Origin of the sequence: Bartonella sp. 11B, from assembly GCF_002022625.1 — a bacterium.
GTDB classification, from domain to species: Bacteria; Pseudomonadota; Alphaproteobacteria; order Rhizobiales; family Rhizobiaceae; genus Bartonella; species Bartonella rochalimae.
Genome location: NZ_CP019783.1, coordinates 483,873 through 541,543 on the forward strand (window position 1 = coordinate 483,873; position 57,671 = coordinate 541,543).

Annotated in this window: 55 protein-coding genes and 4 tRNA genes (2 of these 59 cut by a window edge); 35 read left to right on the forward strand and 24 right to left on the reverse strand. The window is 33.6% G+C overall.

Annotation, left to right across the window (positions count from 1 at the left end):
* The 4 genes from Bho11B_RS02100 to Bho11B_RS02115 all read right to left on the reverse strand — a co-directional run.
* A protein-coding gene (locus tag Bho11B_RS02100; RefSeq protein ID WP_035005675.1) for an energy-coupling factor transporter transmembrane protein EcfT crosses the window boundary here: on the reverse strand, positions 1 to 298 show its beginning. It extends 326 nt beyond the left edge of the window; 298 of the gene's 624 nt are visible here — the first part of the coding sequence; the start codon lies at positions 296 to 298; the stop codon falls past the left edge of the window.
* The gene (locus Bho11B_RS02105) at positions 295 to 972 is read right to left on the reverse strand and encodes an energy-coupling factor ABC transporter ATP-binding protein (protein WP_035005677.1); all 678 of its coding nucleotides are present in this window, start codon (positions 970 to 972) and stop codon (positions 295 to 297) included. The genes Bho11B_RS02100 and Bho11B_RS02105 overlap by 4 nt, the downstream gene beginning before the upstream one ends.
* Positions 973 to 1,009: 37 nt before the next feature.
* On the reverse strand, positions 1,010 to 2,443 hold the full coding sequence (locus Bho11B_RS02110) for an amino acid permease (RefSeq protein WP_035005679.1): 1,434 nt from the start codon (positions 2,441 to 2,443) through the stop codon (positions 1,010 to 1,012).
* 774 nt (positions 2,444 to 3,217) lie between these two features.
* Positions 3,218 to 3,424 (reverse strand): SlyX family protein, encoded by a 207-nt coding sequence (locus Bho11B_RS02115; protein WP_035005680.1) that lies wholly within the window; start codon positions 3,422 to 3,424, stop codon positions 3,218 to 3,220.
* A gap of 466 nt (positions 3,425 to 3,890) precedes the next feature.
* On the opposite strand from Bho11B_RS02115, the gene Bho11B_RS02120 reads away from it, so the two are divergent.
* The 3 genes from Bho11B_RS02120 to Bho11B_RS02135 all read left to right on the forward strand — a co-directional run bounded on the left by Bho11B_RS02120 (position 3,891) and on the right by Bho11B_RS02135 (position 6,920).
* A tRNA-Thr gene (locus Bho11B_RS02120) sits at positions 3,891 to 3,966 on the forward strand.
* Positions 3,967 to 5,537: 1,571 nt separating this feature from the next.
* Complete coding sequence (locus tag Bho11B_RS02130) at positions 5,538 to 5,981, forward strand: type II toxin-antitoxin system HicB family antitoxin (RefSeq protein WP_078673538.1); 444 nt, start codon at positions 5,538 to 5,540, stop codon at positions 5,979 to 5,981.
* 231 nt (positions 5,982 to 6,212) lie between these two features.
* A complete protein-coding gene (locus tag Bho11B_RS02135; protein WP_235692181.1) occupies positions 6,213 to 6,920 on the forward strand; it encodes a hypothetical protein in 708 nt (235 codons plus the stop codon).
* Positions 6,921 to 7,048: 128 nt separating this feature from the next.
* Here the strand turns inward: Bho11B_RS02135 and Bho11B_RS07105 are convergent, their stop codons facing one another.
* Both Bho11B_RS07105 and Bho11B_RS07355 read right to left on the reverse strand, forming a co-directional pair.
* Entirely contained in the window at positions 7,049 to 7,561 is a 513-nt protein-coding gene (locus tag Bho11B_RS07105; RefSeq protein WP_245289104.1) for a hypothetical protein, read from the reverse strand.
* Positions 7,562 to 8,415: 854 nt separating this feature from the next.
* Positions 8,416 to 8,625, reverse strand: a complete 210-nt coding sequence (locus Bho11B_RS07355; protein WP_335617746.1) for a hypothetical protein — start codon at positions 8,623 to 8,625, stop codon at positions 8,416 to 8,418.
* A 124-nt stretch (positions 8,626 to 8,749) separates the two neighbouring features.
* Between Bho11B_RS07355 and Bho11B_RS02155 the strand changes: the two genes are divergently transcribed.
* Entirely contained in the window at positions 8,750 to 9,373 is a 624-nt protein-coding gene (locus Bho11B_RS02155) for a lysozyme (RefSeq protein WP_078673539.1), read from the forward strand.
* Positions 9,374 to 9,392: 19 nt separating this feature from the next.
* Positions 9,393 to 9,593: a hypothetical protein gene (locus Bho11B_RS02160; RefSeq protein ID WP_245289532.1), complete on the forward strand. Its 201-nt coding sequence runs from the start codon at positions 9,393 to 9,395 to the stop codon at positions 9,591 to 9,593.
* Between the two features lie 293 nt (positions 9,594 to 9,886).
* On the opposite strand, the gene Bho11B_RS02170 is transcribed toward Bho11B_RS02160, so the two are convergent.
* Positions 9,887 to 9,962: transfer RNA gene (locus Bho11B_RS02170), tRNA-Phe, on the reverse strand.
* Between the two features lie 751 nt (positions 9,963 to 10,713).
* Here Bho11B_RS02170 and Bho11B_RS02175 point away from each other — a divergent pair.
* Positions 10,714 to 12,003 (forward strand): adenylosuccinate synthase, encoded by a 1,290-nt coding sequence (locus tag Bho11B_RS02175; RefSeq protein WP_035005682.1) that lies wholly within the window; start codon positions 10,714 to 10,716, stop codon positions 12,001 to 12,003.
* A gap of 221 nt (positions 12,004 to 12,224) precedes the next feature.
* On the forward strand, positions 12,225 to 13,658 hold the full coding sequence (locus Bho11B_RS02180; protein WP_078673540.1) for a hypothetical protein: 1,434 nt from the start codon (positions 12,225 to 12,227) through the stop codon (positions 13,656 to 13,658).
* A gap of 79 nt (positions 13,659 to 13,737) precedes the next feature.
* Here the strand turns inward: Bho11B_RS02180 and rpoH are convergent, their stop codons facing one another.
* From rpoH to Bho11B_RS02195, 3 genes are all read right to left on the reverse strand, one after another.
* Entirely contained in the window at positions 13,738 to 14,655 is a 918-nt protein-coding gene (rpoH, locus tag Bho11B_RS02185) for an RNA polymerase sigma factor RpoH (RefSeq protein ID WP_078673541.1), read from the reverse strand.
* A 158-nt stretch (positions 14,656 to 14,813) separates the two neighbouring features.
* On the reverse strand, positions 14,814 to 15,815 hold the full coding sequence (locus tag Bho11B_RS02190; RefSeq protein WP_035005687.1) for an RluA family pseudouridine synthase: 1,002 nt from the start codon (positions 15,813 to 15,815) through the stop codon (positions 14,814 to 14,816).
* A 37-nt stretch (positions 15,816 to 15,852) separates the two neighbouring features.
* Positions 15,853 to 17,283: an aldehyde dehydrogenase family protein gene (locus Bho11B_RS02195; RefSeq protein ID WP_078673543.1), complete on the reverse strand. Its 1,431-nt coding sequence runs from the start codon at positions 17,281 to 17,283 to the stop codon at positions 15,853 to 15,855.
* Positions 17,284 to 17,552: 269 nt separating this feature from the next.
* Here Bho11B_RS02195 and Bho11B_RS02200 point away from each other — a divergent pair, with 269 nt between their 5' ends.
* A complete protein-coding gene (locus Bho11B_RS02200) occupies positions 17,553 to 20,129 on the forward strand; it encodes a DNA translocase FtsK (RefSeq protein WP_078673544.1) in 2,577 nt (858 codons plus the stop codon).
* A gap of 437 nt (positions 20,130 to 20,566) precedes the next feature.
* On the opposite strand, the gene mscL is transcribed toward Bho11B_RS02200, so the two are convergent.
* Positions 20,567 to 20,980, reverse strand: coding sequence for a large conductance mechanosensitive channel protein MscL (mscL, locus tag Bho11B_RS02205; protein WP_035005692.1), 414 nt, complete (start codon positions 20,978 to 20,980; stop codon positions 20,567 to 20,569).
* Between the two features lie 431 nt (positions 20,981 to 21,411).
* On the opposite strand from mscL, the gene Bho11B_RS02210 reads away from it, so the two are divergent.
* The 5 genes from Bho11B_RS02210 to pgl all read left to right on the forward strand — a co-directional run bounded on the left by Bho11B_RS02210 (position 21,412) and on the right by pgl (position 26,909).
* A complete protein-coding gene (locus Bho11B_RS02210) occupies positions 21,412 to 22,500 on the forward strand; it encodes a quinone-dependent dihydroorotate dehydrogenase (RefSeq protein ID WP_078673545.1) in 1,089 nt (362 codons plus the stop codon).
* Positions 22,501 to 22,602: 102 nt separating this feature from the next.
* Positions 22,603 to 22,679: transfer RNA gene (locus Bho11B_RS02215), tRNA-His, on the forward strand.
* A gap of 201 nt (positions 22,680 to 22,880) precedes the next feature.
* Positions 22,881 to 24,284, forward strand: a complete 1,404-nt coding sequence (locus Bho11B_RS02220; protein ID WP_035005695.1) for a glutamine synthetase family protein — start codon at positions 22,881 to 22,883, stop codon at positions 24,282 to 24,284.
* An 11-nt stretch (positions 24,285 to 24,295) separates the two neighbouring features.
* A complete protein-coding gene (locus Bho11B_RS02225; protein WP_078673546.1) occupies positions 24,296 to 25,579 on the forward strand; it encodes an FAD-binding oxidoreductase in 1,284 nt (427 codons plus the stop codon).
* A gap of 607 nt (positions 25,580 to 26,186) precedes the next feature.
* Positions 26,187 to 26,909, forward strand: coding sequence for a 6-phosphogluconolactonase (gene pgl, locus Bho11B_RS02230; protein ID WP_078673547.1), 723 nt, complete (start codon positions 26,187 to 26,189; stop codon positions 26,907 to 26,909).
* A 534-nt stretch (positions 26,910 to 27,443) separates the two neighbouring features.
* Here pgl and folD read toward each other — a convergent pair.
* Complete coding sequence (folD, locus tag Bho11B_RS02235) at positions 27,444 to 28,343, reverse strand: bifunctional methylenetetrahydrofolate dehydrogenase/methenyltetrahydrofolate cyclohydrolase FolD (RefSeq protein WP_078673548.1); 900 nt, start codon at positions 28,341 to 28,343, stop codon at positions 27,444 to 27,446.
* A gap of 323 nt (positions 28,344 to 28,666) precedes the next feature.
* Here folD and Bho11B_RS02240 point away from each other — a divergent pair, with 323 nt between their 5' ends.
* On the forward strand, positions 28,667 to 30,559 hold the full coding sequence (locus Bho11B_RS02240) for an AsmA family protein (RefSeq protein ID WP_078673549.1): 1,893 nt from the start codon (positions 28,667 to 28,669) through the stop codon (positions 30,557 to 30,559).
* Between the two features lie 101 nt (positions 30,560 to 30,660).
* Here the strand turns inward: Bho11B_RS02240 and Bho11B_RS06940 are convergent, their stop codons facing one another.
* Positions 30,661 to 30,810: a hypothetical protein gene (locus tag Bho11B_RS06940; RefSeq protein ID WP_167884991.1), complete on the reverse strand. Its 150-nt coding sequence runs from the start codon at positions 30,808 to 30,810 to the stop codon at positions 30,661 to 30,663.
* Positions 30,811 to 31,043: 233 nt separating this feature from the next.
* On the opposite strand from Bho11B_RS06940, the gene Bho11B_RS02245 reads away from it, so the two are divergent.
* A complete protein-coding gene (locus Bho11B_RS02245) occupies positions 31,044 to 31,826 on the forward strand; it encodes a 16S rRNA (uracil(1498)-N(3))-methyltransferase (protein WP_078673550.1) in 783 nt (260 codons plus the stop codon).
* Between the two features lie 28 nt (positions 31,827 to 31,854).
* Positions 31,855 to 33,228, forward strand: coding sequence for a glutamate--cysteine ligase (locus Bho11B_RS02250; protein ID WP_078673551.1), 1,374 nt, complete (start codon positions 31,855 to 31,857; stop codon positions 33,226 to 33,228).
* 357 nt (positions 33,229 to 33,585) lie between these two features.
* Here Bho11B_RS02250 and rpsU read toward each other — a convergent pair whose 3' ends face one another.
* Complete coding sequence (gene rpsU, locus Bho11B_RS02255) at positions 33,586 to 33,819, reverse strand: 30S ribosomal protein S21 (RefSeq protein ID WP_035005704.1); 234 nt, start codon at positions 33,817 to 33,819, stop codon at positions 33,586 to 33,588.
* A 1,264-nt stretch (positions 33,820 to 35,083) separates the two neighbouring features.
* Here rpsU and Bho11B_RS02260 point away from each other — a divergent pair.
* Positions 35,084 to 37,009, forward strand: coding sequence for a BID domain-containing T4SS effector (locus tag Bho11B_RS02260; RefSeq protein ID WP_153300818.1), 1,926 nt, complete (start codon positions 35,084 to 35,086; stop codon positions 37,007 to 37,009).
* A gap of 267 nt (positions 37,010 to 37,276) precedes the next feature.
* On the opposite strand, the gene Bho11B_RS02265 is transcribed toward Bho11B_RS02260, so the two are convergent.
* Positions 37,277 to 37,353: transfer RNA gene (locus Bho11B_RS02265), tRNA-Arg, on the reverse strand.
* A gap of 398 nt (positions 37,354 to 37,751) precedes the next feature.
* Between Bho11B_RS02265 and Bho11B_RS02270 the strand changes: the two genes are divergently transcribed.
* The 3 genes from Bho11B_RS02270 (at position 37,752) to pgi (ending at position 43,862) form a co-directional block, all read left to right on the forward strand.
* Entirely contained in the window at positions 37,752 to 38,858 is a 1,107-nt protein-coding gene (locus Bho11B_RS02270) for an efflux RND transporter periplasmic adaptor subunit (protein ID WP_153300830.1), read from the forward strand.
* Positions 38,859 to 38,891: 33 nt separating this feature from the next.
* Entirely contained in the window at positions 38,892 to 42,026 is a 3,135-nt protein-coding gene (locus Bho11B_RS02275; RefSeq protein WP_078673553.1) for an efflux RND transporter permease subunit, read from the forward strand.
* A gap of 189 nt (positions 42,027 to 42,215) precedes the next feature.
* A complete protein-coding gene (gene pgi, locus Bho11B_RS02280) occupies positions 42,216 to 43,862 on the forward strand; it encodes a glucose-6-phosphate isomerase (RefSeq protein ID WP_078674134.1) in 1,647 nt (548 codons plus the stop codon).
* Positions 43,863 to 44,075: 213 nt separating this feature from the next.
* On the opposite strand, the gene Bho11B_RS02285 is transcribed toward pgi, so the two are convergent.
* Positions 44,076 to 44,930, reverse strand: a complete 855-nt coding sequence (locus Bho11B_RS02285) for a YopJ/AvrA family T3SS effector serine/threonine acetyltransferase (protein ID WP_236829047.1) — start codon at positions 44,928 to 44,930, stop codon at positions 44,076 to 44,078.
* Positions 44,931 to 46,218: 1,288 nt separating this feature from the next.
* Positions 46,219 to 47,508: a YopJ/AvrA family T3SS effector serine/threonine acetyltransferase gene (locus tag Bho11B_RS02290; protein ID WP_078674135.1), complete on the reverse strand. Its 1,290-nt coding sequence runs from the start codon at positions 47,506 to 47,508 to the stop codon at positions 46,219 to 46,221.
* 149 nt (positions 47,509 to 47,657) lie between these two features.
* Here Bho11B_RS02290 and Bho11B_RS07115 point away from each other — a divergent pair, with 149 nt between their 5' ends.
* The 8 genes from Bho11B_RS07115 (at position 47,658) to Bho11B_RS02315 (ending at position 51,221) form a co-directional block, all read left to right on the forward strand.
* A complete protein-coding gene (locus Bho11B_RS07115) occupies positions 47,658 to 48,056 on the forward strand; it encodes a helix-turn-helix domain-containing protein (protein WP_236829048.1) in 399 nt (132 codons plus the stop codon).
* Positions 48,057 to 48,374: 318 nt separating this feature from the next.
* The gene (repC, locus tag Bho11B_RS07120) at positions 48,375 to 48,812 is read left to right on the forward strand and encodes a replication initiation protein RepC (RefSeq protein ID WP_236829049.1); all 438 of its coding nucleotides are present in this window, start codon (positions 48,375 to 48,377) and stop codon (positions 48,810 to 48,812) included.
* A gap of 63 nt (positions 48,813 to 48,875) precedes the next feature.
* Positions 48,876 to 49,181, forward strand: a complete 306-nt coding sequence (locus Bho11B_RS02300; RefSeq protein ID WP_078673556.1) for a hypothetical protein — start codon at positions 48,876 to 48,878, stop codon at positions 49,179 to 49,181.
* Between the two features lie 46 nt (positions 49,182 to 49,227).
* Positions 49,228 to 49,518 carry a hypothetical protein gene (locus Bho11B_RS07125; protein WP_236829050.1) on the forward strand — a complete coding sequence of 97 codons (291 nt, stop codon included), beginning with the start codon at positions 49,228 to 49,230 and terminating at the stop codon, positions 49,516 to 49,518.
* 34 nt (positions 49,519 to 49,552) lie between these two features.
* Positions 49,553 to 49,705, forward strand: a complete 153-nt coding sequence (locus Bho11B_RS07130) for a hypothetical protein (RefSeq protein WP_236829051.1) — start codon at positions 49,553 to 49,555, stop codon at positions 49,703 to 49,705.
* A 561-nt stretch (positions 49,706 to 50,266) separates the two neighbouring features.
* On the forward strand, positions 50,267 to 50,617 hold the full coding sequence (locus Bho11B_RS07135; RefSeq protein ID WP_245289105.1) for a division plane positioning ATPase MipZ: 351 nt from the start codon (positions 50,267 to 50,269) through the stop codon (positions 50,615 to 50,617).
* A gap of 32 nt (positions 50,618 to 50,649) precedes the next feature.
* On the forward strand, positions 50,650 to 50,907 hold the full coding sequence (locus tag Bho11B_RS07140; RefSeq protein WP_245289106.1) for a hypothetical protein: 258 nt from the start codon (positions 50,650 to 50,652) through the stop codon (positions 50,905 to 50,907).
* On the forward strand, positions 50,904 to 51,221 hold the full coding sequence (locus Bho11B_RS02315) for a hypothetical protein (RefSeq protein ID WP_078673557.1): 318 nt from the start codon (positions 50,904 to 50,906) through the stop codon (positions 51,219 to 51,221). Before Bho11B_RS07140 ends, Bho11B_RS02315 begins: the two co-directional genes overlap by 4 nt.
* 65 nt (positions 51,222 to 51,286) lie before the next feature.
* Here the strand turns inward: Bho11B_RS02315 and Bho11B_RS02320 are convergent, their stop codons facing one another.
* The 3 genes from Bho11B_RS02320 to Bho11B_RS02330 form a co-directional block, all read right to left on the reverse strand.
* Positions 51,287 to 51,622: a HigA family addiction module antitoxin gene (locus Bho11B_RS02320; protein ID WP_236829053.1), complete on the reverse strand. Its 336-nt coding sequence runs from the start codon at positions 51,620 to 51,622 to the stop codon at positions 51,287 to 51,289.
* Between the two features lie 105 nt (positions 51,623 to 51,727).
* Positions 51,728 to 52,084, reverse strand: coding sequence for a type II toxin-antitoxin system HigA family antitoxin (locus Bho11B_RS02325; RefSeq protein ID WP_078673558.1), 357 nt, complete (start codon positions 52,082 to 52,084; stop codon positions 51,728 to 51,730).
* On the reverse strand, positions 52,081 to 52,395 hold the full coding sequence (locus Bho11B_RS02330; RefSeq protein ID WP_078673559.1) for a type II toxin-antitoxin system HigB family toxin: 315 nt from the start codon (positions 52,393 to 52,395) through the stop codon (positions 52,081 to 52,083). The genes Bho11B_RS02325 and Bho11B_RS02330 overlap by 4 nt, the downstream gene beginning before the upstream one ends.
* A 159-nt stretch (positions 52,396 to 52,554) precedes the next feature.
* Here Bho11B_RS02330 and Bho11B_RS02335 point away from each other — a divergent pair, with 159 nt between their 5' ends.
* From Bho11B_RS02335 to Bho11B_RS02345, 4 genes are all read left to right on the forward strand, one after another.
* Positions 52,555 to 53,196: a recombinase family protein gene (locus Bho11B_RS02335; protein ID WP_078673560.1), complete on the forward strand. Its 642-nt coding sequence runs from the start codon at positions 52,555 to 52,557 to the stop codon at positions 53,194 to 53,196.
* A 95-nt stretch (positions 53,197 to 53,291) separates the two neighbouring features.
* Positions 53,292 to 53,570 (forward strand): hypothetical protein, encoded by a 279-nt coding sequence (locus Bho11B_RS02340; RefSeq protein WP_078673561.1) that lies wholly within the window; start codon positions 53,292 to 53,294, stop codon positions 53,568 to 53,570.
* 106 nt (positions 53,571 to 53,676) lie between these two features.
* Positions 53,677 to 53,844 (forward strand): hypothetical protein, encoded by a 168-nt coding sequence (locus tag Bho11B_RS07145; RefSeq protein WP_235692207.1) that lies wholly within the window; start codon positions 53,677 to 53,679, stop codon positions 53,842 to 53,844.
* Positions 53,831 to 54,112, forward strand: a complete 282-nt coding sequence (locus Bho11B_RS02345) for a hypothetical protein (protein WP_235692206.1) — start codon at positions 53,831 to 53,833, stop codon at positions 54,110 to 54,112. Before Bho11B_RS07145 ends, Bho11B_RS02345 begins: the two co-directional genes overlap by 14 nt.
* A gap of 313 nt (positions 54,113 to 54,425) precedes the next feature.
* Here the strand turns inward: Bho11B_RS02345 and Bho11B_RS07150 are convergent, their stop codons facing one another.
* Genes Bho11B_RS07150 through Bho11B_RS02360 form a run of 4 tightly spaced genes read right to left on the reverse strand, consistent with a single transcriptional unit; the run spans position 54,426 to position 55,720 of the window.
* Positions 54,426 to 54,644, reverse strand: coding sequence for a hypothetical protein (locus tag Bho11B_RS07150; RefSeq protein ID WP_236823929.1), 219 nt, complete (start codon positions 54,642 to 54,644; stop codon positions 54,426 to 54,428).
* Between the two features lies 1 nt (position 54,645).
* Positions 54,646 to 54,990 (reverse strand): hypothetical protein, encoded by a 345-nt coding sequence (locus Bho11B_RS07155; protein ID WP_245289107.1) that lies wholly within the window; start codon positions 54,988 to 54,990, stop codon positions 54,646 to 54,648.
* A gap of 32 nt (positions 54,991 to 55,022) precedes the next feature.
* Positions 55,023 to 55,370 carry a hypothetical protein gene (locus Bho11B_RS07160; protein WP_245289108.1) on the reverse strand — a complete coding sequence of 116 codons (348 nt, stop codon included), beginning with the start codon at positions 55,368 to 55,370 and terminating at the stop codon, positions 55,023 to 55,025.
* Entirely contained in the window at positions 55,367 to 55,720 is a 354-nt protein-coding gene (locus Bho11B_RS02360; protein WP_245289109.1) for a TraK family protein, read from the reverse strand. The genes Bho11B_RS07160 and Bho11B_RS02360 overlap by 4 nt, the downstream gene beginning before the upstream one ends.
* 175 nt (positions 55,721 to 55,895) lie before the next feature.
* On the opposite strand from Bho11B_RS02360, the gene Bho11B_RS02365 reads away from it, so the two are divergent.
* The 3 genes from Bho11B_RS02365 to Bho11B_RS07170 form a co-directional block, all read left to right on the forward strand.
* Complete coding sequence (locus Bho11B_RS02365; RefSeq protein ID WP_078673563.1) at positions 55,896 to 56,225, forward strand: DUF6290 family protein; 330 nt, start codon at positions 55,896 to 55,898, stop codon at positions 56,223 to 56,225.
* Positions 56,222 to 57,058: a TraI/MobA(P) family conjugative relaxase gene (gene traI, locus Bho11B_RS07165; protein WP_245289110.1), complete on the forward strand. Its 837-nt coding sequence runs from the start codon at positions 56,222 to 56,224 to the stop codon at positions 57,056 to 57,058. The genes Bho11B_RS02365 and traI overlap by 4 nt, the downstream gene beginning before the upstream one ends.
* Positions 57,059 to 57,211: 153 nt before the next feature.
* Positions 57,212 to 57,671 carry the 5' portion of an LPD7 domain-containing protein gene (locus Bho11B_RS07170; protein WP_245289111.1) on the forward strand. The gene runs 470 nt beyond the window's last position, so 460 of the gene's 930 nt are visible here — the first part of the coding sequence; its start codon is at positions 57,212 to 57,214; the stop codon falls past the right edge of the window.

Genomic DNA, 57,671 nt, shown 5'->3' on the forward strand with positions numbered 1-57,671 from the left:
AAATAAGAATAATAAAGCGCAATATAATCGCAAAACCTGTAAACCAATTATCAAAAATAGCTTGAAAAATAAATATAAAGACTAAAAATAGCCATACCGATTTAAACTGTTTTATTATTTTGTTGAAGGGAATTTTAGCTATTTTATATAATAAAGATATAAATAATAAAAAAAATAAAAAAGTAGATACTGATGAAACCATAAAGATAATAGTTCCACACAGGATAAGAAGTGATAATTTAATCCCTGGTCTAAGTTGGTGGATGACTGTATCTTGAGAGATATATAAACTAATCATGACATTCTTTTCATATATTCTTTGATTGCAACCAAGGGTATATCATCAACTGCTATTGCTCCTTTATCAAAAACAAGTACTCTATCAAATTCTTTTAGGAATTCCAAATCGTGTGATACAACGATAGTTGTTTGCGGTAATTCTTTAATGGCTTGGGTAACGCGGCGTTTATTTTGTAAATCAAGTGATGTTGTTGGTTCATCAAAAACGATATAGCTTGGTTTCATTGCTACTACACTTGAGATAGCAATTAATTGTTTCTGTCCACCACTTAATAAATGAATGGCATGGTTTCTGAATGCTTGTAGGTTATAATACTGTAAAACTTCATCTACTCGTTTTTTAATTTCATCCTTACTTAATTTTAAGTTTTTAAGCCCAAAAGATAAGTCTTCTTCTACCAATGGTAATACAATTTGATTATCGGGATTTTGAAAAACAAATCCTACTTTCAGTCTTATTGCTTTTGCATCATGTTTTGTATCCAATCCATCAACATTAACAGACCCCCTTGATGGAAGTTGTAAACCATTAATAAGGCGAACAAATGTACTTTTTCCAGAACCGTTTGCACCAATAATTGCAATTCGTTTTTCCGTGAGATTTACGGTAATATTTTTCAAAACACATAAATCATCAAAAATTTGCGTTACCTTATCAAATTTTATCGCCAATGTTTATTCCAATCAATTCCTTTATATGATTTCAGAACTATCGTTTGAGTTTATATCCTAATAATAAAAGTGAACACCATATAGGAATGATAATAACTGCTAAACTCATATCAGGCATTTGTGTAGGAATATAGGATTCAATAAAGCTTATTTTTATTCCTATCATTTCAAAGAGTTGGGTAATTAACCCATTTTTTCCTAAACCACTTATAAACATAACACAAAACAATAGTGCAAGAAAAAAAAGACAAAGATAATTTGCATAAGGATAGAAACCAAACGCATAAACGAAGGATTTTTCTTGACCTTTATGTGCTTTTCGAAACTTGAAATGCACAATAACAATAATAGCCCAAGTAATAGCTGCTGTTACCGTTGTAATAGCCATGATCCGCATAAAACTATTATTCGGCATAAGAACATTAATGACAATAATTGTTGCAGTACAAATTGATGAAAAAAGAATAGCAACATAAGGAACACAAGTAGCATTAAGTTTACTAAAAATATGCGGTGCATTTTTTTGCATCGCTAAGCTATAAAGTATACGACCATTTGAGTAAATACCGCTATTATAGACTGAAATAGCAGCCATAATCACCACGAAATTCAAAATATGACCAGCCGCAGGGATACCTATAGTTTCAAAAATAGTTACAAAAGGACTCCCGTTTTTTTTAATCATATTCCATGGGCTTATCATCATAATTACACTTATAGAACCGATATAAAAAATGATAACACGCCACATAACTTTACGAATGGCTGATGGAATTGTTTTTTGTGGATCTGATGTTTCTCCTGCGGCAATACTAATAAGCTCTGTGCCACCAAAAGAGAACATGAGTACAGCAGTAGCAAATATAACTCCTGTTGCGCCATAAGGAAAAAAACCACCATGATTCCAAAGATAGCTGATACTGGCCTGGCTTCCACTTATCCCCGTTATAATGATAAAAGTTCCAAATACGATCATACCAATAACAGCAATAACTTTAATTAAAGCTAGAGCAAATTCAAATTCTCCGTAAAAACGTACATCTATAAGGTTAATCGATGTGACAAACAAAAGAACCAACAAAGATGATTTCCAATGATCAATCAAAATCCAGTGGTCAAGATAAAACCCAATAACTGTTAGTTCAGTCATACCAACAAGAATATAAAGAAACCAATAATTCCAACCTGTTATAAAACCAGCAAGGCATCCCCAATACTTATAAGCAAAAAAGCTAAAAGCACCTGAAGTTGGTTCTTCTGCTGACATTTCACCAAGTATTCGCATAATAAGATAGATAATGAACCCTCCAACAAGATATGCTAAAATGGTTGAAGGGCCAGCTAATTGAATAGCTTCTGTTGATCCATAGAAAAGACCTGTTCCAATAACACCTCCTAAGGCAATCATTTGAACATGACGATTTTTAAGTCTCCGTTTTAATTCATCGTGTTTTAGCTCAACATTTTTCATTATTCTGATGTATTCAACCTAAATTTTATATAAAAACAAAATACAGTTTCTACATATTTTTGTTCTAGATAAAAAATTACAATAAAAATGAATTCATGTTTATTGTCATGATAATGCAACTTTCTATTTTTTATAGCTTATATCAAATATTCTATTAAAATAATAGGAATAAGATATGTTTTACTCTTTAGTTAAATTAATGACGCTTATTTTGTTACATTGACATATATGATAATTCGTTATTGATGGCGTATGTTCTATTAGCACATTAAGCTGGATTATTAAATCCATTTAGTGAAATATTGGCAGTTTCTTTTTTCAGACAGGTATTAATAGTCTCAATCAATTTATATGTAGTATTGTATCATTTCTTCTATCTTCAATGCTATTCTCAATAATTTCCCAGCGTGATTTATATTTGGCATTTTGACAATAACATTCTTATATTTTAAGTTACTAACTATAAAAATCGTTTCATAGAATTGCCTGTCAATAAGGAAAATATATTCAATATTAAAGAATTTTTTTTAAGATTTATTATATTTACTCATAAAATAATTTCTCAAGCATTCACATTTTTAAAAGATAACGGAAATTGGCTGTTTTAGTAAGTCCAAATTAAAGATATTTTTTACACTACATTAAAGAAAAATTATAATAAATATAACAACAAGAATAATAATTTGATTCAGTCACTAAACAGACTTTTTAATAAAACACAAAAAATACTTTTATAATTTTGCGAGGGATGAGTATACTAATTTTACTATACTTTTACCAGTGAGGAGGGCGTTCAACAGGAATTTCGGAAGAATTTCGCTCTTCTAAATCGAGTAATCGTTTTGTTAAAGCATTTAATTTTTTAGATATTTCATCTAAACTTTTCCATTGATCAGTCACCACACAAGAAAGTTCTTCAACAAGCTTTTCTTGATGAGCTAGTTTAATCTCTAATTCTGTCATTCTATTGTCATGTGACATCGTCTTCTGACTCCATTTAACTTGATATCTCTAGGTCCAGAAATGAGGAACACTTTTCTATCCAATAATTATCATACTAGTATGGTTTGGATTGTATAAAAACACAAACACTCTTATTTTTTCCATCCAAAAAATAACTTGTCAAATAATTTTTTCATTCTTCGCAAAATTATAAACACTCTTCTAAACAGAACATTTAGCATCATTTCATTACACAAAAATTTTACTTTCAGTCCTACTTTTGAAATTAGATATGATCATAAATTGAAGAAATATTTAATTCATTTTTAAACAACAGAAACTCAAGAAATGTAGCCTTAATCCTTTTGCTTATAAGGATTTATTGTTTTATTTTAGTAACTGTTGCATTTATGAATTATTGAAAAAATTACCTGCTTGCTTTTATATATACTTTTAGTTATTACCCTCGAATTAGCCTTTAGTTTTAAATAATGTACAAGTTTATGCCGTATTAGCTCAGTTGGTAGAGCACATCATTCGTAATGATGGGGTCGCTGGTTCGAATCCGGCATGCGGCACCATAACTTCTTTAAAAATTAAAATACAATATTTTTCCTTTAATTCGCTATTTTAGGGCTATTTTTTGCAATTTATACAATTTTACATAATTTATGCTTATTTGCTCTGTATTGTTCTTTAATTGATTATCTTGCTATATCTAATGTAGAGTATAGTCTTTAAAAAGACATCTATGTGAGGAATTTCCTTAATTTTAGTAAAATTCGTGAAATCTTTACCTTATTGAAAATTGTATCCTTAGAGTGCAATAAATAATTCAAACTATAAAACGTTTTATAGCTAAAAATGTGTGCAGTTCACCTCTATTTATGATTTGAATAGTTTTCTGATTAATTATTTTTCTGAAAGTATTCATGATACAGTTCATTTCTTAGTCAAAAGCTGTTGAGGCTGTTTATAGAGAATTGCATAAGATATGAAATAAATTTTAACTAAAGCTACTTATTAATTATATGGAATGTGCTTTTGTAGTCTCTTAAAGTACACTATCGATTCATATAATATAGCAAAATAGAAAGCAATTAAGATAATATTGATTGATCTGTTACGATATGTGAATAGAGGCTGCTTTTAAACTTATTAGTGAAAACCACTCTGCATTGATTTTGCAAAGGCTATTTCTGTTACTTTGGTTATGGTGGAGTATTTGAGATCGAGAAAAAAAGAGATCTTAGCATTTATTCTAGAAGAAAATACAGAGCAAATAATAACAAATTAGGTAACATTGTATAAATCATAAGAGGTAATCTAAAAACAGACAATTAAAGAAAAATTTATATATTTCAATATACTAAAAATAAAAAATGTTATCTAAATGCGGCAGGCGGGGGTATAGCAACGGAATTCAAGTTATGTAAATATGTGTAAAAGCGTATAGATGTGTATATTTTTTAGTATTGGCGGTGAATTTTTGCGGCCTTGCAGGTTATAGAGGCTTATTTAAAAGAATTTGTTATTACTTTTTGAGCTGACGGATTTTTTACAGCTCTAGTATTAAAAGATCAATTTAAAATGATGAGCAATTACAAAGAAAGCAAATGTTAAACAAATAACAAATTGATTTATTATTAGAGAATATTCTTTTTACCAATAATTATTATAGCGTATCCCTCTCTTATTCTTCAATAGAAAAATATTATAAACAATTGAAAATAATAGTTTATTTATCTTTTTATTCTTTTCTTTTTGTTGTGTTTTTCATCGCTCTTCAAAAAATATCTTCTATAAAATGCTATATCAAACTTTTTTATTCGATTTATTATTAATTATCGAACTTTTTTGTGCGATCTTTATTTTATAAAGATGAAGGAGGATGAGTTGGAACGAGAAGTGCTGCTGAGATAATTACGTAAAGAGGACAGAAAAGAAGTGTTCATTACAGTGAAGTTCCTGATACAGGTAAAGATCACATTATTTGGTAACTTTTGGAGACAAAATAACTGTTATAAAATCTGGTGAATTAACTCCGCTTTACGTGAAAATAATAAAAAAGAATTGGAGGTACGAGTCACTCTCTTAAGTGCTTTTATCTTTTGTTTCAAAGGTATTTCGATTACGGTGAGGAGATTTAAATATGGAATATGCTTATCAAGTAAAATTTGAAACTGATCCTGATGATAATTTTTTTGTGACTTTTCCAGATGTACCGGAAGCAATTACAGCTGGAGAAAATAGAGTTGAAGTACTAGAAAATGCTAACGAAGCTTTAGGATTAGCACTGCGTAGTTATCTTATGCGTGACCTACCTTTACCCAGACATCAGCAGTATAAAGACCTTGTAGAGGTAATGCTGGATGCATGGAATGCTCTGAAGTTCGCAGTGGCAGAATCTTTTAATGAAGCGAATATCAAAAAAACAGAATTGGCTCATCGTCTTGGCAAGAAAGAAACAGAAGCAAGACGCATTCTTGATCTAAACTATCCAACTAAACTTCAGACACTAGAGCAAACACTAACTGTTCTTGGAAAGAAAGTTGTTATTAAAACAAAGATGCTGCTTGATTTCTTTTCGACTTAAAGGCGGGTAAAATGATCTTACTTCCTTTAAACTTAGCAGCTTTTAAATAGATTCTTCTAAAATTCATATTGCTTCTACAATTAAAATTTTATAGCCCGCGCTTTTTAGTTGAATGATTCTAAAAAACACAAAATATTTTAGATATAAACCATCTACTTTGATAATCACCGAGATAACTTGAATAGCGTCTTCCACCCATAAGACTACGAACGTTGTAATTGTATTAGCTTTATGAATACCATTAAATTCCTTTCTTATAAATATGAAATAGATACAGACTCAAAATTAGTTAATACAAATTGTATTGATAAATTTTTACAGGAAGGAACTTACACTCTTACCGTTAAGAATCAATGTGCTACCTTAACAATTGAGAAATTTTCTGTAGAATCAATTACCTACTATTGGGTTTATGTTTTAACAGGAGAAGAAAGTCCTTATAATCCTGAAGTTATTGATTCCGAAAATGGTTTTCAAAGCGTTCCTAATCCGCATTCTAAAAAACAAATTGAACAAAATCAACAATATTTTGGAGTTTTGATTCCTACAAAATTCCTTCTTTTTTCTTCAAGTAAAAAGTTAAACCAATGCTTACAGTCATACTACAAAGAAAATTTCAAGGAAGAAATTAATATTTTACCTGAGCTTATTGATAAGGAAGATTTCGAAAAAAAATTGCATTCAATTAAAGAAATAAAACTAAAATATAAAAAACAAAAACAATTAGAACTTTTTGGAAAACAATCAGAAAAGTATTTAGTGGAGTTGGCTAAAAATTCTCTTGATGGGCTTCCCACTGATGATGTTACTGAAATAGAACTTATTTTAGATATCAAATTTAAAGAAGAAAATAATTTAAGGGAGTATTTGTGGAATTTTTTAAGAAAAGATAAAAAAAACCATATTACACAAATTAAATTTTGTGGGAAATACATATGATAAGTTTGATGTAATATTTAATACTGAAAGTTTTCAGCATAAAATCTCTATTAAAGCATTTAAAGATGATAATGGCAGATATAATAAAGATTTTGTAAAAGAAGAATTAATATTTGAAATCGGAAATTTCATTGTTGCTTGATAATCGAAGACTGTAGCGTAAGGATAGATATATTTATTAAACTGCGTGTATACAACATAAGAAAAAGTACACGGCATAAAAAATAATACCAAAGTACAATATTTAAATACCAAAGAGCAATATCTGAGTACCAAAGTACGGTATCTAATGAAAAAGGAAACTTGTGCTCCACATACCTAGAAATGACAGGCAAAGAAACAGTGTCTTTATAACTATTTGGGAAAATTAAAGCGATAAGCGCTAAAATTATTATATTTAAGAGTCTGTGCATATACTGTTGTAAATCGCATGTTAGTTTCACCCAACTCGTTGTACCATCATCTTTATATTTTGGGTTATTCTGCAACTCAGAAGGAATATTAGAATTGCATAAAATTGCAAAAATAGTTGTTACTATTATTAAACCAACAGACGCAAATGTTAAAACACCCTGAATAAATTCAAGGTTTTTTGTTATTCCTGAAAAACATAAAAATATAAAAGTTATAATACCAAACAAGGCTCTTAGTTACTTATCTGTAAACATACTTATTTCCTGTGAAAAATAATGATTTCAATTTCTTAAATTATTTTCTGATAGAAGCTATAAACTAACTTTAGTTTTTTCGCGTTTGCTTTTCTTTTAATAGCAATGTCTTTTATTAAAGCCAGTTTCTTTTAGTTAACCTCATCTATGATTTATCTATAGTTGATGATCGCTTTAAGCACTAAAATCCCCTAACCTTTCATAAAGATTAGAGAAACACTCTGTTATTTCAAAAGTACACGAAAGAACTTCATGACTAATGCAATATTTTTTACATTGATATTGGCTGTTTATGCTTTTTTAACAAATACTTTGAAATTTACACATCCTAAAATTCTTAATTTGTATTATAAGGATTCATTTAGTTTATAAATCTGATACTATATACAATTTCAGGAAAATATTATATCTTAAAAAAACTTTTTAGTCACTCTTAAAAACGCATATAAAATCATAAAACAATCAGCAGTTCTCACTAATTTGCTGAAACTTCCCTTCCAAATCTACTTAAAGATATTTGCAAACTTTTTGTGAAAAATTGCAAACGCGTGTGAGCGTTCAAAAATCTTCTCTAATTGGTGCTTTTTTGTCGTATATATGAACAAGAAGTATTATATAAACATCACGTTATTCCAATGTTATGCTATCTGTCCTACTTATCCAGTCATCCAAATGGAATCTTATCCATGGCATTGCATTAGATATGTATTTCCTCTTTTTTCCTTAAATATAAAATTGCCAAAGCATCTACTTCATTATCATCTTGAAGCGTATGCCTTTGGCATATACTGTTTTCATCATCTCTTCTTTCGAGGCATTTCTTTTCCCTATTGTCTCTTTCTTACATAAGGGATATGATAATACTTACACTGCGTTGTTAAGGTTGCTAATAAGTTATCACAAACCCGTGCTGCATTTGTCCTTACACGTTGGCGTACTTCTTCAAAATACACCGCATCAATTTTTCCTGCCGTCAGCTTAATTTCATAATGCTCAATAATCCGTTTGCTATTGATGATATTGCTGACCCAAAGCAAATCCGGGTTCTTTTTTATGCTAGCCGTAGAATGGTTTATGCGACCTTAAATAAGATCATTGCTTTGATCAGGATGCAGCATGTTTTTTAAGCGCTTTAATGGAGCACCAAAAAGCAACCGATGAATGCTTGGAAGCCCTGAAAAAATGATCGATGAACTGCGCTTGCAGGGTTTTCCTTCCACATTCCTCAAAAATGAACTTAAGGAATTGAATACCATACTTCCTCTCCGTCATCTTTACGAAAGAAGAGCCGAAACGATTCTTTTAACTGATTTGCGTCAATATGAGCGAGCGGTAGAGAAAGCGGTTTATGTTGACTTAAGTGATGAGCAGTTTGGAGCTCTTGTTTCTTTTTGCTATAATATAGGGATTACAGCTTTCCAAAATTCTACCTTATTGAAAAAGCTTAATAAAGGCGATTACGAATCTGTCCCCATTGAATTGCAGAAATGGACAAAAGCGGGAGGCAAGCGTTTAAAGGGTTTAGTGCACCGTCGTGCAGCAGAAGCAGGATTATGGGCGAAGAGCGCTTATGTTTCGTCTAATTATCAGCTTGTTGAAAAACAAGAATCACCCAAGCTTTTAAAAGCAGAAATTCTTGCTCCTCTCATAGCTTCTTTTTCGGGAATTGCAGAATTGTTAGAAGGAAGTGGACCTGTGCAATGGGTTTTAGCAACGATTATAGTTCTTGCGTCCTGTGTGGGGTTAATCTTGATTGCTAAGCGCTTACGGGAGGAACGTTTGTGATCGTGTGGGGAAGAAAATATTGTGTGGTGATGACGGCGGCTATAGCCGCTTTTTTATAGCCTTAGTAAGAGCTTTTCGTTTAGGCAAGAAGACTGAACAGCAAAAACAAACAGAAACCCTTATCAAGAGAGCAATAACCCGGCTGGAAATAGAAAATGAAGTTAATAAGCAAAGTGATGGCGATGTGCGTTCTGATCTTTCTCAGTGGGTGCGGAAGTAGAAGCTTTTCTTGTATCGTGGTCTCCCCTGTATTTAGATCAGAAAGATCTCACTGTCATCAGTATCAACTTGGCCAAACAAATCTTGAAGCATAACAAATATGGTGAACAGCTGTGTGGATGGAAACAGGTCCAAAAAGTTAAAACACAAAGATAAAGAGATCAAAAAACAGGATTAATTTGTCACAGATTTTAGAGAAGAATCTAAAATCCTATTCCCTCACCTTTATTTTTGTATCCCTCACCTTAAAAAAGATAAATAAAATCAATAAGTTATGTGTTGCTAAAAAGCAGATGGTGCCCAGACGCGGATTCGAACCACGGACACGCGGATTTTCAGTCCGCTGCTCTACCAACTGAGCTATCTGGGCATATCTCAACAAATTCATAGAGTTCGTGAGGTTATAACATCAAAATTTTTTCTGTCTAGTCGCCAAAATAAAAATAATCTATTTTTTTAAATTTATTCTTTGGTATCTATTTCAGAATGTGAAGCTACACTATATTCTATTTTTTCATATATTAAGAGAAACATTCAAGTATCCCAAATATAAAGTGATCATCAAGATAATAAATTCAGAATAATATATAATGTAGGTTAGAAGAAAGTTTATTATTAGTATAATGAGAAATTTTTAAAAATTTTTTAAAGAGAAAATATTCTAATATTTTTTTCCTTAATGATTGATTTGTAAAAAGCCATAATAATATTATTAAGTTTAAAACTGGAACTTTAGATTTTAGGGAAGTTTGATCGTCTTTAAGTTACATTGTTTTGTTATTAGGAAAGGTTGTGGTCGGTAGTGATGATGGTTTGACCTTATCTTTAAGAAAAATTATCCAAATATGTATAATACTTTTATTGTGCAACGATTATGGTCTTTGTTATTGCTGTTGTGAGTATTAGAGTATAGGCTTTTTAAAGAGTTGTGATGTGTTTGAATGAAGAGAGGTATTTTTTAATATTGACGTGCAGTCTATTTTGGTGATTTAAAAATGCTTGTTCATATGAAAATAAGCAAAAAGTTGAAATGAATAGGCACACTTGCTATAAAATTTTATTATAAAGAACCATTTGTTTTTGAACACTGGTGTTATTTTCCAAATACAACGGAGAAAGTTATGGCCAATGTAGTAGTTGTCGGCACACAATGGGGAGATGAAGGCAAGGGTAAAATCGTAGATTGGTTGTCTGAGCGGGCGGATATTGTAGTAAGATATCAAGGTGGGCACAATGCTGGTCATACATTGGTTATTGATGGGATTAGTTATAAATTATCACTGTTACCATCTGGTGTAGTTCGTGGAAAGCTATCAATTATCGGGAATGGTGTAGTTATTGATCCCCATCATTTTGTTGCAGAATTAAAAAAATTACGTGCTCAGGGTATAAAGATTACACCGGAAATTTTGCGTGTTGCTGAAAATGCTCCTTTGATTCTTTTTGTGCATCGTGATCTTGATACAGCTCGGGATAGTAATGTTTCTGGTTTGATAATTGGTACGACAAAACGTGGTATTGGTCCTGCTTATGAAGATAAAGTAGGTCGCCGTTCCATACGAGTAGTAGATTTGGCAGAGGCTGATACTTTAATGCCAAAGATTGAAAGGCTTATGGGGCATCACAATGCTTTACGTCGTGGTATGGGGGTTGCAGAAATTGATCCACAAACAATTTATGACGAATTGATGCAAGTCGCAGATGAAATTTTACCCTTTATGGAGTGTACGTGGCGTCTTTTGGATGAAAGTTACCGTATAGGGCGGCGTATTCTATTTGAAGGTGCACAGGGTGCATTATTGGATAATGATTTTGGAACTTATCCCTATGTAACCTCTTCTAATACAGTTGCTGGGCAGGCTTTTATTGGCTCTGGTTTGAGTCTTAGTTCAATTCATTATGTATTGGGTATTGCAAAGGCTTATACAACGCGTGTGGGAGAAGGACCATTTCCGACGGAAGAAATGAATAAAATTGGTGAATTTCTTGGAGAGCGCGGAAATGAATTTGGTGTTGTGACTGGTCGGAAACGTCGATGTGGTTGGTTTGATGCTGTTTTAGTGCGTCAGATGGTGACTATTGGTGGCGTCAATGGTCTTGCACTGACAAAGCTTGATGTTTTTGATGGTTTAGATGAAATTAAAGTTTGTATTGGTTATGAACTTGATGGTAAAAGAATAGATTATCTGCCATCCTCTATGGGAGCGCAAGCCCGTGTTCAGCCTATTTATGAGACATTAGAGGGTTGGAAAGAAACAACAGCGCGTGTATCAAATTTGACAGAACTACCAGCGCAAGCTATCAAATATGTGCGCTATATTGAAGAATTAATTGGTATACCAGTAGTTTTATTATCAACTAGCCCTGAGCGAAAAGATACAATCCTCATTGCTGATCCTTTTGGGGATTAAGTTTTATCTTATACCTTAATGATAGCAAAAATAAGCATCTAAGACTATATAATAGACAAGGTACAAAATAGCGTTGTTTATTTTTGTACTCATCTAGATTGCTATATCGTTTCTACTAATGTCAATTACGTTAGTTGAGGGCTAAAGTAATGAATGATTAGCGCTTTAATTTTGTAAACTGAGGAGTTTTCCTCTTAAGTTTAAGAAAGACTATACAGAATATGATAGATTTCGTTGGGATCTTAAAAAATAAAATTAATGCGCAAAAAGATATTACGCCCAGATTACGTAAACAAATTTATGAGCATGCTACTAAAACATTAGAGCATACAATCGTAAATATGAAATTGCCAAAAGAAGCAATAGAAGCGCAAAGAAGTGCTTTGCAAAGTGCTATTACGATTGTTGAAGAGGAATATTTAGCTGTTGAAAAAGAACAACTTTCTTTAATTATAGGATGGAATTGTACAGACAGAAACAGTGGTGAGAAAAATGAGCAAAGCTCTATATCATCATTAGAAAATAATGCTTCGGTTTTGGCTACAGAAAAACAGCAACAATTATCTATTCCTCATTTAGTTGATAATGAGATTTGTGATGAGGCATCTGTAATGTCAGATATACCGGATGCGGAACTTGTTAAGTTAGACGCTTTTAATGCCCATGAAAAGGATCAGAATATTAAAAAAGATATGTCTAATAATGCTCTTTTAGTGTCTACTTCGCAAGTGGATAATGCTCATATTGTGTCACATATCTTTTCGCAAGCTTTACGGCGCGCTAATCGTTCATCGCTGCAGAAGCATATTTTAGTAAGTGTTGTTTCTTTTTTTACTATTATTATTTTGTTTAGTGGTATTTTTTTTGTTAGTGGACGCATATTTATATCGGGCAATAAAAATTTGCAGGAGAAAAATATTCAAACGTCGAACGCACTACAGAAAGCAACTCAAACAAATCGAAAATTAACACAACGCTTATTAGAGGATGGAAGTGAGGTTGATGTTGGTCCAGCTGAAAGAACCGAATCTCCAAGTGCAGAAGGGACATCAACAGTTGTTGCAACTAATTTAAAATCGTTTGGGCAGGTAGGTGAGGCTGTATTATATCAAATGGCTACCAAACATGATTCAGGAAAAGCAACGACGGGTAGTGTATCATGGTCATTGATAACAGAAGATTCTGTTAAAGGGATTCAAGGAGAATTGGCTATAAGAGGTGATATTACAATTCCAGATGAAGGGTTATCATTACGGTTAACTTTACGTCGTAATACTGATGAAGCTTTGCATGCCGCTTATATTATAGATCTAATTTTTATTATTTCTGATAAATTTTCAGGACAAGCAATCAATAATATTAAATCATTGACTTTTAAGGAAAGTGGAAAATCGATCAGTCAAACTTTAGTTGGAACTGTAACTGCTAAGATTGATAATGATTTTTTCGTTTTTGCATTGGTTGGCAATCACCCGTTTCTTGATAGAAATTTACAGCTGATACGTGATCTAGATTGGTTTCATTTAGTGATAAGCGATAAAAATGGCCGTATGCATGAATTAAATTTTGCAAAAGGACCAGCAGGCCAAGCCATTTTTAAAGAGGTTATTGGAAAATGGCTTATGAAAGAAAACAATCATAAGCCTTTGATGTAAAAAACACTGAAGTTGTTCTCAACCTACTTTAAATAAATCATTTTGTAGTATGAATATACGTTATGATGCTAAGTTTCTTTTACTTTTCAGATTTATGCAAATCAACCTGATTTCGTACTTTCTTCTGGAATAAAGCAGAGGTTTTAATGAAATTTTGTATTTTTTCAAATGCGCGCGCTTCAATCTGTCTAACGCGTTCTCTGCTAATGTTAAATTCATTTGAGAGTTCTTCTAGCGTTAGCGGATCATCTCTTAAACGGCGAGCTTTAAAAATACGTTTCTCGCGTTCATTAAGATTATCCATAGCGTGTATTAATATGGAATAACGATTCTCTAATTCATTTTGCTCAATTAAAGTTTGTTCTTGGTTATTTGAATCATCAACTAACCAGTCTTGCCATTCATAACTCTCACCTTTATTTGTAAGAAGAGGAGCATTAAGAGAAGCATCACCATTAAGTCTACGGTTCATTGATACCACTTCATCTTCTGTAACTTTTAATCGTGTTGCAATTTCTTTAACTTGTTGCGCATTGAGATCACCGTTATCAAGCATCTGAAGTTTATTTTTTAATTTACGAAGATTGAAAAAAAGACGCTTTTGATTAGCAGTCGTTCCTATTTTCACTAAACTCCATGATCGCAGAACATATTCTTGAATTGATGCTTTAATCCACCACATTGCATAAGTTGCAAGCCGAAAACCACGTTCTGGCTCGAAACGCTTAACAGCTTGCATAAGTCCAATATTTCCTTCTGAAATAACTTCTCCAATGGGTAAACCGTAACCTCGATATCCTATTGCAATTTTCGCTACAAGACGTAAGTGACTGGTTACCAATTTATGCGCTGCTTTTGGGTCATTATACTCACGATAACGCTTAGCTAACATGTATTCTTCTTGTGGCTCAAGTACTGGAAAACGGCGAATTTCTTCTAAATAACGGTTCAGACCATTATCATTTGCTATAAATGATGGTAAATTTATATGGGCCATAGAGCACCCTCCTTTTGCATGAATTCCCTTAAAGGCGAATTTTATTTACAAACATTATATATATATAACACATTTCTTTCTTTATTTACACTATTATAATTCTTGATTTTATTCGAAACTGGATATTTTATTATAAAATCTTGTAATGATTAAAGGTTTCAATTAAGTTTTTTTAAATGGTTGAGAAGGTCAGCCAGATCTTTTGGAAATGGCGAGGAAAAAGACATAATTTCACTGTTAGCTGGGTGCTCAAAGGTAAGACTAGTTGCATGGAGCGCTTGCCGATTAAACTGATCGATTGTATTTTTAATTTCAGGATCAAGAGTATTTGATTTTGTTTTAAAAGCGTTTCCGTATACTTTGTCTCCTATAAGGGGATGACCAATATGAGACATATGGACGCGAATTTGGTGTGTGCGCCCGGTTTCTAGACGACATTCTAGAAGACTAGCCAAAGATGTTGTATCATTACAGGTTCCGTATTTCTCTAATAGAGAAAAATGCGTAATAGCACGGCGAGCATGAGCATATTCACTATGAACAACAGTGCGCTTTGTTCGATCACGAGAAGAACGAGCAAGGAACGTATCAATTGTCGCAATATTGCGATTAGGAGAACCCCAAATGACAGCATGATAACGTCGGTCTAATGCGCTAGTTCGTCCATGATCAGCAAATTGTGCATTAAGGTTTCTATGAGCAAGGTCGTTTTTAGCGATAACCATAACACCGCTTGTGTCTTTATCAAGACGATGAACAATACCAGGACGCTTAATACCTCCGATACCAGATAAACTATCACGACAATGATAAATAAGTCCGTTTACTAAAGTTCCTGTCCAATTACCATTGCCAGGATGGACAACAAGACCAGCTGGTTTATTAATAACAATAATATGATTATCTTCAAACAAAATATCAAGAACTAGAGCTTCACCTTGAGGTTGTGCCTCATTAGGAGTCGGTATTGTTAATTCAATGATTTGATTAGATTTTAATTTTGTTTTTGGTTCCTTTATTAATTGACCATCAATTTTTAAATAACCCTCGCGGATTAGAGTTTGCAAACGTGAACGTGATAATTCACCTTTATATTGTTTAGCGAGCCATTGATCAATTCGTTGTCCACATGCATTTTCATTCGTTATGTGTTGTGTCACTACATGATCCTCTTTTTGAGGTTTTTTATGGGATTTTTTACCAATATGAAATCGCTTTGGTATCTAAAAATTCTTCAATTCCCCAACGTCCACCTTCACGAGCACGTCCAGATTGTTTTACACCCCCAAAATAACTGCCATCAGGCAAATCGTATCCGTTAATTTCTACCATACCAGAACGTAGTTGTGTAGCAATACGTTGACATCTATTTCGGTCTTGTGATTGTATATAATTGGTGAGACCATATTCTGTATTATTGGCTAAGGTTATAGCTTCTTCCTCTGTATTAAAGGGAATAATTGAAAGAACTGGACCAAATATTTCTTCTCGGAAAATACGCATGTGCGGTTTCACATCAGCAAAGACTGTTGGCCGTACATAATAACCTCTTTTCATATTTATAGGGAGACCTGTACCACCAGCAACAAGAGTTGCTCCTTCGTCGATTCCAGATTGAATAAGCGCTTGAATTTTATCGTACTGTTGTTTTGATACTACGGGACCAATATGATTTCCTGATTGAGAACTTAGTCCTACTATTGTTTTTGCAGCAATATGTTGTGCTATTGTTACAGCTTTATTATAGATCGAATGCTCTACAAGCATACGTGTTGGTGCATTGCAGCTTTGCCCACTATTATGAAAACAGTCGTTTACGCCACGTTGAATCGCATCATCAGAAGCATCAGCAAAAATAAGATTAGCCCCTTTCCCTCCTAGTTCTAAGCAGACCCGTTTTAAGGTATCACTAGCATTTTTAGAAATAGCTTTTCCTGCTCTTGTTGAGCCAGTGAAACTGATCATTTCTAAATCTGGATGTGAAGATAAATAAGAGCCTACATTGATTCCATCACCGTTGATTAAATTAAAAACACCAGCAGGTAAAGCAGCTTCATCTAAAATTTCAGCGAAAAGCATTGCAGAAAGAGGAGCAAGTTCAGAGGGCTTTAAGATCATAGTACAGCCAGCCAATAATGCAGGAATAACTTTTAAAGTTATTTGATTCATGGGCCAATTCCATGGTGTAATCAATCCGACAACACCAATAGGGTCATATTGCAAAACTGCATGATTACAGCCTTTTATTAAAACTTTTTGAAAAGAAAAGTCTTTGAAAGCTTTAATAAAATTGCGAATATGGTAGCTACCAGCAGCAGTTTGAGAATTTCGCGCCATATCAATAGGTGCACCCATTTCCATTGAAATAGTTTTGGCAATATTTTCAGAGCGTTTTTCGTAAATTTCTAAAACTTTTTCAATAAAGGCAAGACGTTGTTTTGGTGTAGTTGTTTTCCAATTTTGAAAAGCATTTTTGGCAGCTGTAATTGCTTTATCTACGTCTTTGATATTCCCAACACTAATAACAGCACAGATTTCTTCTGTTGATGGGTTAATAACATGAAGATCGTTGTTTGTATTTGGATTTTCCCATAGACCGTTGATATAAAATTGTCTCTTATTTAACATAATCTATTTACCATTTCTTTGTCTGTAAATTATAGAATACAGTTTGCTTTTGTAACAAGAGGTTTTTCAATGAAAAGCGAACAGGTTTAAAGCATAAGAGCAGTATCACATTACCATATCAGTGAATTATATTTTTCTTTAATTAATTTCTTTTATTGCGAATTTTAAAAAATTTAACGTTTGGCAAAAGGTTATTAACCTTCATAATATAAAATTACGTATTCTCTTTGTAAAATAATTATTCTCATTTCTATAATTTGTTGGTTATCATGCGTCATTTGAAAACAAAATCTATTTCTACGTCTTGTCCTGCTGATAAAAGTGAAGAAGATGTATCAAAAAAAGATTCATCAGCGAATGTTGTTGAAATGCTTTCTTATCCTGCGGTGTGGAAAAAAGCATTTTCTCTTGGGCAGAACGTACGTTTTACCCGAACACCAGAAGTAGAGATTTTGCGTCGTCGTATAGAAACAGATCCAATTTTTGCAAAACAATTTAAAGGTTTTATGGGGAAAAAGCAGCAAAGATTTACGGATATGACGAAATTAGATAGGGTGGAAATGGAATCTCAATTGACAGAAAATGAAATAAATATTTCGTTGTCTGAAAAGAAAGCATCGCTTTATTCTTCAGCTGCTTTTAAACAATTTATACAACAGACTATGGTTACGCCAATTAAAGAAAATAGAGTACATCATTCATCTGTGATAGAAGAAGAAAACGTAACCCAAAAAACAGATCATACGTTATATCTATCTGATTATTTGTCTGATGATGCATTTTTTGAGTGCGATCCTTTTATATTAGGACAAATTAATCAGAAGACTTCAAGAGAAGAAGCATTGGTTAATTTTATTCATAATAAAGATTTATTGGAGACTGATTCTGTTATTGATGAATCAATTACTGCTTTTTATCGTGTGTTTGAATTTCATCATCCTCAGCTTTGTAATATGGGTGAATCAAAAGCTTCAACAGGAGAGATCAAGGATTCTGAAAAAATTTTTGATTTGAATTATACGGAAAGTGAAGTTGTTCAAGAAATTCAAATGTGTCATGTTGAATCTTCTTTGAAAGACGAAGATAATGAAGTTATAAAGAGCCAAGATTCTTCTGTTGTTGAAGAATCTATTTATGAAGCAAACAATATAACGGATGCTGTAGCGCATAATAACTTGTCCCATGTTACTGATTGCATAACAGTAAGAGAGGATATAGTGAATGCTTCTCCAATGAGAGAAAAAGAAAGCGGACAGAAAACGACAGGTGTACCATTTCGTGGTCGTGATTCAGCTTTTATACCAAGTTTGCATTCTGTAAACTGCGGTGCTTATGAATTTCCTCCAATTGATTTATTACAAGAACCTGTTTTTAAGGATGGCGCAATTATTTCGCAAGAAACATTGGAGCGTAGTGCAGGGCTTTTGGAAAGTGTTTTAGAAGATTTTGGCATTAAGGGTGAAATTATTCATGTTCGCCCAGGGCCAGTGGTAACAATGTACGAATTTGAACCAGCAGCTGGGGTTAAATCATCACGTGTTATTGGCCTTTCTGATGATATTGCTCGTTCTATGTCTGCTATTTCTGCTCGTGTTGCTGTGATTCCTGGACGGAATGTTATTGGAATTGAGTTGCCAAATGCAGTTCGTGAGACTGTTTATTTGCGCGAATTAATTCAATCAAGTACTTTTGGTGATAGCGAATTTAAATTAGCTCTCGCTTTAGGGAAAGGGATTAATGGTGATCCTGTAACAGCAGAATTGGCAAAAATGCCTCATTTATTAGTTGCTGGAACGACAGGATCAGGAAAGTCAGTTGCTATTAATACAATGATTTTGTCGATTCTTTATCGACTTTCGCCAGAGCAGTGTCGTTTGATTATGGTTGATCCTAAAATGCTGGAATTATCTATTTATGATGGTATTCCGCATCTTCTAACACCTGTTGTAACTGATCCTAAAAAAGCTGTAACGGCTTTAAAATGGGTGGTTCGTGAAATGGAAGAACGTTACCGAAAAATGGCTAAATTGGGTGTACGTAATATTGATGGTTTTAATGCACGGGTTGCGCTTGCTGTGGAAAAAGGTGAGACAATTATGTGTACTGTACAGTCGGGCTTTGATAAGGAAAGTGGAGAAATACTTTATCATGAAGAAACTATGGATTTGACGCAGTTGCCTTATATTGTTGTTATTGTTGATGAAATGGCGGATCTCATGATGGTGGCAGGTAAAGAGATTGAAGGCGCTATTCAACGTTTAGCACAAATGGCTCGGGCTGCTGGTATTCATCTTATTATGGCTACACAGCGCCCTTCTGTTGATGTAATTACAGGCACAATTAAGGCAAATTTTCCTACTCGTATTTCTTTTCAAGTTACATCGAAAATTGATAGTCGTACAATTTTAGGTGAACAAGGTGCTGAAACCCTTTTAGGGCAGGGAGATATGCTTCACATGGTTGGTGGTGGCCGTATTGTGCGTGTGCATGGACCTTTTGTTTCTGATAAAGAAGTAGAGTCAGTTGTTGCACACCTTAAAAAGCAGGGGAAACCTGATTATTTAGCAACAGTAACAGATAGTGAGGAGGATGATGACGATTCTGAAGTTGCTGATTCTGTTTCTGAAATTGTTGCAGCAGGAAATTCTAGTGAAGATGGTGAAGAGCTTTATGTGCAAGCAGTTAAAATTGTATTGCGTGATAAAAAATGTTCAACGTCTTATATTCAGCGTCGTCTTTCAATTGGCTATAATAAAGCGGCTGCTCTTGTAGAACGAATGGAAGAGGAGGGTATTGTTGGGGCTGCTAATCATGTAGGGAAACGTGAAATTTTGCTTAGTAAGTGATTTAAAAGCGATATTAATATCTTATAACTATCAGATCTATATTAGAGCTAAATGATTCATTTTTAAAAGCTCATATTTTATGGTAAATCTTCATAAGATTGAATAAAAAGTGGTAGAGTAAAAGAACTATTTGAAGATTTCAGTTTAATAAATTGTCACCCATCTATTCTTATAGAGGAAAAACAGACTTCAAAATTGTAATGAGAGATAACAGTTGCAATAGAGACGATAAGAAATTGTACGAACGATATAGCTTTATGATCAAATAGATAGTAGGCATTGTGTAAGCGCTTATTGGAACCGGTTTCGATTTTATTAGGTGCCAAATAGTGTAAAAGGGATTGGGAATCAAACTTATTAGTTTAAAAACTTAATCACGGAACAAAGGTCAGAATTATTTTTCTATGTTCCATGATTAAAGAGCTATATATGTAAACTTATTTTTTATTGGCTAATAAATCGCGGATTTCTGTTAAAAGTTTTTCTTCAAGAGACATGTCTGTTGGATTTTCTGCTTCTTTTTGTTGACGGCGAATTTTATTGATACCTTTGACAAAAAGGAAAAGAACCCAAGCAATAATCAGAAAATTGATAAGAAGTGTTATAAAATTTCCATAGCTAATGGTTGCTCCTGCTTCTTTCGCAGCATTTAGGGTTGCTTGTTTTTCACCTGCGAGTTGAATAAACATATTAGAGAAGTCAATACCACCTGTGATAAGACCAATAACTGGCATAAAAATATCATTAACAATTGAATTAACTAGACCACCAAAAGCGCCTCCTATAATGACACCGATAGCTAAATCAATCATATTTCCTTTTAAGGCAAATTCTTTGAATTCTTTAAGCATTGTGTTTTCCTATTTATATTTGCGATGTATAACAATTTTAACTATCGCTTTTAATAAAAAAGAAAAGAGTAATTTTAATTTTCTTGCTCAATTATAGTGTAGATATCAACAATATTTTACAATATTCTTATGATAATGAAAATGCTCTACTAAATGTTTTATTTTACGCTAATATTAAAGATATTTTATAGTGAAATACCTATATTAAAAATCATGAAAATATGTTAGATGTATAAGTTCACTTCGATGATTTATCTGACTTTTTCAATATTTATAAGAGTAAAGTTAATCCCTTAAATTATATTGTACATTTTTGTACTATAGAGATTTATTTTATCATTTATATGCTATTTTGTCTTTATTGGTGGTTTTTGATGTCAAAAATTTCAATAAAATGCAAAAGATAGATTTTATTGTATAAAGGCAGATTTATGGGTTTCTTTCGTTGTATTGGTCGTTCCGCTTTATTTATGTTAGATCCAGAGCGTGCGCATCATTTAGCTATTTCTGGATTAAAAAGTGGACTGGGTTGTTGTCAAAAGATTTTTGATAAGCGTTTATGTGTCAATATTTTAGGACTTACTTTTGAAAATTTTATTGGCCTTGCTGCAGGCTTTGATAAAAATGCAGAAGTTGTAGATTCTATTTTACGCTTAGGGTTTGGTTTTACTGAAATTGGTACAGTTACACCAAAACCACAGGTTGGGAATCCAAAACCACGGCTTTTCCGCTTGATAGAAGATGAAGCTATTATTAATAGAATGGGTTTTAATAATGACGGATACCAAACTGTTTATCGTAAGCTTTGTGCACGGAAACGCGTTGGTATTGTAGGAGTCAATATTGGTGCGAATAAGGATGCAGTAAATAGGATTGACGATTATGTTTCTGGTATTGCTTGCTTTTACGATGTTGCTGATTATTTTGCGCTTAATGTTTCTTCACCTAATACACCAGGTTTACGTAATTTGCAGATCCGTGATAGCTTGCATTTTTTGATTCAAGCAATTTCGCAAGCGCGTAGCGAACAAAAGGAAAAACATGGATTCTCTATTCCGATTTTTTTGAAAATTGCTCCTGATTTGACGGAGAAGGAATTAGATGATGTGGCTCAAGAAATAAGTGCTTCTGATTTTGATGGTTTAATTATTTCTAACACGACTCTTTCGCGTAGGGGACTCACAGATAGCAGGTGGATTGATGAAGAAGGTGGGCTATCAGGACGTCCATTATTTGAACGTTCTACTATTGTTCTTGCAAAAATGCGTAAAAAATTAGGAAAAGATATTGCAATTATTGGTGTCGGTGGTGTGAGGGATGCACAAACAGCTTTGGAAAAAGTTAAAGCTGGTGCAGATTTGATACAAATTTATAGTGGAATGATTTATGAAGGACCAAATATTGCTGTAACCATTATGAAAGAAATTTTAAAGTTGATGCAGCAAGAGGGTGTTGATAATATAACAGCTTATCGCGATTATAATGTTGACAATTGGGCAAAATGTGCACTCTCTTTATAATAAAATTGTTGTTTTTTGATAAAAAATGTAAGTTTTGTTTAAAGGGGCTTGCAAACTCTTTTGATCTTCCGTATGTCACACAAACAAAAAGTAAGTATTTATGCGGTTGTAGCTCAGTTGGTTAGAGCGCTGGTTTGTGGCACCAGAGGTCGTAGGTTCAAATCCCACCAACCGTACCATTTTTCACTGTGTTTAGTAAAATTAAACGGTATTTTAGAAAACCGTTAGATGTATTTTCCTTGATAAGCGTTATTATGTTCTTTAAATAAAAATTAAGCTGATGCAATTTTTGCATAATATTGATTATATAAAATGATGTTATAACAAAGAGAGCTGAGTTTTTTTGAATTGGTGCGTTATGACTGTGAAAAAGTAAACAAATGAAGAATGAAAATTGTAAGTCTATTTCTGATTTTCTTGAAAATTTACGTGGTGTAAAGGATTGGAAGCAAGTTTCACAATGGCTTGCATTTCGCAACGTAGAGGATATCGAGTGTATTACACCCGATCAAGCAGGGGTAGCACGTGGCAAGATGATGCTTTCTAAAAAGTTCACGTCGGATACATCATTAGCATTACCTTCGTCTGTTTTTATGTCAACAATTTCAGGAAACTATCCAGAAGATGGCAATGGTTTTGAGTATCCAAAAGCAGACGGTGATTTACGCCTTGAGCCTGATCTTTCTACATTGACCATTGTTCCATGGGAAGAGGCTCCTACAGCACAAGTGATTTGTGATCTTATCTATCAAAATGGACAGGCTGTTGAGTATACACCGCGTAATGTTTTGAGAACAGTGATTGATTTTTATACTCAGATGGGTTTAAAGCCAGTTGTTGCACCAGAAATTGAATTTTATTTTGTACAAAAGAATCCCGATCCTGATTATCCTTTGGTATCTCCAGTTGGTCGCTCTGGGCGTGCAATTGGGGGAGGGCAAGGATATTCAATTGCTGGTGTGAATGAATTTGATGAAGTGATTGATGATATTTATCATTTTTCAGAAGCACAAGGATTAGAAATTGATACACTTATTCATGAAGAAGGGGCTGGTCAATTCGAAATTAATTTACGTCATGGTGATCCTATTGAATTAGCTGACCAAGTTTTTATGTTTAAACGAACTATCCGTGAAGCAGCACTTAAACATAATATGTATGCAACATTTATGGCAAAGCCTATCCAGGGGCAGCCAGGATCTGCTATGCATATTCATCAATCTGTGATCAATCAAGAGACAGGTGCGAATATTTTTACAAAAGAGGATGGTGGAGAAAGTGTATATTTTCGCTACTTTATTGGTGGATTACAAAGGCATATGGCAGGAGCTCTTGTTATGCTTGCTCCTTATGTTAATTCTTATCGGCGGCTCATGCCTGGAATCTCAGCACCGGTGAATTTGCGATGGGGATATGATAATCGTACAACAGCTTTTCGTGTGCCAAGTTCTGTTCCACAAGGACGGCGTGTTGAGAATAGAATTCCTTCATCAGATGCTAATCCTTATTTGGCACTTGCAGCTTCTTTGGCTTGTGGCCTCATTGGTTTGCAACAAAAAATTGAGCCGGATAACCCAACAATAAAAACTGTAAATGCTGATAATATCGAATTACCGCGTGGTCTTATTGAAGCTGTTAATTTATTTGAACAAGATAAAGAATTGCGTGCTATTTTGGGAGATACATTTGTGAGCACTTACGCTGCTATTAAACGACAAGAATTTGAAATTTTTATGGAAGTTATTAGTCCATGGGAGCGTGAATATCTTCTGCTGAATGTTTAAGTATTTCTATTATGAGTGATTATAATCCCGTTTCTCCTGGACATTCTTGGTATGAAGATACTTTAAAAGAACGTCCTTCGTATCCATTCGTTGACGAACAAGCACAGTGTGATGTAGTTATTATTGGAGGTGGTTTTACCGGGCTTTCAGCTGCTTATCACTTAGCTAAAAATGGAGTTAGTGTTATTTTATGTGAGGCTTCACGTTTTGGCGATGGAGCTTCTGGAAGGAATGGGGGGCAATTGGGGACAGGGCAACGACAATGGGTAGAAACGTTAGAGAAAAAATACGGTTTTGAAAGAAGTAAAGCACTGTTTGATTTAGCTGAAGAAGCTAAAAAAGATATTTTTTCTTGGTGTAGTAGGCCTGATTGTAAAATTGATTTTATGATAGGGCAGCTTTCAGTTATCCATAAAAAACGTGAAATTATAACTTATCAGCAGCATGTTGAGACATTACAGCGTTATGGTTATTCTAACCTTACTTTTATGAATAAAAATGAAACCGCTGAGCGACTTGGCTCATCTTTTTATCATGGTGGTCTCTATGATGCAGAAACTGGTCATATCAATCCTTTAAAATTTGTTGTTTGGTTGGCAAAAAAAGCAAAAGAGGCTGGTGCTAAACTTTATGAAAAAACCCAAGTAACAGGGATAGAACGAAAGAGAAATCAGTATGTAGTAAGAACAGAGTTGGCGAACATTACGGCTGAGAATGTTTTATTAGCAACCAATGCCTATAAACTTGGGCTCCAACATTTTGTTGAGAAGAATATTGTTTCTATTCGCTCATATATTGGAGCGACAGAGCCATTACCAAAACATAGTTCAATTCTTTCAAACGGTGAAGCTGTAGATGATTCTCGTTTCATGGTTCGTTATTTTCGCAAAAGTATTGATAATCGCTTATTATTTGGGGGAGTAGAAAGTTATGATCATCGGTATCCGGCTAACTTAAATGAGCGTATATATCGGCAAATTATTGAAATTTATCCTCAATTACGGTTTATAAATTTAACTCATTGTTGGGGGGGGACAGTAGCTATTACAGTTGAACGTATGCCTTATGTTCGCCAAATTATGCCAGGTTTTACTTATTGTGGAGGATATTCAGGACATGGGGTTATGCTGGCCCCCTTTATAGGGAAATTATATGCTGAATGGTTGTCTGGAAAGCATGAGCGTTTTGCATATTTTCAAGATTTAAAAATTTCTTCTTTTCCAGGTGGAAAATTTTTGCGTTATCCACTTATATTTTTAGCTATGAATTGGTTTTCGTTGATGGATCGTTTTTAATTAGTCATGATTTGAAATGAAGAAAGTTAATGATTTATTTCGTGTCTATCTGCTTTGTAGTATGGTTTTTGTAAGACTATATTTATATGATTTATGAAAAGAGGTAAGTGATAGAGAAACATTATAGTTCGTAAGATTATGATGAATAATTTTTTATAAACGAAGACAATTTTTATTTATAGATAGATAAGAATATGTCTAAATTTTCTGTGATTTTATAACTTATTTTTCATAATACTTTTCATATGCATGTAAAAAAATTCTAATCGGTTAAATAGTTATCTATAATTTGATAATGAAGGATTCAGTTTCAATAAATCTGTAGTTTTATTATATATCATGAAATCTGAATTTTCAGATGCGTTTTCTGAGAATAATTTCTAGCGTTTGTGAACGCTTATTGATTGGGGTTATATGCAAAATAAAACATTTTTTGTGCATTGTGATGAAGTTATTGGATGTTGGATTGACCCAATTCTTAAAGAATGAAAGACAATCAGCCCTTCTATGCATGAGCAAATTCTCGTTCATTGAGAGGATATTTATTTTAACTATTTTGAATGAACGTGATAGGTGCGTGTAGAATAACTTATTTGGGATGATAATAATGTATGAAATGAATATCAACCGTTTAAATTTTGAAACACCTTCTGCTTTAGCATTGGCGTTAACGGATAGGGTTGCAGCAGAGCTTAGCATCTCTATTCTTGAGCGTAAACAAGCAATTTTAGCTGTTTCTGGTGGAAAAACACCAGAGCTGTTTTTTCATTATTTGTCGAAAGTTGATATTGATTGGCAAAATGTTATTATAACTTTGGTTGATGAACGCTTTGTCCCTGTTAGCGATGAGCGTTCAAATGAGTATTGTGTACGGCGTTATTTGTTACAAAATTTTGCTGCTAAAGCACGTTTCGTAGGACTTTATCATAAAGCAGTGACTGCTGAGCTTGCGGCTTTTTCAGCGGCTAATCGTGTGAACACTTTGCCTATGCCGTTTGATGTTACTGTTTTAGGAATGGGTATTGATGGACATACTGCTTCTTTTTTTCCAGATAGTGATCGTTTAGAGCAAGCCCTTGATCTCCAATCACAAGCACTTGTTTTACCTATTTATGCTAGGAGTGCTATTGAACCAAGATTGACATTGACTTTGCCGGTTATAATTCAATCTCGTTTTATTGCTCTTCATTTTGAAGGGGCTCAAAAATATGCTTGTTTCGAAGAAGCTTGTCAAAATGGATCTGAAATGGAAATGCCTATCCGAGCAGTTTTGCAGCATGCCCGTCACCTGATTCAAGTCTACTGCTCACCTGCCGAAGATGAAATATAAGAAGTAAAAAATAATGAAAATATCGTAAAATGAAATGCTTTTTCTGACAATTAAATATGCAAGTTAATAAGAAATAGAGATATTTTTTCAAAAACAATTTCTATGGTTAAGTAAGGTGTTTGTTAGCATTTTATGCTGGCGCTGAAATCTTCTTTAGCTTGAGATGCAAAGAAAACTTCTCTCAATGTATTATTGGTGGAAATGATTGCGCTGCAGATGATTATATATTCAAAGTATCCAACAACAATCCATCTCTTATAGCATTAAACACTTTTGATGATATTTCTGTTGTGTTGATGGAGAGCGGTAATGCGATTTTCTGTGATGTTTATAGGATTATTTAATCATTGCAGGTAATCAGGTAATTGAACGTCGGAATATCATATCGTAAGATCTTTTAATAATAGATATAGCATAAATATACGTGCATTATATATGAATATCAGTACGCTGTGCAGCTCAAAAATATTTTCTATTATAGCATTATTAAAATATAAAAATTTATTATTCATGTAATAAAGGTGCGTAAAATTTTTAGAATTCTGGTACAGGTAATTTATGGGTTCGGGCGGCAGCCTTAAGCGTATTGACCATAAGCATGGCAATGGTCATAGGGCCAACACCTCCTGGCACAGGAGTTATGGCAGTAGCTATTTCCCTAACTTCTTCAAAATCAACATCGCCAACAATACGGGGTTTCATTGTATTTTTTTCTGATGTTTCAATTCGATTAATACCAACATCGATAATAACTGCTCCTTTTTTAACCCATTCCTTTTTAATCAACCTTGGACGACCAACAGCTACTACTAAAATATCAGCACTACGGCACACTTCATCAAGATCACGGGTACGACTATGCGCAATTGTTACTGTGGCATTGACGGCTGTTAAGAGGGCCGCCATGGGTTTGCCAACAATATTAGATCGTCCGACGATGACGGCATCAAGACCGGATAAATCTTTGCCACATTTTTGTTGAATCATCATCAAGATCCCAGCTGGTGTGCAAGGAACGATTGTGTCTTCGAAGATGTTTGCTGCAAGTTTTCCTATATTTATATAGTGGAAACCATCAACATCTTTCTCGACAGCGATAGTTTGTGTTATATTGTTTGTATTGATGTGAGTAGGGAGAGGCAGTTGCACCAAAATGCCATGGATTTTAGGATCAGAATTTAATGTTTCGATAAGCTGAAGAAGCTCTTTTTCTTTTGTTTCTTTGGGCATCACATGTTTGACTGAAAGAAAGCCGCATTCTTCAGCCTTTTTACTTTTTGATGAAACATAAATTTGGCTTGCGGGGTCGTCTCCTACAATAATAACAGCGATACCAGGTTGTATTTTATAATTATTGTAGAGTTTTTCTGTCTCATTTTTAACTTTGACAAGAATGTCTTCGGCAAGTTTTTTGCCGTCAATAATATTATCCATAAGAGGGATCCTTTCGGTAAGGCTATTTGGTTTTGTATAAAGCATTTACTGATTATAAAATAGAGTTTTATAGCAATGTTTAAGTTGGAATAAAAAAAGCGGCTCAACGGTTCTTATGTGTTTTTTTAACATGATGAAGGTATTTAAAATGAATTGTTTGATGAAAAGATAATAATATCTCTGTTCCAATAAGATTTCGATAAAAATGGAAATAATTCAACTTTTAATATATATAAATAGATTTCAAGATCCTAAAAAATTTTCTGAACTTTCATTTTATTTGATTTTAGTTTGTGATAAGAACGAGAGCTTAGAGGAAAATTGTGCGCATTAAAATAATAAAATTTTTAAGTGGAATTTTTATCGCAATTGTTTTTTTAGTTGGGGCTGCAGTTATTATTGTGCCCTATATTGTATCAACAGACGCGATTCGTATCCGTTTGGCACAGGATTTAAGCGTATGGACTGGCTATAGTGTTCAATTACGTGATCTTCCAAAATTGAAAATTTTTCCTTATCCAAAAGCATTTCTTTCAGGAGTTACTTTAACACCAAAAATGGAAAGTGCTGCATCTTTAGCTGCACCTTTAATGGAAGTAGAATCGATAGAAGTTGATCTTTCTTTGGTTTCTCTTCTTTGGGGGCGTATTTCTTTTTCAGAAACACGAATTATGTATCCAAAATTTATTATGGATAAACCTGCTAAAACGATATCTGATTTTTTTGATACACTTTTGCGATCACAAGGTGCATTCGGTTTGGCAATACAGAGTGCTCGTGAAATTATTAAGCGTAATCCTGATAATCCAGATGTAGCGAGCCTTTTAAATCAACCTTTTGGGCGTATTGTTATTGAAAATGGTACATTGATGTATCGTGATGATGCTTCTGTTGTAATGGAACAAATAACAGGATTAAATGCATCAATAGATTGGCCTGGATTAACACAGGCAATGCAGTTTCGTGCAAAAGCTCGTTGGCATGGAGAGCTGACCGAATTATTCATTAATGCTGATCAAGCTTTGTTGCTTTTAGCAGGAGGAAAAAGCTCACTTCAGGTGAGTTTCAATTCTGTGCGTGGTGGTATAACTTTTAAGGGACAGGCACGGTTATCTGAATATTATATTTTTGATGGGAAGGTTTCGCTGCGTTCTCCTGGTTGGGATCAGACAGTCGCATGGATTGGTGGTAATCAGCTTTGGGGGCATGGGTTAAAGATGCCTATTGTATGGGAATCTGATTTTTTAGCACAGCCGGCACATGTCCGAATGAGCAATGTTATATTTACAATGGGCACAGCAAATGCACGTGGAGCCTTAGAATTTGATTTTAAAAATCACGTACCTGTTCTCATGGGGTCTTTAGGTTTTGATAAGCTTGATTTTGATATTTTGAAATTGTTACTTTTTTGCTCTGAACAGAAAAATGAATTTTTTGATGTCGCTTTTTTAAATCGTATAGGATTAGATATACGACTTTCCGCCCCACAAGCAAAAATAGGTGGTATTGCATTAACCGATTTGGCTGCAGTAATCCAAATTAAAAATGGACATGGCATTTTTGATCTTGGAAATGTAAATATTTTTGGTGGTTCTATTCAAAGTAACATCCAGATTATTCCAGATGGTAAAAGAGCAAACATTAAAGGAAGTGCTACGGGCACTTCTGTTGATGCGCATGCTATTTCATTAGCTTTAGGACTTTTTCCACTTTTACAAGCAAAAACCAACTTCATTATGACAATGCAGATGTTTCCTGGTTGCTGGCCAAAAATTCTTACTCAGATGCAAGGGCAGTTAACATTGAATATGTTTTCTGGTCAAGTGATAGGGCATAATCTGAATGATTTGCAAAATAAACTTTCAAAAAATGAACAGTTTCTTTTAACGTATGATCAGAAGCATTCAATAGATTTTGATCGTTTGGATATTAAGGCGAAATTGTTAGATGGTACAATATCTGTAACAGAAGCATTAATGCATACTAAAGATTGGAATTTGTTTATTCATAGAGCTATAGAAACTTTTGACACTAAGAATGGACAGAATGATTTGATATTACGAGCAAAATTGCAGAAAAATAATCGTTCAGAGACTATATGCAAAGATATTGAGTGTCTCAATAACAGTCTTGTACAACCTTTAATTTTTTCATTCAGTCCCACAGAGAAAATTTTCGGTAATTTTTTCGTCAAGAAAAATATTCATGAAAATTAGTATTTTTTCATTATTAGGTGGTAATGTGAGGAATATTTAGGAAATATTGTTTTATATAAAATTTTAAGAATATACTTACGTGTCTATTTATGCTAATGTATCTACATTGTACTGAAGTGAGTAGAAATACAGTAGCCATCTTGGATAATTGCGCAAGTCTCATCTGCTCCAACTGAACTAATTCCTATAGTAACTAGAATAAAGGCTAGAATTGAGGTAATAGTGATAATTGTAGCCTTTTGAACAGACATATTTCTCTCCAATTACAAGGTGGTTTATCAGTACAATACTGTTATTATTAATTATGAATTTTTATGAAACTAAAAATCGTTTAACATTTTATTTGTTCCAGCTATATCTTATAAAAATAAAAAAATTTTATCTTTCTTTCATAATTTAGTTTTTATAGATTTTATTTTTTATTGATTATTCTTTATTGCTGCACTCTTTTGACGATTTTAAAAAGCTCTGGTAAAAACTTTTTATGCGTGCAAATTATAAATTGAAAAGACTATTTGTTCGGCAATTGTTGGCTTTAAACGAAGAAATAGTAATAGAGGGGCAACAAGCTTCTTATCTTATACATGTTTTGCGTATGAAAGAAGGCGCTGAGATTTTGCTTTTTAATGGACAGGATGGTGAATGGCTTGCCAAACTTCTTTTTATTAAAAAAAAAATTGTGGTGGCTCGTCTTATACGTCAAGAGAGGTTGCAGCCAATACATTCGGATCTTTTTTATTGCTTTGCTCCCCTTAAGCATATGCGTTTGGATTATGTGATACAAAAAGCTGTAGAAATGGGGGTATCTGTTTTATATCCCGTTATAACCCATCACACACAAGTTACTCGTATTAATATGGCCCGTATTGAGGCCAATATTATAGAAGCTTCTGAACAATGCGGTATTTTATCTTTGCCAAAATGTGCACCTGCTGTATCATTAGAAACATTTTTAGAAAATTGGGATAAAACGCATGCTTTATTTTTTTGTGATGAATTGAACGAATCGTATAATCCAATTCCTCTTTTAAGAAAGCATGGAACAAAGCCTTTGGGCGTTCTTATTGGTCCAGAAGGTGGTTTTAGTGAAGAGGAGCGAGTTTTTTTAAAGAAATATCCTTTTGTATTTTCTGTATCATTAGGCCCGCGTATTTTGCGTGCTGACACCGCAGCTGTTGCTGCACTAACTCTTGTTAATGCTACGATGGGGGATTGGTCAATTGGTCAAGAGACTTGCAATATCATTCAAAACAATTCATTGAAATAGTATACTTAGATAATAGGATAAATAATTTATGGCACTTGATACAACTGATGAAAGTGAAATTAACGGCTTAGATTCTTTAGTCCGTTATTTCGAAGAGGGCTGTAAAACAGAGGATGATTGGTGTATCGGTACAGAACATGAAAAGTTTCCATTTTATTTAGATAGTTTGCGTCCTGTTCCATATGAAGGCGCAAGAGGAATCCGAGTGTTATTGGAAAAAATGCAAGGAGCTTTAGGATGGGAGGCTATTTTAGATGAAGGGAATATTATTGGAATCCTAGGATCAGTAGATCAAGGCGCTATTTCTTTAGAACCTGGGGGACAGTTTGAGTTATCTGGGGCACCCCTGAAAACAATTGGTCATACTTACTGTGAAGTCATGAGGCATTTAGAGCTTCTCAAAAAAATTTCACAGCCGCTAGGTATTGGTTTTTTAGGTATGGGAGCTAGTCCAAAATGGACATTGGATGAAACACCAAGAATGCCCAAATCACGTTACCAAATTATGACCAATTATATGCCAAAAGTTGGTCATAACGGTCTTGATATGATGTATAGAACAGCAACTATTCAGGTGAATCTTGATTTTTCATCTGAGACTGATATGCGACGCAAAATGCAAGTAGCAATGAAGTTACAATCTATTGCAACAGCATTATTTGCTAGCTCCCCTTTTACTGAGGGGCGCCCGAATGGTTTTTTATCTTGGCGTTCTCATGTTTGGCATAATACTGATAATCAGAGAACAGGAATACTCCCTTTCGTATTTTCTGAGTATTTTGGTTTTTCTGATTACGTTGAATGGGCACTTGATATACCAATGTATTTCGTTGTGCGTGATGGGCATTATTATGATTGTACGCATATAACTTTTCGCCAATTTATGAATGGAGCTTTAAGAAGGCAGATTGCGAATTTCGCACCGACGATAGGAGATTGGATTAATCATTTATCGACTTTATTTCCAGAAGTACGGTTAAAACGCTTTTTGGAAATGAGAGGCGCTGATGGTGGTTCTTTACAGCATATTTGTGCATTATCTGCTTTTTGGGTTGGTCTTCTTTATGATAGTGAGGCACTAAATGAAGCAGAGGCTTTGACGAAAGATTGGTGCTTTGAAGAAGTTTTAGAAATGTATACACGCGTTGCTAAAGAGGGGCTAAAAACACCTTTTCGTCAGACTATAATTTTAGAATTAGCACGTCATGCCCTTGCTATTTCACGTAAAGGTTTAAAAAATCGCCATCAGTATGATATTGACGGTTTTGATGAGACAGATTTTCTAGCTCCTTTGGAGGAAGTGGTAGCAATGGGAAGAACAAATGCTGATAAATTTTTATCTAATTATCACTCTATTTGGGGTAGGTCTGTGGAGCCAGTATTCTTAGAGTATGCTTATTAAATTATTTAAAATCAAAAAGCTCTTTTTGTTAATAATCTACATAGTATAATTATTATTTTTTATATTTAGTTTCAGCACAGCCTTATATCTGAACGATTCAGATTTATATGTATAATGTTCATATAAAAAATAGGGATATAAAACTCTACCGACACAAAGAATCATAAAGAATACTTTGCATATAGTTACTTTGTCCTATAAGATGAGTGTAATGATTTCCTAAAAAATAACCAAATTATTTTATAATACTTAGCCATTAAAATAAAACAGTTTGCATTACAAAAGCAGTTACGCACAAACTTCCACACCTATTTATGTTTTCAGTTAAACTACTGTATTATATCAATAAAAATAGGCTTATCGCGCAGAACAAGTACGACTGCCACTGATCAGCCCTTCTCTTTGTGCATGTTTACGAGCAAGTTTACGTGTGCGGCGAATAGCCTCTGCTTTTTCACGAGCACGCTTTTCTGATGGTTTTTCGTAGTATCCACGCATCTTCATTTCACGAAAGATACCTTCACGCTGCATCTTTTTTTTCAACGCACGCAATGCTTGCTCAACATTATTATCACGAACGAGTACCTGCACAACTTATCCTACTTTGTTTTAATATTAAAAATAAATAAGCAATAACCAAAATCTCTTAAAACTATTAGGTCAAAAGATCAGATAGAACAAAGTATATACCATATAAATAGGATGCTTGTCTATATTGCTTTTCAAAAACTCTATTCTTTTTGCTATCATTTGCTAACGTACTTTTCTTTCTAGGGTATGACTAGGTTTGTAATACAATTTTTGTCATTTTTATCCTGATAATAACTTCATTTTATCTTAAATGATAATAATAGAAGCAATACTTTGCTATATTAACTTACATGTTGATGATATAATCATACTCTTGTTGTTCGATCAATTAGCGTTGGAGGGTCAATTCTTTTGACTGTTTTATTTGTACAAGAACAACAAGGGAGAACGGTAAACATTTTCTACGGATATAACGGCTGTTGAAAAGTTGTTTATTATTTGTTTCAATGCCATGAGTAGCTGTTGTTATGATATTGGAAAGATTGGTGGAGATTGGATCAGCATTATGATTTTGCAGATATCGGAAGGTGATAATCTGCGCATAAGAATAGATTTTAATTTGTTACGAAATTCAGATGGAGCTTACTCCAACACACTTAAGAAAAAATAGCAATTCATTATGCAATGCGGTAAATGAAACGTATGTCTAAAAATTATGTGTTAATTGGAAAATTTTGTCATGAAAGTTTAAGATAAAGAACTCATCATATTTTCCGGAATTATATGTTTTCTGGTGATCATAGGATATATCTGTATTTTTTAAGTATATGGAAGAAGTGATAGCGTAAGCACTTCTTAAATGATCGGTGACTCTTTTAAAACAATAGAACAGATCTCGGGATTATTTTGAAAATCCAAAAATAACAGATAGTGTTAAATCTCCAAGCAATAGTTAATCTAAAAACCAGTTTTATATTTGAAAAATCGTTAATAATAAGGTGATAATATCTTTTTTTCTGATCTTATATTTTAGATATTTTCTTAAAATCTACATCCAATGTTCATAAAAGTTATGTTTTGCTTTGTTCTAATTTAATTGTTTTTAAAATGATTTTTTGCCAAGGCATTCATTATCTAAAAATTGATCTCTATATAATTGGTTTAGAAACAAAAGCTATTAATCATTCTAAATATATAATTAATATTTTTTATAATAAAAAACATATTGAAAATAAGTGAAAAATACTTTGTATTTATTACTGTAAATAATAATCGTTAAGTTTTAAAAAAGCTGAAAGGTGTGCACTGATCGTTTGAGGTGTGCATGGAAAAATCTCCTAGTTCTAAAGCTTTTACATCACAGAAGTACGAAAACAGAGTGATTAGTATAGACAATAAATCGAGTACAGAGTCGATAGATATTTCTCAAAAGGAACTACGAAAGTCTGTAGAGATGTCTATCAACGTATATATGATTAATGGGCTTTACATTCTTCCTAAGGAGTTTGCCTTTATAAAGAGGTATGTGACTGCAGCTGATAGTTTTTTACGCGATGATCTCTCATCTAGTGATTTTTCACTTAAAGATTTTTTACTTAGAGATTATTTGTTATTCAGAGATCTTACACGGAAGAAATTTAATATTCCGGTGGATGAGGTTTTGCTAAATGGCTATATCTATGCTAATAGTTTAACGCTGAAAAATAAATATGAATTGCAGGGCATAGAGTTTCAAGATATATGTGCCTATGATGTATTAGAAGCAGAGTACAGGCTTAAAAAAGAACCGCTACCAGAAAAGTTTGATTCATCTTATCTAAAATATCTTCATAAATGTTTGTTTGAGAAAACGTTCGAATGGGCTGGGCATACCTGTGATATTCCATTTACATTTTTAGATGGCACAGTTACCACGGTGCCAGTCAATAATAAAATTAAAGACGGTTTAGAGAGAATCGATCAAATACTAGCCGAAAAGAATAATTTGAAAGGTTTATCACATAAAGAGTTTGTTTATGAAGCATCGATGATATTTGCTTTGTTTAGTAATTTAAGACCTTTTGCAGTTGGAAATGGATGCGCACAACGGATATTTATGGAACAAATAGCCGAAGCAGCAGGGTATAGGCTTGACTTCTCGGTTGTAACAGAACAACGCATGCGATCTGCTAATAATGCTGCGTTACCACGTGATGGCAGAGCTGTAGGCAATATCACTCCTATGTGTCATCTATTTGAAGATATCTCCAATCCAGAAAAAGTGGATGTTTTAAGAGAATTCATGAATGCCATAAGGAATGCGGGATCTTTTGATGAGTATGCAAAGGTGATAAATAGGGTTATTGTAGTGCCAAATGAAGGTTCTACCTATACGGGTATTTGTAAAGGTTATAGCCCAGATTCCATCATGCTCATGATAAATGATAAGTATGTTATATGCAAAAAAGATTATTTTGCACCAGAAACATTAACAGCATTACGGCTTGGTGACAAACTTACTTTTAGAGCTTCTGTGCCAGAAAACTTTGAGAATATTCTTATTCCAGAAGAAAAAGTAGCTCCTTTGACGGAAAAAGAAATTGTTGCAAGAATTGCAGGTAATATTTTCGTTCAAAAGAGTCGACAAAAAATCAAAACTTTATCAAAATCTGTCTATAAAAGCTCGAAAATATTGGATGCTGATATCAATCTTGTTAATATAGATTCAGGTTTCGGTGAACAGTATATCAGACAGAATATGAGTCTTTTTAAATATATGTCTAAATTGGCAGGTACGGAAATATTGGGTATTGACAGTCCACAGCGCAAACAAGCTAAGAAAGATTACTTTAATCTCACTCAGGAGTTTGATAATTATATAAGTATTGTAGTTTCTCTTAGAGAGCACATTCTTCAAGAGCACCAAGAAAAACAAGAACGTTGTCAGCAAGCGATAAAAATGCCTAGTCAAGCAGTGCAAAATATCCTTTCTATGTCTGAAGAAGATCAGATCAAAGCTTTAAATGCCAATCCCTCACTTTGCGGAGAAATTACAGGTCTTGTGGATAAAGTCAAAGATCGTCTTACATTTTGGGAGTATCAAACCCTTGATGATAGAGATTATAAGAAGCTCGCTAAAAGTGTCGGTATATCATTCAGTAGAGCACAGAAAGTCACAGAAATTATTAAGAAAGCTCAAAAAGTATGTCAGCTAACTAGAAGCAGAGCTCATGAATCGAAAAAAATGGAGCATAATCTATTACAAATATAAGATTTACATTTTTTATTTTTTTATATTCATGGGGGCAAAGCATTTGTGTAAAGTTTGTATTTATCTCGATTGTAATAATCTGAGGTACCATAATTTTTTGTTCAGTCAGTATTGGATTTATCAAAACAAAAAATAGCTCGGAAAGAACTTTCAATTTATAATGAGCTAAAAAGGAAAATGTAAGATTCTATTTCCTTACCTTTAATTACACTATCTTTAGTATTTAAAAAATATAAACGAAATTAACATATTATTCACAAAACCTATTGGTGCACCCGAAGAGATTCGAACTCCTGACCCCCAGATTCGTAGTCTGGTGCTCTATCCAGCTGAGCTACGGGTGCACACTCAGTTCTTTTAGTTAGGATATGGAATTCTTAATTGTTTCATTAGCGAATTACAAGTGAAACTTGGCAAAAATAGAGATTTTTATCTATTAGTCCATTATATTCTATTAGTTTATTATATATTGTTGTTTAAATACTGTTGTAATTTTTTGATTGCTAGAAAGTTTCTCCATAATATTTATATCATTGTATCATAATAGAGTTCCAATATGAACGATAGTTAACTTGACGGTCTGATCTACGAAAGATAGTCAAGTATAGATGAGATACGTTTTTGTGATGAAAGTTTAAGAGACACTATCTGTAATTTGGTTTTTGATAAAACTTAAATATTACACAAAATTATTTCATACAGATGTGTATATTCATTATAAATCAAGGATAGAGGTGTCAAATTGTGGAAAAAGACTGTTCCATTAGTCCTTTTAGCTTTCGTTTTGATTATTTCTTATTGTAAATCAAAATACAGTTTAGAAAATTCTACTCATGCAGTAAATCAAGTAAAAAATGTGCCCCATAAAATACTAAAATCACCGACAAATATGTCGGCAGCGAAAGTTATTGTTGATTCTGTTCAGGTTAAAAATTTTAATGAAACGCTCAATTTAATTGGCAACGGAAAAGCTATTGCAGCGGTAGGATTAACTCCTTGGTCGGTAGGTGTTATTGATAAATTTTTTGTATCAGCTGGAGAAAAAGTGCAAGCTGGTGATTTGATTGCAAAACTTGATTCTAAAAAGGAAGAGATAGCCGCTGCAAGAGCTAAGGTACAACGTGATAATAGTGCTTTAACGCTTTCGCGTATTCTGAAGTTACGTGCTACTAATACAGCAACAGAGGTGCAAGAACTGACAGCACGCTTAGAGCTAGATAATGCAAATTTGGCTTTGCGCGATGCTGAATTAGCACTTGATCGGCGGACAATTCGTACACCAATTAATGGAATTGTTGGTATTTTACCTATTGATGTAGGGAATGCTATTGCTCTTAATACTGAAATAGCTCGTATTGAAAATAGAGAGCGCATTTTAATCGATATATGGGTACCTGAACGATATGTATCACGCATTAGCAAAGGAGATGAAGTAGTTGTATCTTTAACAACACAGCCGAATGAGACTTTCGTTGGTTATATTCATGCGATTGATAATATAGTTGACGTTGCAAGCCGTACATTTCGCGTTCAAGTTGAGATCGAAAATAAAAAAAATACACTTATGTCTGGTATGTCTTTTTCTGTAACATTTCGATTCGATAGCGGCGTATTTCCTGTTATTAATCCCCTGGCGGTTCAATGGGATAGTAAAGGGTCATTTGTATGGTGTGTAAGAGAAGATAAGGTAGAACGTATTCCAGTATCGATTATTAAGCATAAAACAGATCAAATGTTTGTAAAAGCGTTTTTAGAGAATGATGATCAAGTTGTTATACAAGGGGGGCAAACGCTTTATCCAGGTAAGAGTGTCATTGTTGAAGACTCAACAGGTTCCAACAGTAATTAAGTAATTATGAGTAATGAATAAGCGGGATGTATAATGAGTCAAGAGCTTCAAACAAAACAATTTGTAACAGAGCCAGAACAAGGTAGTATGATCGCATTATTTATTCGGAGGCCAGTTTTCACTTTTGTTGTGAATGCTATGATCATAATTGCAGGACTTTCTGCATGGATGAATGTTGATGTACGCGAATTGCCCGATGTTGATATTCCAGTAACGACGATTATGACAATTTTTTCTGGTGCATCAGCAGAAACAATTGATCGTGAGATTACGAAAGTTATAGAAGATGCTGTTGCTCGTGTTTCAGGAGTTAAAACAATTTCTTCAACTTCTTCTTTTGGTCGTTCTCGTGTACAAATTAATTTTAATGTTGGTGTTGATTTAAATGTTGCAGCATCTGATATTCGTGATGCTATTTCTCGCATTACTTATTCTCTACCAAAAGATGCAGATTCACCTTTAATTATTAAAGCAGATTCAAATGCTGCTTCGATGATGTATTTAGTTGTGACTTCACCAACAATGAATATTGATGATTTAACAACGATTGTAAATGATCAAATTATTGATACGCTTTCTGCTGTTGATGGTGTTGGTGATGTGCAAGTTGATAGTGCTCGCACGAAAATTTTTCAGATTGATGTCGATCAAGTGAAGCTTGCTAGCTATGGATTGACTGTGGGTGATATTTCGCGTGTTCTTGCTGATATGACAACTGATGCTCCTGTAGGATCATTGCGCAATTCTAGACAAACCTTAATTGTACGTGCGACTGCTCGCTTGACAACACCTGAAGCTTTTGAACAAGTTATCTTAAAGCCTCATGTGAAACTTGGAGATGTTGCACGTGTTACTTTATCCCCTGATGTGGAAACAGTTATTCTTCGCGTTAATGGGAAAACAGGGATTGGGATAGGGATTGTACGTAAAGCGCAATCCAATACTCTCAATATTTCTAAAGGTGTTCGCACGGTTCTTGAACAACTTAAAGGTGTTTTGCCTCCCTCTGTGCATATGAGTATTCTTAGTGATGATGCTATTTTTATTCAAAGTGCTCTTCATGAAGTCGAGGTTGCTTTAGCTATCGCTATATTAAGTGTTATTTTAGTTATTTTTCTTTTTCTTAGAGATATTCGTGCAACACTTATTCCTATTTTGTCTATTCCAGTTGCTCTTATAGGGACAATTGCAGCGATTTATCTTGCAGGGTTTTCATTGAATATCTTGACATTTTTAGGACTTGTTTTGGCAACGGGACTTGTTGTGGATGATGCAATTGTTGTTCTTGAGAATATTGTTCGAAGGCGTAATATGGGATTAGGATCTCGATCAGCAGCAGTAGTAGGAACACAAGAAGTATTTTTTGCTGTTTTAGCAACGACATTAACTTTAGTTGCTGTTTTTGTACCTATTTCTTTTCTTCCTGGACAGGTTGGAGGACTTTTTAGAGAATTCGGTTTTGTTTTAGCTATTTCCATTTTGCTTTCTTCAGTTGTTGCTTTGACGCTTTGTCCTATGCTTGCTTCACGCTTTCTTAAACAATATGTTGAAGACAGTAAAGAAAAAGCGCATTATTTTGCTCTTTTGGATAAATTAGGTACTTTTTTTAGCAGGAACTACGCTTATAGTTTACATAAATGTTTAGAACGTCCTTGGACTGCTGTACTGGTTTCGTTTGTTTTTGCAAGCCTTTGTCTTGGAGGCTACATGAAATTACAACAGGAATTAACACCAACAGAAGATAGGGCCGTTGTTTTTTTAGTTATTAATGGGCCACAAGGGATTTCAGTGCAATATTTGAATGAGCAGGTGAAGCAGATTGAAGAGAGCTTAGAGCCTTTGCGTGATGCTGGTGAGATTGTTAATAGTTACTCTGTTGCTGGAGTTGGTGGTTCACCTAATAGTGCTTTTCTTGTTTTGTTGCTTTCATCTTGGGATCAACGTTCTCGGAGCCAGCAAGAGATTGTAGAAGATATTAATGTGAAGGTTAAAGCATTTCCGGCAGTATTCGTATTTGCAGCTCAAGGAAATTCATTAGGAGTCCGAGGAACTGGTCAAGGATTACAATTCGCAATTCTCGGAGATAATTATACAAAATTACAATCTATTGCTGGCGAGCTGATTAAGCTTTTGCAATCTGATACGCGCTTTATTCGTCCGCGGCTTACGGTAGATGCAACACAACCACAATTTTTTATTGAAATTGATCGAGAAAAAGCTTCTGATTTAGGTATTGATATTACTAATTTGAGTAATACGCTACAAGCAATGTTAGATGGAAGAAAGATCGGTTCTATTTATGTAGATGATCATTCTTACGATGTTAAACTGACATCGCGTAAGAACCCCATTACTGATCCGTCTGATCTGGAGAATGTTTTTTTTAAAACTACAGACAATAAATATGTTCCTTTATCCGTTATTGCAAATTTGCATGAAAAAGCTATTGCACCACAGTTAAAACGAGAAAAACGTATGAGTGCAGTTGTGTTGAGTACAAATCTTGCTCCAGGTGTTTCTTTGGGAAATGCGTATCAAGCTATAGAAAATATTGCTTCTCCTTTATTAGTGGAAGGAAATTATATTATTCCTTTGGGTGAAGCTGCAACACTTAGTGAGACATCTTCTAGTTTCATGAGTGTTTTTGGTATCGCCTTTGTGATTATTCTGTTGGTTTTAGCTGCGCAGTTTGAGAGTTTTATTTCAGGTTTTATTATAATAGCTACTGTACCATTAGGACTTGGTTGTGCTGTAATTGCTATGCTTTTTAGCGGTGTTAGTCTGAATATTTATAGTCAAATTGGTTTGATTTTATTGGTGGGAGTTATGGCAAAAAATGGTATTTTAATTGTTGAATTTGCAGATCAGTTACGTGAGCAAGGTAAAAGTGTGCGTGAAGCTGTAGAAGATGCGGCAAATATTCGTCTTCGCCCAGTATGTATGACAATGATTTGCGCTATCTTAGGAGGAATTCCTTTAGTTTTAGCAAAAGGTGCTGGCGCAGAAGCACGTATAGCTTTAGGATGGGTTATTGTTGGTGGTTTAGGTCTAGCAACGATTTTTACTCTTTTTATGACGCCAGTTGTTTATCTCTTACTTGGACGTTTTGTACAACCAAAAGCAGAACAAGCTCTGCGTTTAAAAGACGATCTTAGCCACATTGACTGATTTTTTTAAGAATAAAAGGTGAATAGATTTTTAAATTTTTTATTTGAAAGATATCATTTTAGTACTTTATCTTTTTTATTTTTGCGTAGCTTTATTTTGTAAGCATGCAATAAAAAGTAAGTTGAATAGTTTTCTATCTTGTTACCATTAATGTTTAAAATTCTATTATCAATGGTTAGGGAGATATAATTGATAATTCGTAATGAAAAAGCTTTTAATGAGACTTTGAAGGCACTAAAACAGCATCTTATAAAAGATAGGGTTTGTGATATCCGTCAACATTTTACAGAAGATGCACAACGTTTTACTCATTTTTCTTTAAAACTTGATGATTTTCTTTTTGATTTTTCAAAGTGCGGTGTAACATTTAATACTTTGCGACTTTTGGATAATCTTGCTGTTGCAACAAATGTATTAGACTGTTGTAAAGCAATGTTTTCTGGTGAAATTATTAATAAAACAGAACAACGTTCAGCCCTTCATGTTGCATTGCGTTTTTCTGTCGATGAAATTTTTATGTTAGATGGATGCAATATTGTTCAAGATATTCAAGCTGTTTTTTCCCGCATGGAAACATTTTCTGAAATGGTCCGCGATGGAAGTTATAAGGGAAGCAGTGGTGAGAAAATACTTGATATTGTGAATATCGGTATTGGGGGCTCTGATCTTGGGCCTGCAATGGTTACGGGTGCCTTGAAGCCATATCATAATGGTCCACGTTGTCATTTTGTTTCTAACGTTGATAGTGCACATATTTCTGACACTCTTGCTAATTTAAATCCAGAAACAACGTTATTTGTTATTGCCTCTAAAACTTTTACTACAGTTGAAACAATACTTAATGCTCGTGTTGCACGTCAATGGATTAGTGCGCATTTAGGTGAGGAAGCGATAAAAACGCATTTCGTTGCTGTATCAAGTGCAGTCGATAAAGTGATAGAATTTGGTATAGCTCCATCAAAAATTTTTAGATTTTGGGATTGGATAGGAGGGCGTTATTCAGTTTGGTCAGCAATTGGCCTTGTTATTATGTTGGCAATAGGTGGTCAGAACTTTCGTCAATTTCTCAAAGGCGCTCAGCAAATGGATCAACATTTTAAAAGTGCGTCTTTACATCAAAATATTCCTATTCGGTTTGCCCTTTTAGGATTCTGGCATCGCGTGATTTGTGGTTATACATCACGTGTTGTTGTTCCTTATGCGCAGCGTTTGGAGCGTTTGCCAGCTTATTTACAACAGCTTGATATGGAATCAAATGGCAAGCAAGTTTTTTTAGATGGTAAGCCAATGAATTTTCCAAGTGGGCCGATTGTTTGGGGGGCTTCAGGGACAAATGGACAACATGCTTTTTTTCAGTTCTTACATCAAGGAACAGATATCGTTCCTGTAGAATTTATTTTATTTGCAAAAGGGCATGAGCCAAATTTATGTCATATGCATGATATGCTGGTGGCTAATTGTTTGGCACAGTCAGCAGCTTTGATGAAGGGTCGCGATATTAAAGAGCGACAACATATTATTCATAGAGCTGATAATACTGATGTGGATAATTTAGCTCTTCATAAAAGTTGTAAAGGAAATCGACCTAGTATTATTTTGCTTCAAGATTTATTGACGCCTTTTACTCTTGGTCGTTTAATTGCACTTTATGAGCACCGTATTTTTGTTGAAGGCATTTTAATGAATATTAATTCATTTGATCAATGGGGTGTTGAATTTGGCAAAGAGCTAGCAAATGAACTATTGCCAATGATTGGTGGAGAAGGTGAAAATAATGATCACGATAGCTCAACATTAGGATTATTAGCGCATATTCAAAACAGGCGTATTAAATAAAACGTCTGAATTTGAGTATGTGCATGTGTAATAGAAAAGTCTTTAATAGATTAATTATCGAATGTATAGAAATATCACTTAAAACTATAAACATTACACAACTCTTATAACGTAGCACTTATAATATTAATTTAAAACTCTCAAATACAGAAAAAATATATAAAAATTAACACTAATTTTTATGTAAATGATCAAACGTTAAAAATGACATCACTACCTCATCAGAGATTTATATTCAATAATCCTTTTTTTGTGTGCTGATACAGATATAGCTTTACCCCCTGTTACGACTGTATGTCTTCCAAATCTCTCAAAAATGGTTTCATGTTTTTTGTTAACGATTTCTTCTTTAGATCCAGGATTTCTTTTCACATATTGCTCAAGACGTCTGAAACCTTGCACGTGTTTATAAAAGTCGATTGGAAGATATGTATCCAAAAAACCAGGAGATAAATGCACTTCTCTATCCCACCGATCACCTTTAATATTATCTCTATGTAATTTTTCTAATTTGTCAGATCGAAGATAAAGTTTTTTAGCGAGAGATAAACTAAAAATTCCACATTCAGATATACTTCGCTGAATATCCATTTCCGCCATAGAAAAATAACAGTGAGGTAATCGAGATTCTATGATTGATTGCATTTTTGCTCCTAGAATTGCTGGTATTGGAAGATCGAATCTCGCAGGTTCAAATAATATCAAAGATATCTTGTTATCGATAGTTTGGTGATCAACTGTTGCAAAATGAATGTTATTATCCTTTCCTCCTACGTTAATTATATATCTAGAAGACTTAATTCCATTCTTAATTGTTTTTTTGATTGATGCGACGAAATCTATAAGTTCTTTAATCAATGTAAGATTCATTTCTGGGTATTTATTATTCGCCTGCCTTATCAAGGCATGCATCATTTTAAAATCTCTTTCTGCATAATTAACGTTAGGCCAATAAAGATTAACAATGTCACGTTCTAAATCTGTAATAACGTTTGTTAGCGATTCACTACTTAAATCAACATCATCTTCGGTATTAGATAAACCAACAGCACTTTTTATCGCACTCAATAATTTCCGCATTAAATCATTTCACATTATAAAAATTTTTAATAATCTTGAATGATATAACATGATTATGATTACACTATGTCATAGATTAATTTTCTCTCTTTCTGAAAAAAGAAGGTAAAATTAATATTTTAAATCTAAAAAGATTTTATGATAAGTTTTGAAGAAATTTATTTCTCCATGTTAATTAGTTAACATGATTAGCAATTTTTAAAAACAGTGTTACAATCTCATCGCCAATGGAGCTATCATAACGAATTCTACTATGGACATCTTAAGCCAAAAATTCAATCTCTGTAGTTCTGAAAAATGAAAAAGCCAATGCAAATGTCATAGGAAGCTTTAAGTGTTTTATGTGGATTGTTGAAAGAAGTATGTTCAAAATAATATTTATAGGATTTATTATTTCTAGTTGCGTAGCTTGAATAATTAACAAAAGCGTAAATTTATCCTTACTTTTTATTACTAATGCTGGTATTACTTGGGATTTATGGATTTATGAAGTTGATATGTTTAGGTTTTATAGGAAGCTTGATACTTGGATCATTGTTAAGTTCGGAATCTAGATTTGGATAGACAGCTTTAACAAATGGAAAGAGCTTTTTCTATCCAGATGTTATTTATCTTAATTGTTTGTTTTTGTATTCTATCCAAAGTGAAATACTCGCATGGATAGTAGTAGCCGGTAAGAGAGCTTATAGATAAGCACTTAAATATCGTTAGCATTCTTCGCTACCTCTATTTCGAAATAATTATAATTAAATGGCTTTGTAAAAATAATTGGATACTAAATGTTTTATTGTTTAAAAAAAATTATTAGGTTAGATGATGGTGTTTAATACATTAACATTCTCCGTATGATTACTGTAACCACACTCTATACACTAAAATTTGGGGGACTTAATAATTTTTTAGCAGTATGATTATAACTAAAAGAGTGTTGTGCTTTTGAAGCAGAATGAATACGAAAGTGGGGATACTCATTTTACGAATTACAAGTATATTTTTTATGAATTATAGAAAAGTAGTAGTAGCCGATTGTAAAAAACTGAAGACTTATATTCTAATAGAATATTCAAAAAATCTCATCTTTCGGAAGAATTATACAGCAACAAACTGTTATTACTTTACTCAATTTATTAGCACCAGTTAAGGTGCCGTACTTAATATTATTAATCGATTTATCGATCATCAGAAAGCCTCTGATTAATAAAAATTTAAACACACCACCTAAATCACATAGAATGATATTTACGGCATAGCAAATACCTTAATCAGAGATTTATATTTATCTTACTAGAGCTTTATATTTCTGAATTCTTTTTTTCTGTGATGAACAAGATACAACTTTATCCTCTAATAAAACTGAATGTCTATCTAATCTGTGATGCAGAATTTCATCCTTATTGTTAATTTTTTTAATAAAATACTCCCGATTTGTGTTTACATATTTAGCGATACGTTTTCCTGTTTGTGCATGTTTATAAAAAGTTCCTGGAAGATACTCATCTACTTTATGATAAGGTAAAGGAACTCCTCGTTTACATAAAATACCACTAATATTATCTTGGTGCATTACTTTTAATTTATCAGCTTCGAGATGAAGTTTTTTGGCAAAAAGCAAACTTATAATTCCGCTTTCAGAGGAGTCTGCTTGAAGATTCATTTCCGCCATAGAAAAATAACAATAAGGTAATTGGGCTGCTTCAATGGCTGATTTCACTGTTACTCCCAGTATTTCTGCATTCATATGCGCGAATTTTGTAGTTTCAAACAATATTAAGGATGTTCTATTAGCAATGGTTTGCTGATCAATTATCGCAAAATGAGGGTCATTACCTTCTAGACACATTAGAAATCTAGAAGATGGAATCCCCTGATTGGCTACTTTTTGTATTGATTTCACAAGTTTCTCAGGACTTGTAATGAATTGAAGATTGATCTCTGGACATTTATCATTTTCTTGCTTGACCAACCTAGGCATCATTGTTAAGTCCATATGTGCATAATTGGCATCGACGAAACTACTATTAGTAATGTCATTTTCTAAATCTGAAATAACACTTTTTAATGCTTTCTTATTGAATAAGATACTTGGTTTTTCTGTTGCTTCATTAGCCTTCGAAGTTTCTAAATGCGTTATGAGCTCTTCCAGTGTTGTACTACTATTTAATGGACTACTGGTTTGAATTGGACCGCTTGCAAAGAGTTCTTGGTTTAGACCGCTGGCTTGGTCTTGTCCGCTGGCTTGGTTTGTAGCCTCCAAAGCTTCTAAACGGGTTATAAGACTTTCTAATGTTGTACCACTATTTAATGGGCTACTGGTTTGAATTGGACCGCTTGCAAAGAGCTCTTGGTTTAGAACGCTGGCTTGGTCTTGATCGTTGGCTTGGATTGTAGTCTCCAAAATCTCTAAATGCGTTATAAGATCTTCTAATGTTGTACTACTGTTTAAGGGACTACTAGTTTGAATTGGACCGCTGGCAAAGAAGGCTTGGTTCAAATCGCTAGCTTGATCTTGACTACTAGCTTGGTCTTGACCATTAGCTTGGTCTGTTAAATCTTTTGATTTAGGCATAATTAATCTCCATTTTAATAATTAATATAAGATAACAGTTTTTTGGGGCTAAAAGATGTTTATATTGGCTTCTTCTGGGCGCCGAAGAGTGAAATTAAGTGTAGTCTTTTGGGTGTACTTCAATATCTTGCTTGCCTTAATGTTATTCTATGTGGAGCCATGTCGTTTTCAAAAGCAATAAACGGCTTAGTTATGAAATTGGCCGTAGTGAATCGCGTGTGAGTTTTTTGCTTTCACGTCTTTATGATTTTGGTTTTATAGTTATGCGGGACTCTAGTAACTTTAAACGGTATTCTTTACGTAATCATAAGACGACTGATTTCATAACAGCTTGTGGTATTGATTTACGTATTCTTGTTGCTCGATATCATGAACTTAAGGAAAAAGTAGACCAAGCACTAGAAACTCAAAAAAAACATGAAGAAGCTTTGCATTGTTTTCGCGGATTAGTGCGGCAAATTAAATCCTCTTACGCCTCAATTGAAGCTACACCATTTGCATCATTGCTCTTTTCTCGAATGCAAAAAATAGTTCAAATTATTGGTTGACCAGCTAAAGCTTCCTTTCATAAATTACAGAAAGCAATTCGTCTTTTTGAGTGGATTTTGAAAAGTTTTTTTCACCAAAAAACACAAAAAACAAGATACAGGCATCTTGCTAGCAAGATACACATAGAATCTACAACCCTTAACTATATTTGTAAGAGTAACAACAAAAAGGAGTGTTCAGAAAAATCTGAACACACTCAAATAACTGACGTGACCTTCGGTCACGATAAAATGGCTTATGAAAAAAAAAGAGAAAGGCAAAAACGAAACTGTACTTCCTCCAAACAACAGCACATTACTTCAAATTAAGCCATATATGTGGATCAGAGCTCTCCCTCATACCGCCTGTATCTCGACAATCGCCTCACTTCCGTAAGAGACTTAATTGGTTCCGTGGGATTCTTAGCCAAAATAATGGGAATTTCCCCTAGTGCCGTCGAAGAAGCTAAAAACACTATGGGATTAGAAAAAACCGCTTTTGCTATGGGAATTATTCTCGAAAAACAGCACAGACAGCTTGTAATTTCACCTGGAGGATATCTCCGTGGAATTATGGCTAAAGAAAAACGTGATGAATTACATCTAGAACGCTCTTTCTATGCTTTGTTAAAGGAAAATGATACGGAAAAACTCAACGAGAAATGTATAGAAAAAAAGAATAAAAAAACACCAAAAAATGAAGAATTTCACGCGTTCAAATCAGAGTTGAACAAAGTCCTAAAAACTTTTAAAATGCCTGAAGCAAAAGAGGTATAGGATATAATCCGTTTGCTTTTTAAAAAACAACTGAACTAAGGATATTACAGAAAGGAATTTTCTATGCAAAAGAAATTACCTAAGAGTTATATGACTGATGCTGAACGCGAAGAATTGCGAGTAGGTGGATTTGATCAGAACTCTATCTATACTGCTGAATCAGAAGCAGCTGCTAAAGCAGATGACAGGCAAGCAGTATGGGAATGGTTAGCAATGGTTGAATTACCTGCTTATTCACTTTTGTTTCTTAAAAGTCAGCGTGGAGCACAATTCATTCGTGATATGGGCTTTATTACCAAAAATGCTGATGAAGAATATGGTCCCGACTGGTTAGATAAAGGCGTTGTCATAGGAGGTTATCATTTCTAAAGAATATGAAAAATTACATTGGATATTATTACAAGAAAATAGCTATGTGCAAAGTATTGAAAAAGTATTGATTATTAAAAATTTACATAGCGCACGGGATAATTTATGTAATTATGTTCGTAATGTTGGAAAGAGTGATGATTTGTCATTACTTCTTGATACAGAACGTGGTATTGTAAAAAATGATCTACTAAGATATGCTAATAGCCAAGGGATGATAAGTAGTCTTAAAACGGCAATATCTGAAATAAATGTTGTTAAAGATCACATAAAACTCGTTTCTAATTCTGAGACATATGACGTGATTAATAGAGGGTATAGTTTCCAAAAATCGTAAAGGTGGTTTACCTTATGATGAAGCACGCCAAGCAATGGCATCTCATTATGCAAGACTAGGAAATTGGGACAAAGCGCGTTTAACAGACATTGAAAAATCAATTCTTAAAGTGCGAAGAGAAAACATAAAAGTAATGCAAAAACTCTACGAAAAGATGCAAGCCAAAGCTATTGGTATAGAACTGTAATCCAATAAAGTGCATAATAAAACTTTTTATATTCATTCATCTTTATATAAAATTGACAAGCTTTTTTCCGTATAGGTCGGTCACTACGGCGCTACATGGGGGCGCGTTCCCTTCCCTATACGCCACTTCGCTTGTTAAATGAGAGGCTATCCGCCTCTCACACTCTCCGGACCGCTCACCAAAATCATGAGATCAGATCCGCGTTTAATGAAGGAACTAACAAGCCTTAGTTCTTAAGGTCAAGGAAACCCTTTCAGGGTGCCTAACGGCATCCTTGACCCAGAACTTAACGGCTTATTATGTCCTTCTTACGCGGCTCCGAAATCATGAATGAAAGGAAGAGCTTCTTCATGCAAATAAATGCTTATATTGTTTATATGTATACGATTATTTATACATAATAAATATTTATTATTTACATATAAAATATGTAATATTTTTAAAAAATTAATAAATAAGTAATAAATATATGATAATTATTTAGTGTTTATTCATTGAATAAGGAATGCCTCATGCCGGTCATTACTATATGTTCAACAAAAGGTGGTGTTGGAAAATCAAATGGCATTAGTGCTAGCTAACGTTTTTGCCAAGGTGGGGTCTAAGGTCAAATTAATTGATGCTGATCCAAATCAACCACTTGTAATGTGGATGAAAAGGTCTATGGATATAATGCCAAATAATATAGAAGTTTCTGGAGATATTACAGAACAGAATATTATTTCATGCATTGATGAAGCTGTAGAGCAATTTCCGTTTGTGATCGTTGATCTTGAAGGTTCTGCTAATCTCGCAGCTTCTTTTGCTATAGGAAGAGCCGATCTTGTTTTAGTTCCTATGAGGAAAAAGCAACTTGATGGAGATCAAATAGGTAAGATCATTGCTTTAATAGAACAACAGAGCCAATTTTAAAAAGAAAGATACCCTTTCGTATCGTCTTTTCTATGACAAATACTTTAAATAGTCGTGAAGCAGAATATATAGAAAAAACGTTAGAAAAAGCTAATATTCCAGTTTTATCTGCTTCATTAACTGAAAGAGGAGCTTATAGTGCTCTTTTTCAGATAGGGGGATCACTTTTTGATTTATTGCCCTCTGATGTAACTAATCCTAAAGCGGCACAAGAAAATGCAATGGTTTTTGCTAATGCTGTTATAGAAATATTGGAGAGTGAAAACTTATTGAAGGATCAAGTAGCATGACAAAAAGAGCTGAGATTTCATTGCCAAATTTTGAAAATTTAAAACCATTTACAAAAGCGCGAAAGACAAACAAACAAAGCTTGAATGAGATAAGTGAAGAAAATGGTTTTACTACGCGTCACAGCGTAGAAAGAAAACAAGGTAGTGGCCGTAGACGACGTAGTTTAAAAACAGCAAGATTAACCCTTGCACTTGAACCAACAGTAAGAGATAGTTTTTGGTCTTTAGCTGATGATCTTAATGAAGATGGTGGTGATTTTTTTCATCGTCTCATTGAAACTTATGTAAATAATAATTACACACATAATAAATAATAATTATTTATTATTTACATATAAAATATGTAGTAAATATTTAAAGAATATTAAATTGTTATCTTTTACATCATAAAACTTTGTCTTTCAAGTTGTAGAAGGATTCGAGGTGAAAAAAGATGTATTATGACAAAGTGGTCGTACCATGGTTGGATAGTTTTTAAGACTTGCGCTAAATCATAGTTTGTTTGCATAGCTAACCAAGCACGTGCGGTGCTGACACCAGCCATTTCAAGTCTAATAGCTAGATTAGGGCTAATAGCTGCTTTTTCATTGAGAACTCTAGAAAATGCAACACGGGATACACCAAGTCGTTTGGCTGTTTCAGTAACTGATAAACCAAGTTCTGCAATTACATCTTCGCGCAATAATTCACCAGGGTGTGGAGGATTTTTCATCATTGTTAAGCACTCCTTTTTAAGGGTAATCTAGGTAATCGATTAATTCAACATCCATATCGTTAAAGCGAAATATTACATGCTAGTTTCCATAAGAAAATAATTAAGTTAAGCTATTAGGCTTTCCAATGGGATATTAAACTGTTGGTGCAAATTTTTAATCATGCGTAGTGTTAATTTTCTTTTTCCACTCAAGATTTCATAAACGCGATTTAAATGACCAATTGCAGGAACGAGATCTTTAGCACTTAAGTTCATTTGTTCCATTCTAAATTTAATAGCCTCAATAGGATGAGGAGGAGAAACAGGATAGTGTTCTGCTTCATACGCTTCAATTAACAATATAAGAACCTCCATTTGATCAAATTCTTGAGTATTCTCTTTAGGTTGATTGTCAAACATTGCAGACACAATTTCTAAAGCTTCTTGGTAATCTGCTTCAGTGCGGATAGGTTTGATATTCACTTCTTAAGTTCCTTTAGTTCTACAGTATTAGCATCAATCGCATCATACTGTTTATGCGTTCCTATAAATTTTATATAAAGCCAACCTGCTGGATAAAAGATTGAAACAATTAAACGATAGTCATTACCTCTAATATTAAAAACTACCTGATTATTTTTTAATATACTTGCATTTTTATACTTCTCTTTAATGTCATGAGGAGAGCGCCATTGTGCATTTTTAGTTTCATCTACCCATGCTTTTAAAGGTTGTTCAGCATCAGGATATTGAGCCCAAAAAGTTTGAAGCGTGGAGATTTTAACAATTTTCATAAGTGTATCCTGATTTTTATTGATTATAGTACCATTTTGGTACTATGTCAAATATCATAATATTTGATACTTTTCAGAAAGAAGTAAAAAGATGTATCATAAATCATTATTTTATATTATGATACTAATTCTGTATCAGAAACGATTTATGAGACTAAAATGGCTCTTTTAGGATATGCTAGAGTATCAACTAACCATCAGAAATTAGAATTGCAGGTAGCTGAACTTAAAAAGGTTGGGGTACGTGACGATCGTATTTTTACTGATATGATGACAGGAGCTACAGATAAACGTGAAGGCTTACAACGGCTTCTCAACCGTGCCGAGAAAGATGATATAATCATTTGTACAAAAATGGATAGGCTTGGCCGTAATACTGCAGATATGATTCATATTGTTGATGCCTGTTATAAAAAAGGGATTGCTATACGTTTTTTGGAAAATGGTTTGAGTACCGAAGGTACCATGGGAAAGATGATCATTCAGATTTTGGCTGCTGTAGCAGAAGCCGAACGTGCACGTATTTTAGAGCGAACCAATGATGGAAGAGTTGCTGCAATGGCAGCAGGTATAAAATTTGGTCGAAAGCCTCATCCAAAGAGAGAGATAGCATTTGCACTGATTAAGCAAGGAGTATCATCTAGAATTGTTAAGGAAAACACAGGAATATCACATGCTACTTATTTCAGATTAAAAAAACAAATAAATGGAATGAAACAAGATAAAATAAAAAGAAAACCAATATTTATTGATAATAAATATCAAATGGATATTGAGGATTTTACCGACAAACTGTCATGAATATTCAGTTGTCCATTCTTAATTTTTAGATTAATTATTTTATATCTTCTCTATAAGGAGGCTTTCACTATGAAAAGAAATTACCAAAAAGTTATATGACCGATGCTGAACGTGAGGAATTGATAGATGCTCATGCTTCTCAAGATTTTATTTGTCTTTGTGAATCACGAGCAGCAGATAAAGCTAATGATAGTAAAGCAGTATGGGAGTGGTTAGCAATGGCAGATCTTCCAGCGCATATACTGTTGTTTCTTAAGTCTCAAAATGGAGCCAAGTTTATTCGTGATATGGGATTTTCTACAAAAAATGCTGATGAAGAATATGGTCCAGAATGGTTAGATAAAGGTGTTGTGATAGGAGGTCATCATTTCTGAGAAAATAAAACGGATTCTAGCACAAGAAGATGTAAGTATACAGATTTGTAATGCCACCTTGGCGATCAAGAAATTACAAGATGTGCGAAGTGATTTATGTAATTATATGTATGATATCAGTAAAAGTGGGGATTTATCGTTACTTCTTGAAGAAGAGCGTTGTTTAGTAGAGAATGATTTTCTTCGATATGCTAATAGCAAAGCTATGGTTGGTAGTCTTAAAACAGCATTAACTGAAATTGGTGTTATTAAGAAGCATTGTGGAGCTTGTTAGTGATCCTATGCAATATAAGGCGATAAATGAGGCTTATAGTTTACCAAAAAATCGTAAAGGTGGTTTACCTTATGATGAGGCACGCCAAGCTATGGCGTCGCATTATACACGATTAGGAAATCTCGATAAATCTCGTTTAACAGACATTGAAAAATCGATTATTGATGTACGAAGAGATAATATGAAAGTGATGCGCAAACTTTACGAAAAAATGCAAGCCAAAGCTATTGGTATAGATCTTTCACACGATAAAGGTCATTCACTTTAAGAAGCCAAAAAGAACAGATATGATGTTTTCGTTAGCACTATCAACTATAGAGAGTAACATAGAAAAGATAAAGTTTAAGGTAAGTAATAGTGAATTAAAATAGCAAAAAAACATAAAATGTTTGCAAATAAACTAGCACCAATAAATATTGTATAAAGCTTTATTTCTTTTGTAAAACTTTTAAGATTTTTATTTATATTCAATTCACTGTTGGATATTTTAAATAATTTTTTTTCATATGATTGTATTTGGTTAGAAATAGAATTTAGATTTTTATTTATTTCTTTTTTTATGTATGTAGCCGCTTCAGTTATTAACTTTCCTGCCGTTTTTTTTCCTCTTCTATCATAGCATTACGAGCTGTTAGAATATGATTTATCATCATACTTTGTTGCTCATGAAGTGTTTTTAAAGCTGCTTTTAAAACTGTGTCGGATAAAAGGACGGTCATAAGAATTGGATCATTTGGAGGGATCAATTGATTAAATTCTTTAGCTACTTTTTGCCGAATGGCATCAATATCAATTGACATTTTAAATTCCTGGAATAATAGCTATTTGTTCAAATAGCATGTTTTTAACACGCGCTAAACGGCTTTTAGTCATGATGCTGAATTCGTTTGAATCAGTGATTTCATTAAAAGTTAATTTTTTATCGAGCATTGTTTTGATATCTTCACCAAAAGTACTAGATGTTTGCTGTGGAATTGTAATGACCGCAGAGATTCTATCTTTCGTTTCTTGAAATATTTTCATTTCTTCAAAACTTTTTCCATTTGCGACAATAGGACCAAAAAATTCATTTTTCCAAACAACAATATTTGCTGTGGGGGGAATTTGTGTACAGATAGAAAATAACCCAGTGAGGGTATCTCCCAATGCTTGGCCACCTGTAATAATTGTATGAATGATTACATTTTTTTAGCAGTAGCCAACATATCAAAAGCTTCATTTTCTTTCAAATAATAGGCTAAAGGTAAAAATGTTGTAGCTCCATTATCGATAACATATTGGCATTTAGAATTAAGTAGTTCTTCCATAAGAGTATCAAAATTACGTGGAATTACTACACTTTGGTCAAGAAGTTTTAGATGCGTTACATTAAAGTTTTTGTAGCTTGCAAAAGTTTGGTTGACTGGATCTGTGTCAATCCCTTTAACTTCTACTTTTCTTTCTAAGAGATACTGCATCAGAAGACTGGCCACAAAGGATTTCCCTACACCGCCTTTTCCTTGTAAGGTCATATGAATGTTACTCATATCATGTCCTCTAGTTTTTTGTTTGTGTTGTGTTCAAATACATGCGGCATTGATTTTTTTTTAATAGGATCAACAGAAATAGGGAGAGAGGTTTGGGTTATTATTGCTGCAGGTTTAGTTTTAAAATATTTTCGAACATACGACGCTAAAGCATCATAAGATATATTTAAAGTTGGATTTTTTCTTAAAATTTCTTTTAATGAATACCCTTTTTCAATAAGGCTTAGGGTTAAATCTTTGTTGGCTAAAAAAACCACACGCATTTTCCCCCACTCTTTTTTTGTTTCATTTATTTTCCAAATTTTTCTAAAACTTATAAAAACTTCCCAAAGCTTACCAAATTTTTCCAAAAAATAAATATTAATATTGGTTTTTATAAAGATTTTTAAAATTTTAATTTTAAAAGTATGACAAGATGTGTAATGTAGCGCTACGCTAAAACATTACATTACTTATTCGCATAAATTCTCAACGTATCTTGCTCTACGAGGTATTATTGCTACCGCAATTTAAAAGAGGGGGAAAATGGCAAGGCCACGGAAATTTAGGTTAAGTGTTTGGTGCACTTCCAGTGAGAAGGAAACTATAGAAGCTTATGCAAAGCAGACAGGTTTATCCATTTCTACTTATTTACGCACTACTGGGCAGATTGAGCCAATAAAAACTGATATTGATTATGAAGCTGTTAAAGACCTTACTAAATTACAAGGTGATTTGGGTCGAGTAGCTGGTTTATTGAAATTATGGTTAGTTACCAATAACGGAAAAGGTGGGGTTCCAAGCGATATAAACCAAATGATGGGTGATTTTCGTCAACTTCAAAAACAAATCTTTGAAAAAATATCTTATTTATGATTGCTAAACGTATTGAAAGAGAAAAAGCTACATCAAATATGGCGCGTTTAGCTCGTTATATTATGGATATCAGGGGAGGTGTTTTGCCAAGGGATTGGAAACTTATATGTGATTATATTCTTGATAAAGATGTGCAACATAGTAGGAAAGTAGCGGCGATAAGAGTTACAAATTGCTATACAGATGACCCTGTTATGGCCACTGAATTTATTTTAAAAACTCAAAACCAAAATAAAAGATCAAAAGCAGATAAAACATATCATTTGGTTCTATCTTTTCCTATAGGGGAAAGACCAGAAAGAGAAATACTTTATGAAATTGAAGACAAGTTTTGTCTCGCTTTAGGTTATAATAAGCATCAGCGAATTTCAGCAGTCCATCAAGATACAGATAATTTACATGTTCATATTGCTATTAATAAAATCAATCCTGAAAACTTTCGTAATCATGAGCCTTTTTTTGATAAACGTACATTGATGAAAATGTGTCGTCAAATAGAACAGGAATATGGGTTGATTAATACTCCTCACGGCTTTGATGATGAGGCAAAACAATATTCCAAAGATAAAAAGGGTGATAATATAAAACGGTCAAAAATAAAGAATTTTGAAGATAAAACAGGGATGCAATCTCTCGCAACTTATGTCGGAAACATTATTAAAGAATTTCATTATTCGGACTGGCCAGAACTTCATAAAAATTTTGCAAAACATGGTCTCGTTATAAAAAAAAGAGGTAATGGATTAGTTATAGGAGCAACCAATCTTGATTTATGGGTTAAGGCAAGTAGCTGTAATAGGGCTCTTTCTTTATCTACTCTTGAGAAAAATTAGGCTCTTATCAGAGTATGACGCTAAATATGCAAAAACAATATATACCCTTTTCTAATGGGAAAAATAATCAAACTAAAGCTCTTTTATATTCTAGGTATGAAAAACAAAAAAAGGCCAGCGATTTAAAAAGGCAAAAGCGATATAAAGCGTTATATGCGCAAAAAGTTTTTTTTCTATCATCAACTTTCTGTTTGGTACAAACAGCAATCTTTTTCACTGAGATTAACTCCTAAAAATTTTCGTACTGTGATACGCAATGCATTAAAACTACAGAAAAAACTTCGTCAAAAAGAATTAAGAGAAAGACAGGCAATAATTAAGAGAAGACTGATGGAAACTAGATTTCCAACTTGGCGTGATTGGCTTCATCAGCAAGCAAACTCTGGAGATAAAGATGCAGTAGATGTGCTTCGCTCAATGAATGAGCGTTGTGCTTCTTTATCAAATAATTTGCTGACGGCAAAAACTGCTCAAAAGACGGGGAATTTTTTATATAAAAACTTAACTTCTCATTTTATTAAAAACGGAAATATTGTGTACAAAAGTGTTGATGGTGGTGTTGTCGTTGACGCTGGAGAGAAGATTCATGCGCAAAAATTTACCACAGGATCTG

Excerpts from the sequence above, each read along its gene's own strand:
- Bho11B_RS02320 (WP_236829053.1), bottom strand. The coding sequence starts at position 51,622 with ATGATGAAAAATCCTCCACACCCTGGTGAATTATTGCGCGAAGATGTA.
- folD (WP_078673548.1), bottom strand. The coding sequence starts at position 28,343 with ATGGATAATATTATTGACGGCAAAAAACTTGCCGAAGACATTCTTGTC.
- Bho11B_RS07130 (WP_236829051.1), top strand. The coding sequence starts at position 49,553 with ATGGCATCTCATTATGCAAGACTAGGAAATTGGGACAAAGCGCGTTTA.
- Bho11B_RS02220 (WP_035005695.1), top strand. The coding sequence starts at position 22,881 with ATGAAGAATGAAAATTGTAAGTCTATTTCTGATTTTCTTGAAAATTTA.
- Bho11B_RS07115 (WP_236829048.1), top strand. The coding sequence starts at position 47,658 with ATGTGGAGCCATGTCGTTTTCAAAAGCAATAAACGGCTTAGTTATGAA.
- Bho11B_RS02315 (WP_078673557.1), top strand. The coding sequence starts at position 50,904 with ATGACAAAAAGAGCTGAGATTTCATTGCCAAATTTTGAAAATTTAAAA.
- Bho11B_RS02130 (WP_078673538.1), top strand. The coding sequence starts at position 5,538 with ATGGAATATGCTTATCAAGTAAAATTTGAAACTGATCCTGATGATAAT.
- Bho11B_RS02245 (WP_078673550.1), top strand. The coding sequence starts at position 31,044 with ATGCGTGCAAATTATAAATTGAAAAGACTATTTGTTCGGCAATTGTTG.
- Bho11B_RS07160 (WP_245289108.1), bottom strand. The coding sequence starts at position 55,370 with ATGAGTAACATTCATATGACCTTACAAGGAAAAGGCGGTGTAGGGAAA.
- Bho11B_RS07145 (WP_235692207.1), top strand. The coding sequence starts at position 53,677 with ATGTATGATATCAGTAAAAGTGGGGATTTATCGTTACTTCTTGAAGAA.
- Bho11B_RS02210 (WP_078673545.1), top strand. The coding sequence starts at position 21,412 with ATGGGTTTCTTTCGTTGTATTGGTCGTTCCGCTTTATTTATGTTAGAT.
- mscL (WP_035005692.1), bottom strand. The coding sequence starts at position 20,980 with ATGCTTAAAGAATTCAAAGAATTTGCCTTAAAAGGAAATATGATTGAT.
- Bho11B_RS02110 (WP_035005679.1), bottom strand. The coding sequence starts at position 2,443 with ATGAAAAATGTTGAGCTAAAACACGATGAATTAAAACGGAGACTTAAA.
- Bho11B_RS02175 (WP_035005682.1), top strand. The coding sequence starts at position 10,714 with ATGGCCAATGTAGTAGTTGTCGGCACACAATGGGGAGATGAAGGCAAG.
- rpoH (WP_078673541.1), bottom strand. The coding sequence starts at position 14,655 with ATGGCCCATATAAATTTACCATCATTTATAGCAAATGATAATGGTCTG.
- Bho11B_RS02335 (WP_078673560.1), top strand. The coding sequence starts at position 52,555 with ATGGCTCTTTTAGGATATGCTAGAGTATCAACTAACCATCAGAAATTA.
- Bho11B_RS02260 (WP_153300818.1), top strand. The coding sequence starts at position 35,084 with ATGGAAAAATCTCCTAGTTCTAAAGCTTTTACATCACAGAAGTACGAA.
- Bho11B_RS02250 (WP_078673551.1), top strand. The coding sequence starts at position 31,855 with ATGGCACTTGATACAACTGATGAAAGTGAAATTAACGGCTTAGATTCT.
- Bho11B_RS02330 (WP_078673559.1), bottom strand. The coding sequence starts at position 52,395 with ATGAAAATTGTTAAAATCTCCACGCTTCAAACTTTTTGGGCTCAATAT.
- Bho11B_RS07140 (WP_245289106.1), top strand. The coding sequence starts at position 50,650 with ATGACAAATACTTTAAATAGTCGTGAAGCAGAATATATAGAAAAAACG.
- Bho11B_RS02275 (WP_078673553.1), top strand. The coding sequence starts at position 38,892 with ATGAGTCAAGAGCTTCAAACAAAACAATTTGTAACAGAGCCAGAACAA.
- pgl (WP_078673547.1), top strand. The coding sequence starts at position 26,187 with ATGTATGAAATGAATATCAACCGTTTAAATTTTGAAACACCTTCTGCT.
- Bho11B_RS07150 (WP_236823929.1), bottom strand. The coding sequence starts at position 54,644 with ATGTCAATTGATATTGATGCCATTCGGCAAAAAGTAGCTAAAGAATTT.
- Bho11B_RS02195 (WP_078673543.1), bottom strand. The coding sequence starts at position 17,283 with ATGTTAAATAAGAGACAATTTTATATCAACGGTCTATGGGAAAATCCA.
- Bho11B_RS02135 (WP_235692181.1), top strand. The coding sequence starts at position 6,213 with ATGAATACCATTAAATTCCTTTCTTATAAATATGAAATAGATACAGAC.
- Bho11B_RS02115 (WP_035005680.1), bottom strand. The coding sequence starts at position 3,424 with ATGTCACATGACAATAGAATGACAGAATTAGAGATTAAACTAGCTCAT.
- Bho11B_RS02155 (WP_078673539.1), top strand. The coding sequence starts at position 8,750 with ATGCTTGGAAGCCCTGAAAAAATGATCGATGAACTGCGCTTGCAGGGT.
- Bho11B_RS02300 (WP_078673556.1), top strand. The coding sequence starts at position 48,876 with ATGCAAAAGAAATTACCTAAGAGTTATATGACTGATGCTGAACGCGAA.
- Bho11B_RS02180 (WP_078673540.1), top strand. The coding sequence starts at position 12,225 with ATGATAGATTTCGTTGGGATCTTAAAAAATAAAATTAATGCGCAAAAA.
- Bho11B_RS02365 (WP_078673563.1), top strand. The coding sequence starts at position 55,896 with ATGGCAAGGCCACGGAAATTTAGGTTAAGTGTTTGGTGCACTTCCAGT.
- traI (WP_245289110.1), top strand. The coding sequence starts at position 56,222 with ATGATTGCTAAACGTATTGAAAGAGAAAAAGCTACATCAAATATGGCG.
- Bho11B_RS02340 (WP_078673561.1), top strand. The coding sequence starts at position 53,292 with ATGACCGATGCTGAACGTGAGGAATTGATAGATGCTCATGCTTCTCAA.
- Bho11B_RS02290 (WP_078674135.1), bottom strand. The coding sequence starts at position 47,508 with ATGCCTAAATCAAAAGATTTAACAGACCAAGCTAATGGTCAAGACCAA.
- Bho11B_RS07135 (WP_245289105.1), top strand. The coding sequence starts at position 50,267 with ATGGCATTAGTGCTAGCTAACGTTTTTGCCAAGGTGGGGTCTAAGGTC.
- Bho11B_RS02225 (WP_078673546.1), top strand. The coding sequence starts at position 24,296 with ATGAGTGATTATAATCCCGTTTCTCCTGGACATTCTTGGTATGAAGAT.
- Bho11B_RS02200 (WP_078673544.1), top strand. The coding sequence starts at position 17,553 with ATGCGTCATTTGAAAACAAAATCTATTTCTACGTCTTGTCCTGCTGAT.
- Bho11B_RS06940 (WP_167884991.1), bottom strand. The coding sequence starts at position 30,810 with ATGTCTGTTCAAAAGGCTACAATTATCACTATTACCTCAATTCTAGCC.